Here is a 57,671-nt window from a genome sequence, read left to right as displayed (position 1 = left end):
TGAATGCAGCACCGCAACATGCGTTGACCGTGTACGGTGAACCGGCGAAGTATCCTGCCGGCTTTAGTCATTTTGCCTACACCAACCCGCAAGCCCCCAAGGGTGGCACGATGCGCCGCTCGGCTGTCGAAATCGGTCATTTCGATCATATGTTGCCCTACATCGATAAAGGCATTGGCGTCACACAGATCGACGGCCTGCTTTACTCGCCCCTCGCCCAGCGTTCACTGGACGAGCCTTACACCGTGTACGGCCTGGTGGCTTCGATGATGGAGCGCTCGGAAGACGGTTTGTTCCTGCGCTTTTACCTGAACCCCAAGGCCCGTTTCGCCGACGGCAAACCGATCACGGCCGAAGACGTGCGCTACACCTTCGACCTGTTGATGACCCAGGGCAGCCTGCGTTATCGCACCCAATTTGCCGACGTCAAAGGCGTCGAAGTGGAATCACCTTTGACGGTTCGGTTCGACTTGAAAAGTAATGAGAACCGTACCCTGCCCCTCGATATCGCGACCTTGCCGGTGTTTCCCGAGCATTGGTGGAAGACTCGCGACTTCGCCAATGGTGGCGGTTACGAGCCGCCGCTGGGCAGCGGCCCCTACAAGGTGAGCAAGGTTGACTCCGGTCGCAGCATCACCTTTGAGCGTAATGCCGATTGGTGGGGCAAGGATTTGCCGGTCAGCCGCGGCCTCTACAACTTCGATCGTTTCAGCATCGAGTACTTCGGCGATACCGACGTCGCCCGTCAGGTCCTGCGCGGCGGAGCCTACGACTACAACCGCGAATTCTCCGCCACCGCTTACTCCATCGGCTACGACAGCCCGGCCCTGAGCGACGGGCGCCTGCAAAAGGCGCATCTGGCAACCCAAGCCCCTCAACCGGCTCAGGGCTTTGTGTTCAATCTGCAAAACCCCCTGTTCCAGGACCGTCGAGTGCGTCAGGCGCTAGTCATGCTCTGGGATTTCGAGTGGAGCAACCGGCAGATGATGCGCGACATGTACATCCGCCAGCAGAGCTTCTTTTCCAACACCGACCTCGCCGCCCGACAACTGCCGGACGCCGGCGAACTGGCGATTCTCGAACCGTTGCGCGGGCAGATCCCCGACGAAGTTTTCACCCAGGTTTTCGAAGCACCGAAAACCGATGGCAGTGGCGTGATACGCGACAAACAGTTGCAGGCACTCGATTTGCTCGAACAGGCCGGCTGGAAACCCGATGGCGATCAACTGGTCAATGCCGAAGGCCAGTCGCTGAGTTTCACTTTCCTGGTCAGCCAGAACGGCATGGACCGATTGCTGCTGCCTTATAAGCGCACCCTGAAACAGATCGGCATCGACATGAACATCCGCCGCATCGACTCGTCCCAATACGTGAATCGCCTGATGAGCCGCGACTACGACATGATCGTCACCGGCTACCCGGTCACGACGTCGCCCGGGGGTGAATTGCTCAATTACTTCGGCTCGGTCTCGGCCAACGACCCTGGCGCCAATAACTACATGGTCCTGAAGAACCCGGCGATCGACACACTGGTCACCGGGCTGGTTCGCGCCACCACCCAACCCGAGATGCTGCGCTACGCCCACGCGCTGGACCGGGTGCTGCAATGGAACTACTACTGGATTCCCAACTATTACCCGCCAGGCACCTCCACCGTATGGTGGAATCGTTTCGGCAGGCCCAACGAGCAAGCGAGCAATGACGAAGCCATCGAGAGCTGGTGGGAAATAAGCACCACGCCATTGACCAACCATCAGATGACAGCTGAGCAAATCCGCCGTGGCAAACCCGGAGGGCCGCGCTGATGTGGGCTTATATACTGCGGCGTCTGCTGTTGATCATTCCGACGTTGGTGATCATTCTTCTGGTCAACTTCATCATCGTCCAGGCCGCACCGGGCGGCCCGGTGGAACAGGCCATCGCTCGGTTGCAAGGCATCGGCGGGGCGAGCGTCGGCGGCGGTTCCGGCGAAACCATGTCCGGCACCTCCCGATCCAGTCGCGGCCTCGACCCACAACTGATCAAGGACATCGAAAAGCAATACGGCTTCGATAAGCCGGCGCACGAACGCCTGTGGTTGATGCTCACCCGTTATGCGCGCCTGGACTTCGGCAAGAGCTTTTTCCGCGGCGCGACCGTCACCGACCTGATCCTGGAAAAAATGCCGGTGACCATTTCCCTGGGGCTCTGGGCGACGCTGATCACCTATCTGGTGTCGATTCCTTTGGGCATCCGCAAAGCCGTGCACCACGGCAGCCATTTCGATATCTGGAGCAGCACCGCGATCATCGTCGGCTATGCCATGCCGGCGTTTCTGTTCGCGATGTTCCTGATCGTGGTCTTCGCCGGTGGCACCTCGCTGAACTGGTTCCCGGTGCGCGGGCTGGTCTCGGACAACTTCGAGTCGCTGTCGACCGTGGGCAAAATCGCCGATTACTTCTGGCACCTGGTATTGCCAGTCACCTCGCTGGTGATCGGCGGGTTCGCCACGCTGACCATTCTGACCAAGAACTCCTTCCTCAATGAAATCACGCGCCAGTACGTGGTCACCGCTCGCGCCAAGGGCCTGAGCGAACGCCGAGTGCTTTACGGCCACGTGTTTCGCAACGCCATGCTGCTGGTGGTCTCGGGGATTCCCCAGGCGTTTATCAGCGTATTTTTTGCCGGCTCCTTGCTGATCGAAGTGATTTTCTCCCTCGACGGCTTAGGCCGCATGAGCTACGAAGCCGCGGTTTCCCGGGACTATCCGGTGGTATTCGGCTCGCTGTTCATCTTCACGCTGTTCGGCCTCTTGATAAAACTCGTCGGCGACCTCTGCTACACCCTCGTCGACCCGCGTATCGACTTCGCCTCGAGGAACGCCTGATGTTCAAGCTCTCGCCGTTAGGTCGTCGTCGTTTCGAGCGATTCAAGAAAAACCGTCGTGGCTGGTGGTCGCTGTGGTTGTTTGTCGGCCTGTTTCTGTTGACCCTCGGTGGCGAGCTGATCGCCAACGACAAGCCGCTGATCGTCAGCTATCAGGGCTCACTCTACTTCCCGGCCCTGAAGCGTCATACCGAGCAGGAGTTTGGCGGACAACTGCCATTCCAGGCGGACTACCGCAGCGACTATGTGCAGAATCTGATTCACAAGGACGGTGGCTGGATGCTGTTCCCGCCGATTCCCTTCAGCGACGACACGCCGAACTATGACCTCAATCAACCGACGCCCAGTCCTCCGACGAAGGTTAACTGGCTGGGCACCGACGACCAGGCGCGGGACGTGTTGGCCCGAGTGATTTTCGGTGCGCGGGTGTCGATCCTGTTTGCCTTGATGCTGACGTTTGTCAGCGCACTGATCGGCATCGCTGCCGGCGCCCTGCAAGGCTACTACGGCGGCTGGGTCGACCTGATCGGTCAACGGTTGCTGGAGGTTTGGTCGGGGTTGCCGGTGCTGTACCTGCTGATCATCCTGTCGGGGTTCGTCGAGCCGAATTTCTGGTGGCTGCTGGGGATCATGGCGCTGTTTTCCTGGCTGGCCCTGGTGGACGTGGTGCGCGCCGAGTTTCTGCGCGGACGCAACCTGGAATACGTCAAAGCCGCCCGGGCGCTGGGCCTGACCGACCGCAAAGTCATCGTCCGGCACATCCTGCCCAACGCAATGAACGCGACCCTGAGCTACCTGCCGTTCATTCTGACCGGGGCGATCTCGACCCTCACAGCCCTGGACTTCCTCGGTTTCGGCATGCCCGCCGGCAGTGCATCGCTGGGCGAGTTGATCGGCCAAGGCAAGCAGAACCTGCAAGCGCCGTGGCTGGGATTGACGGCGTTTTTCACCCTGGCGCTGATTCTTTCTTTATTGGTGTTTATCGGGGAGGCGTTACGTGATGCGTTTGATCCCCGATCTTGATCCACGATCTTGAAGCGGACGGCTGATATGAGTAACAACCTGATCGAAATCCGTGACCTCAGCGTGGCCTTCAGCGGCCAGACCGTGGTGCGCAACCTGTGCCTGGACATTCACCCCGGTGAATGCCTGGCGCTGGTGGGCGAGTCGGGCTGCGGCAAATCGGTGACCGCTCACTCGATCCTGCAACTGCTGCCCGAGACCGGCACCGAAACCACTGGCAGCATCCGCTATCGTGGCAAGGAGCTGGTCGGCGCTTCGGCCAAGGTGCTGCGTGAATTGCGCGGTGACCGCATCGCGATGATCTTCCAGGAGCCCATGACCTCGCTCAACCCGCTGCACAGCATCGAAAAGCAGATCGGCGAAACCCTGCTGTTGCACAAGGGCCTGGCCGGCAAAGCGGCGCAAGCGCGGATTCTCGAGTTGCTGCATCTGGTCGGCATTCAGAAGCCCAAAGAGCGGCTCAAGGCCTATCCCCATCAACTGTCCGGCGGCCAGCGGCAACGGGTGATGATCGCCATGGCCCTGGCCTGCGAACCGGAGTTGCTGATCGCCGACGAGCCGACCACAGCGCTGGACGTGACGGTGCAGCGCAAGATCCTGCTGCTGCTCAAATCCCTGCAACAGCGTCTCGGCATGTCGCTACTGCTGATCAGCCACGACCTCAATCTGGTGCGCAGCATTGCCCAGCGAGTCTGTGTGATGAAGGCCGGAGAAATCGTCGAGCAGGCACCTTGCGAAACGCTGTTTACCGAACCGAAACACCCTTACAGCTGCGTATTGCTGAACGCCGAACCGGAAGGTGAAGCCCTGCCCCGGGACGAGCGCGAGAACGTGCTGGAAGTGGACAATCTGCGGGTGCAGTTCGCCCTCGGTGGCGGGCTGTTTCAGCGCAAGACTTATCTAAAGGCCGTGGACGGTATCAGCCTGAATATTCAGCGCGGCAAGACGCTGGGTATTGTGGGCGAATCCGGATCCGGCAAGTCGACGCTGGGTCAGGCGATCCTGCGTTTGCTCGATTCCGAAGGCAGCATTCGCTTTCAGGGTGAGGCGCTGGACGGTCTGACGCAAAAACAGCTGCGACCGTGGCGCAAGAAGATGCAGGTGGTGTTCCAGGACCCCTTCGGCAGCCTCAGCCCGCGGATGTCCGTGGCGCAGATCATCAGTGAAGGCCTTGAGGTGCATAGCCAGTTAACCGCTGACGAATGCAAAGCCGAAGTGATTCGGGCGCTGGAAGAAGTCGGCCTCGACCCGCAAAGCCGCCATCGCTACCCGCACGAGTTCTCCGGCGGCCAACGCCAACGCATCGCCATCGCCCGGGCGCTGGTGCTGAAACCGGCGCTGATCCTGTTGGACGAACCGACTTCGGCGCTGGATCGCACGGTGCAAAAACAAGTGGTCGCCCTGCTCCGCCAGCTTCAGGAGAAACATGGCCTGACCTACCTGTTCATCAGCCACGACCTGGCGGTGGTGCGCGCACTGGCTCACGACATGATCGTGATCAAGGACGGTAAAGTGGTGGAAAGCGGTGCCAGCCACGACGTGTTCGATTCGCCGCAGCATCCGTACACCAAAGAGTTGTTGGCGGCGGCGCATGTTGGGGCCGTTCGATGAACCCCACCGAAAGCCTCAAGGACTACCAACGCGTTCGCCTGCTGGCGATCCGTTCGTTGTTCGAGATCATCGAGCAGTCGAGTGAAGGCACGGTGATTGTCGACCGCGATGCGAACATCGTCTGGATGAACGAGCGTTATGCCCGACGCTTCGGCCTGGAATCGGCGGAAGTGGCCATCGGCAAGGCCTGCGAAAGCGTGATCCCCGGCAGTCTGTTGCGCGAGGTGGTGCGCACGGGGCGGCCGATTTTGCTCGACATGCAAGACACCCCCAAAGAGCCACTGGTGGTGATGCGCCTGCCGATTCATGACGACGCCGGTGTGGTGATCGGCGCCATCGGGTTTGCGCTGTTCGACGAATTGCGCAGCCTCTCGCCGATGCTCAAACGCTACATGAGCATGCAGGAAGAACTGGCCTCCACCCGATCGTTGTTACGAGCTCGGCAGACCAAGTACAACTTCGCCCATTTTATCGGTACCAGCGCCGCCAGCCTGGAAGTCAAACGCCGCGCCCGACGCAGTGCCAGTGCTGATTCACCGGTGTTGCTGCTCGGTGAAACCGGCACTGGCAAAGAGCTGCTGGCCCAGGCAATCCACGGCGCTTCGCCGCGCGCGCACAAAGCCTTCGTCAGCATCAACAGCGCGGCGATTCCCGAATCGTTGCTGGAAGCGGAATTCTTCGGCACCGCGCCCGGCGCGTTTACCGGCGCCGATCGCAGGGGGCGCGCCGGCAAGTTGCAGATTGCCCAGGGCGGCACACTGTTCCTCGATGAAATCGGCGACATGCCGTTGCCACTGCAAAGCAAATTGCTGCGGGTACTGCAGGAAAAGGAATTCGAACCGGTCGGCTCCAACGAAGTGATCCAGAGCGATGTGCGGGTGATCGCCGCGACCTCCACGGATTTGCAAGCGGCGATCAAACGCGGCGAATTTCGCGCCGACCTGTATTACCGCTTAAACGTGCTGCCGATCCAGGTCCCGCCGCTGCGTGATCGACTCGATGACCTGCCGGCCCTCAGTGAAGCGATCCTTGAGGAACTGCGCAGTCAGCACGAATTGAACCGTGAAGCGCTGGAGCTGCTGGGCCAGCACGCCTGGCCGGGGAACATTCGCGAACTGCGCAACGTGCTGGAGCGGGCAGCATTGCTCAGTGATGACTTGATGCTGAATGCCACGGATATCCGCGCGGCGATTGGTACGTTCACACCGGTAGCGCGTGCGGCGCCTGTCACGATTGAGCCGGTTGCGCACGAGACTTTTGGTGAAGCTCGAGAGCGGTTTGATCGACAGTTGATTGAAAGCACCCTTGCGCAATGCGGGGGGAAAGTGATTGAAGCGGCGGTACGGTTAGGGCTGGGGCGGTCGACGTTGTACAAGAAAATGGTGGCTCTGGGGATTGCAGAGTCTCTATAAAGAGATATGCGTCTCCACATGTAGACAAAGCATCGTCGGAACGCCGCCCGGAGCAAGCTCGCTCCCACAGGTTGACCGCATTCTTCCGTGTAACTCGGTCAACCTGTGGGAGCGAGCTTGCTCGCGATGAGGTCGGCATTACCAATACAAGTCTCAAACTAGAGACAACCAACTGAAATTCAATTCAAAAAAACTATATATATCCTTATATTTCAATATCTTGCGCGTCTGGCACGAAACTCGCTATAGCCCTCTCCCACAAAAGATCCACCCTACAAAAATAACAATCCAGGAGACACACCATGAGTGTGATTATTGCCTTGGCAGCCCTCACGCTGCTAATGCTCGCGGCTTACCGTGGCTACAGCGTTATCCTTTTTGCCCCGATTGCCGCCCTCGGCGCCGTTCTGCTCACCGACCCTTCCGCCGTCGCCCCCGCCTTCACCGGGGTGTTCATGGAGAAAATGGTCGGCTTCATCAAACTGTATTTCCCGGTGTTCCTGCTCGGTGCAGTGTTCGGCAAGTTGATCGAGCTGTCGGGCTTCTCGCGCTCCATCGTCGCCGCGGCGATTCGCCTCCTCGGCACGAGTCAGGCGATGCTGGTGATCGTGCTGGTCTGCGCCTTGCTGACTTACGGCGGCGTGTCGCTGTTTGTGGTGGTGTTCGCGGTCTATCCGTTTGCTGCTGAAATGTTCCGCCAGAGTAATATTCCCAAGCGACTCATCCCGGCGACCATCGCCCTCGGCGCATTCTCGTTCACCATGGACGCCCTGCCCGGCACCCCGCAAATCCAGAACATCATCCCCAGCACCTTCTTCAACACCACCACCTGGGCCGCGCCTTGGCTGGGCTTGATCGGCGCGATCTTCGTGGTCTGCGCCGGCATGCTGTTTCTCCAGCGCCAGCGCAACAAGGCGCAGCACGCCGGTGAAGGGTATGGCACCGATCTGCGCAACGAACCGGAAACCGCTGCCGACATCAAACTGCCAAATCCGTGGATCGCTGTGTCGCCGCTGCTGGCCGTCGGCATCATGAATCTGCTGTTTACCCAGTGGATTCCGCAGTGGTACGGCAAGACCCACAGCCTGGCGCTGCCGGGCATGGCCGCGCCGGTGACCACCGAAATCGCCAAGCTCACTGCGATCTGGGCGGTTCAGGCGGCCTTGCTGGTGGGCATCATTATGGTGTTGGTGTTCGGCTTCCAGGCGATTCGCGGCAAGTTGGCCGAAGGCAGTCGAAGTGCGGTCAGTGGTTCGTTGCTGGCGGCGATGAACACCGCGTCGGAATACGGCTTTGGTGCGGTGATCGCCTCCTTGCCGGGCTTCCTGGTATTGGCCGACTGGCTCAAAAGCATTCCCAATCCGCTGGTCAACGAAGCGATTACCGTGACCCTGCTGGCCGGTATCACCGGTTCCGCGTCTGGCGGTATGAGCATTGCGCTGGCGGCCATGGCCAATGACTTCATCGCAGCGGCCCACGCCGCCGACATTCCGCTGGAAGTGCTGCACCGGGTGGCCGCGATGGCCAGTGGCGGCATGGACACCCTGCCGCACAACGGCGCGGTGATTACCTTGCTGGCGGTGACCGGCCTGACCCACCGCGAAGCCTACAAAGACATTTTCTGTATTACGCTGATCAAGACCCTGGCGGTTTTTGTGGTGATCGGTACTTTCTACGCCACTGGCATTGTGTGAGGTATTCATGACGACTCTTTCGGGCAAGACTGCACTGGTCACCGGTTCCACCAGCGGCATCGGCTTGGGCATTGCCCTCAGCCTGGCCAAGGCTGGCGCCAATCTGATCCTCAACGGTTTCGGTGATGCTTCCAAGGTGATTGCTGAAGTGGAGCAGTTCGGCGGCAAGGTCGGCCATCACCCGGCCGACGTCAGCAACCCCGAACAGATCGCCGATATGATCGCCTACGCAGAACGTGAGTTCGGCGGCGTGGACATCCTGGTCAACAATGCCGGCATCCAGCATGTGGCCTCGGTGGAGGATTTCCCGGTGGAGCGCTGGGATTCGATCATTGCGATCAACCTGTCGTCGGTCTTCCACAGCACCCGTTTGAGCCTGCCAGGCATGCGCGCCAAGGGCTGGGGACGGATCATCAACATCGCTTCGGTGCATGGCCAGGTCGGGTCGGTGGGCAAGGCGGCTTACGTGGCGGCCAAGCACGGGGTCATCGGTTTGACCAAAGTTGTGGGTCTGGAAACGGCCACCACCAACGTCACCTGCAACGCCATCTGCCCGGGTTGGGTGCTGACGCCGCTGGTGCAGAAGCAGATTGATGACCGCATCGCCAAAGGGGTCGACCCGCAGCAGGCGCAGCATGATTTGCTGGCCGAGAAGCAGCCGTCCCTGGCGTTCGTCACGCCGCCGCAACTGGGCGAGCTGGTGCTGTTTTTGTGCAGCGAAGCCGGTAGCCAGGTGCGTGGCGCGGCGTGGAATATTGATGGTGGGTGGCTGGCGCAGTAACCCACCAGTAACCCTGTGGCGAGGGGATTTATCCCCGTTGGGTGGCGAAGCCGCCCCAAACCCGGCACCTCAGGTACGACTGACATCCGAGAGCGCAGGATTTACGACTGCTTCGCAGCCGAACGGGGATAAATCCCCTCGCCACAAAAGCCAGTGTGCGTACACATAAGAAAGAAGAGGCAAACCATGTCCGACATCCTCTGGCAACCCAGCGCCAAGCGCATCGGCAAGACCCGCATGGAGGCCTTTCGGCGCTTCATCAATCAGCGGCACAACCTTCACGTCGACGACTACCCTGCCCTGCACCAATGGTCCATCGATCAGCGCGAAGCGTTCTGGCAGGCCATCGTCGATTTCTTCGACATCCGTTTCCATGATCAACCGGACGCTGTGCTGGTGGAAGGCCCACAAATGCCCAGCGCCCAATGGTTTCCCGGCGCCACCCTGAATTTCGCCGAGCACCTGCTGCGCCGTCGCGACGATGCCGTGGCAGTGGTGGCCATCGGTGAAAACGGCCAACGCGAACAGCTGACCTGGGCCGAACTGGCGGAGCATGTCGCCGGTTTTCAACATAGCTTGATCGCCGCTGGCGTCGTCGTTGGCGACCGAGTGGCCGCGTGCATGCCAAACACCTGGCAAACCCTGGTGGCCATGCTCGCCACCACCAGCCTGGGGGCGATCTGGTCCTGCTCTTCGCCGGACTTCGGCACTCAAGGGGTGATCGATCGCTTCGGCCAGATCGAACCGACCGTGCTGATCACCTGCGCCGGTTACCGCTATGCCGGCAAAGAGATCGAGCAGACCGCCAAGGTCAACGAGATCCTCGAACGTCTGCCGTCCTTGCAGCAACTGATCGTCGTGCCTTACGCCCGGCCACAGGCGCGCATCGAGGACTTCCACACCCAGGCCAACGTGACACTCTGGGATGATTTCTACGACGCTGGCGGCGAACCGGATTTTGTGCCCGTGCCGTTCGCGCATCCGCTGTATATCCTCTATTCCAGCGGCACCACGGGCGTGCCCAAATGCATCATTCACAGCACCGGCGGCGTGTTGCTGCAACACGTCAAGGAACATGGCCTGCATTGCGATCTCGGCCCCGGCGACCGTTTGTTCTACTACACCACGTGCGGCTGGATGATGTGGAACTGGCTGGTCTCGGCACTGGCCGTGGACAGCGCGGTGGTGCTGTATGACGGCTCGCCGTTTCATCCTGCCACCGAGCGCCTGATCGATCTGATCGACGACGAACGCATCAGCGTCTTCGGCACCAGCCCCAAGTACCTCGCGACCTTGGAAAGCAGCGGCATCAAACCTCGTGAAAGCCATGACCTGAGCAGCCTCAAAACCCTGCTCTGCACCGGTTCCGCGTTGTCGCCCCAGAGTTACGACTATGTCTACCGCGACCTCAAGACTGACCTGTGCCTGGCCTCGATGTCCGGCGGCACCGACATCGTTTCGTGTTTTGTGAACAGCAATCCGCTGCAACCGGTGCGCCGTGGCGAGATACAAGGCAAAAGCCTGGGCATGGCGGTGGAAGTCTGGAACGACGACGGCCAGCCTGTGATCGGCGAAAAAGGTGAGCTGGTGTGCACCCGGCACTTTCCGGCAATACCCATCGGATTCTGGAATGATCCTCAGCAGGAAAAGCTTCGTGCCTCGTATTTCAGTCAGTTCCCCGGTGTCTGGGCCCAAGGCGATTACGCTGAACAATTGCCCCATGGCGCGATGATGATCCACGGACGCTCCGACGCCGTACTCAACCCCGGCGGCGTGCGCATCGGCACGGCGGAAATCTACCGTCAGGTGGAGAAGGTCCCGCAGGTACTGGACAGCGTGGCCATCGGTCAGCAATGGCTGGATGACGTTCGGGTCGTGCTGTTCGTACGTTTGCGTGACGGTGTCGAACTCGACGAGGGGCTGGAACAGCAGATCCGCCAGGTCATCCGCGCCAACACCACACCACGGCATGTGCCGGCAAAGATTGTCGCGGTGACGGACATTCCACGGACGATCAGTGGCAAGGTTGTCGAGTTGGCGGTGAGGAATGTGGTGCACGGGCAGAAGGTGAAAAACACCGATGCGCTGGCCAATCCCGAGGCGCTTGAACAGTTCCGCAACCGACCGGAATTGCAAAGCTGAGCGAGCCTCAGTCCATCAACCCCCATTCACCCGGTGGTGCATGGGGGCCCGGTGATGCTTCGGCGTGCAGCTTCAACCGCAAGCGCAAATTGTTCACCGAATCCGCATGCTTGAGCGCTTCTTCCTCTTCAATCGCCCCCTCGATGACCAGCGCGTACAACGCACCGTCAAACGTCTGCATCCCCAGTTCCACAGACTTCTCCATGATCCCCTTCAGTTCTGAAAACTCATTGCGCCGGATCAGGTCGCCGATGGTCGGCGTCCCGAGCATCACTTCTACCGCCGCCCGCCGCTTGCCGTCGCGGGTGCTCACCAAGCGCTGGGAAACGAAGGCCTTCAGGTTGTTGCCCAAATCATTAAGCAGCTGTGGCCGGCGCTCTTCGGGGAAGAAGTTGATGATCCGGTCCAGCGCCTGATTGGCGTTGTGGGCATGCAGGGTGGAAATGACCAGATGGCCGGTATCGGCAAACGCCAGCGCGTGCTCCATCGTCTCGCGGTCACGGATTTCGCCGATCAGCACCACGTCCGGTGCCTGGCGCAGGGTATTTTTCAATGCAGCATGAAAACTGCGGGTATCGACGCCGACCTCGCGCTGGTTGATGATCGACTTTTTGTGCCGATGGATGTACTCGACCGGGTCTTCGATAGTGATGATGTGGCCACTGCTGTGGCGATTGCGATAGTCAATCAATGCCGCCAGCGAGGTGGATTTACCGGAGTCGGTGGCACCGACGAACAGCATCAGTCCTTGTTTGAGCATCACCGTCTCGAGCAGTACCGACGGCAGGTTGAGGTCTTCGAAACGCGGAATGTCGAGTTTGATGTGGCGCGCCACGATCGACACATCGTTGCGTTGTTTGAAGATATTGACCCGAAAGCGCCCGACACCTGGCAAAGAGATCGCCAGGTTCATCTCCAGCTCCCGATCAAACTCCAGACGCTGTTCGGCATCCATGATGGACGCGGCAATGGCCGCAATTTCTCCCGGTTTGAAGGGTCGATCGGCCAAGGGTTTAAGCACACCATCGAACCGTGCGCTGGGTGGCGCACCGGTGGACAGGTATAGATCGGAGCCATCCTGATTGGCCAGGAGCCTCAACAGCGAATCGATTTCCATGGCAAAAAGCACCCGCGAAGCATTCAATGAACAGAAATGACCCAAAATGGGTCATTCAGCGTCTACCGCCTTAGGATAGTTGACGCCGCCACACCGACTTAAGTGCAGGACATCTTGATGAGCGCACCACCGACCGGCAGCGATGCCCAGGCCCTGATTGCCCGACTGGACTGGAGACACAGCCCGCTGGGCGCAGCGAGTACCTGGCCGCAGAGCTTGAGAACCGCCGTGGACATCGTGATTCATTCGCCGATGCCCATGCTATTGCTGTGGGGCCCGCAGCTCACGCAGATCTACAACGACGGCTTTGCCCTGCTGGCCGGCAGCAAGCATCCACACGCCTTCGGACAGCCGACGCACCTGATCTGGCCAGAGTTAAAGGAATTTACCGACCCCATTTACAGCGCCGTCCTACAAGGACAGGTGCGGACCTACAGCGAACAGCGCTTCACCTTGCAGCGCGATGGCCATGATTCCGACTTCTGGCTGGACCTGACCTACAGCCCCATCCGTGATGAAAGCGCCCAGGTCGCCGGGATTCTGGTCACCGCCATCGAAACCAACGAACGCCGACGCATCGCCCTCGAACTCGAACAACGCTCGGCCGCCAGCCTCAAGGCCCAGCACGAAACCGAGGAACGTCTGCAACTGGCCCTCGCCGCCACCGACGCCGTCGGCACCTGGGACTGGGACATCGGCGAAGATCGCTTCATTGCCGACACCCACTTTGCCCAATTGCACGGCGTCGACCCGCTGCTCGCCAGCCAGTTGCCCATCAGCGCCTACCTCCAGGGGGTGCACCCGGAAGACCGCGCCATGCTCACCCGCAGCATCAAGCACTCCATCACCCACGGCACCGAGTACGCCGAGGAGTATCGCCTGCTGCAACCCGACGGTCAGCTGCGCTGGGTGTTTGCCCGGGGACGTTGCTACAAGGACCACCATGGCCGGCCGATTCGCTTCCTCGGCGCTGCCCTGGACCTGACTGAACGTAAACATACCGAGCAAGCCTTGCGGCAAAGTCAGACCGAGCTGCAACTGATCATCAACGCCATGCCGATCCTGATCAGCTACGTGGACAGCGAGGAACGCTTTCGCCTGAACAATGCGGCCTACCTCGATTGGTACGGGCTGACGCCTCAGGAGCTCTATGGCAGAACCATCCGTGAAGTACTGGGTGAAGAAGCTTATGCCTTGCGCGCCGAACACATCGCCCAGGCACTGTCCGGCAGGTCTTGTTGTTTCAGTATCAGCACCCCGCACCGTGACGGCAGCATCCGCCATGCCCTGATGAACTACTTGCCGCGCCACGGTGCGGATGGAGCGGTCAATGGTTTCTACATCTTTGTGATTGACGAAACCGAGCGCAAACAGACCGAAGAAGCCCTGCGCAATCTCAACGAAACCCTCGAAGAACGTGTCGTCGCCCGCACCCAACAATTGGCTGAAGCCAACCAGCGGCTGCAGAACGAGATGTTCGAACGCGAGCGCGCCGAAGAGGCGTTGCGGCATGCGCAGAAGATGGAAGCGCTCGGCCAGCTCACCGGCGGCATCGCCCATGACTTCAACAATATGCTCACCGGGATCATCGGCAGCCTCGATTTGATGCAGCGCTACATCGCCGATGGGCGCGTCGCCGAGGTTGGCCGTTTCACCGAGGCGGCAGTGTCCTCGGCCAACCGTGCCGCCGCCCTGACCCATCGCCTGCTGGCGTTTTCCCGGCGACAGTCACTGGATCGCAAGCCGCTCAACGCCAATGATCTGATCCATTCCCTGGAAGACCTGCTAAGCCGGACCAAGGGCGACCACATCGAGCTCCAACTGCAACTGGCCGATGACGTCTGGCCGGTCAGCACGGACGTCAGCCAGCTGGAAAACGCCCTGCTCAATCTGGTGATCAACGCCCGGGACGCCATGCCCGATGGCGGTGAATTGCGGATCGAAACGGCCAACGTTTACCTCGACAGCAGTGACATCAACACCCTGGAACCGGTCAAGGCCGGGGATTATCTGATGATCGCCGTCAGCGACAACGGTACCGGCATGACACCGTCGGTGCTGGCCAAGGCCTTCGACCCGTTCTTCACCACCAAACCCATTGGCCAGGGCACCGGCCTCGGGCTGTCGATGATCTATGGTTTTGCCCAGCAGTCGGGCGGGCATGTCAGCCTTTTCAGCTTGCCGGGCCAGGGCACTAGCGTGCGTCTGTACCTGCCGCGGCTACACGTTTGCGAGCCAGTAGATACCCTGATGCAGGTCACGAGTGAGGCGCCGGCCGCCATTGCCGGTGAAACCGTGGTGTTGGTGGAGGACGATCCGGCGGTGCGCATGCTGGTGCTCAACCTGCTCCACGAGCTGGGTTACCACGCCCATGAAGCCGAAGACGCGAAGACCGCCCTGCCTCTGTTGGAATCCGATCTGCGGGTCGATTTGCTGGTCACCGACGTCGGGCTGCCGGGAATGAACGGTCGACAATTGGCGGAAATCGCGCGCCAACACCGCCCCGACCTTAAAGTGCTGTTCATGACCGGTTACGCGGAAAAAGCCGCCGAGCGCCAGGGCTTCCTGGAGGAAGGCATGGACATGGTGGCCAAACCCTTTTCCATTGACCTGTTGGCCAACAAGATTCGCGCGATGATCGGTCAACCGGACTGAGTTAAGGCATAATCGCGCGCCCCCCGCTGGCACCAACATAGCCACCACCGTTGCAAGGTACCTGCCCCAATGAAAGCTCAAGCCCGCCATATTCTGGTGAAAACCTCGGAAGAAGCCGAACAGCTCAAACAACGCATCGCCAAGGGCGAAGCCTTCGATGTGCTGGCCAAAAAGTACTCCACCTGCCCGTCCGGCAAGCGCGGCGGCGACCTCGGTGAAGTACGGCCCGGGCAGATGGTCGGGGTCATCGATGCCGTGATCTTCAAAAAACCGCTGCGCGTGGTGCACGGGCCGATCAAGAGCAAGTTTGGTTATCACCTGGTGCAGGTGTTTTACCGGGATTGATGCATCGTATTTTCAGTTTCGGGGGATCAGTGCCCCAGGCACCTGAATCACCCGACTCGCCAATCGATGCCCCGCCTCAGCAGCCTCAACCGGACTGCCGCCCTTGAGTCGACTGGCCAAATACGCCGCACTGAATGAATCCCCCGCCGCCGTGGTGTCCACCACTCGCTCAACGACCTGAGCCGGCACCTCGAACGACTCCCCGTCACAGCGAATCAGACAGGCCTCGGCGCCACGCTTGAGCACCACTTCAGGCGTGCCAATCTGCTCGTAAGCGGCAAACACCGCCTCACAATCGGAAAAATGAAATAACGCCTGCTCGTCATCGACGGTCAGCAACGCCAGGTCGACATAGGGCAGAACGCTGCGATACGCCGTCCGAGCCTCTTCAACCGAGGCCCACAAACGTGGCCGGTAGTTGTTGTCGAACACGATCCGCGCATCCCTCTGCCGGGCTTCGATCAGGGTTTCCAGCAACTTCTCCCGCCCCTGCACACCGAGTACCGCCAGGGTGATGCCGCTGAAATACAGCACGTCGTAATCCGGCAGCGCGGCCAGGATCGGCGCGGCGGCTGGCGTGGTAAAGCAATCACGAACTGCCGCTTCATTGCGCCAATAGAGAAAACGCCGCTCGCCGCCAGCGTCAGTCTGGATGCAATACAAGCCGGGCAAGCGACCGGGCAAGCGCTGGACCCTGCCGAGCCCGATGTTTTCATCGGCCCAGCTCTGGCACATGGCATCGCTGAAACTGTCGTCGCCCAGGGCGGTGACGTAATCCACCGTGCCGCCCTCGCCCAATTCCCGAGACAGGTAGACCGCCGTGTTCAAGGTATCGCCACCGAAACTCTGTTGCAGGCTGCCGTCGGCGCGTTGCTGCAACTCGATCATGCACTCGCCGATCAGGGCGATGCGCGGGGTGTTGGGGCCGAGGGTGCTGATGGTGTTCATTGTGGGATCTCTGGTGTTTCGGTGTTGTCTGGGAGGCCGCCTTCGCGGGCAAGCCTCGCTCCTACAGGATTTATGTCAGGCGCGAAATCGGCGACAACCACTGCACTTGTAGGAGCGAGGCTTGCCCGCGAAGGCCGCGCCTCGGTCTGGAACCTTAAAAACAGGTTTCCATGGTTTCGATGACATTCAGTTGCTCATCCACCAGACACCCGGTACGCCACTTGTCGAACGTCAGGCACGGATGGGACGTGCCGAACGAAATGATGTCCCCCACCCGCAACTCAACCCCCGGCGCCACGGTCATGAACGCATGCTGGTCCATCACCGCCGTCACCTTGCAGGCGCTGACGTCATCACCCGTCGCCGGCACCACACCGGCCTTGTAGCGCAACAACGGCACCGGCAAACCAGCGTCGTACGCCACGTCGCGTTTACCCAACGCAATCACCGCAAACCCCGGCTCCGGCAACGACTGCACGTGAGCCCAGACTTCCAGCGCCGGGCGCAGGCCTTCGTGCAGATCACTGCGGCGGTCGAGCACGCAGCATTGCGCTTCTTTGTAGATGCCGTGATCGTGCGCCACATAGCTGCCGGGACGCAGCACACTGAGGAACCGCCCACCGGCGTTCTGCGCTTCAAATGATTCCGCGATCAAGTCGTACCAGGCCGAACCCGACGCAGTGATGATCGGCTTGGCAATGGCGAACGCCCCGCTGTCCTGCAACTGCACGGCCAGGCGCACCAAAGAATCAGCGAACGCACGGATGCCGCTCTCCGCGTGATCACCGTGAATCACCCCTTCGTATCCTTCGATCCCGGTCAGCGCCAAGGCTGGTTGCGCAGCGATGGCCTTGGCCAGCGCAACCACTTCCTCTTCCGTGCGGCAACCGCAACGACCACCGACCACGCCGTACTCGATCATCACGTTCAAGCGCACACCGCGGGAGGCGAAATACGCGCCGAGGTCAGTGACGTTGTCCGGGTGATCGACCATGCAATGGAAGTCGAAAGCCGGATCGGCCAGCAGATCGGCGATTAGCGCCATGTTCGGCGTACCGACCAATTGGTTAGCCATCAGCACCCGATGCACGCCATGGGCGTAAGCCGCGCGGGTTTGCGTGGCGCTGGCCAGGGTGATGCCCCAGGCACCGGCGTCCAGTTGGCGGCGAAACAGCGCCGGGGTCATGCTGGTTTTGCCGTGGGGGGCGAGTTCGGCACCGCTGTTGCTGACAAAGGTCTGCATCCAGCGAATGTTGTGTTCCAGTGCTTCGCGGTGCAGCACCAGCGCCGGTAGGCTGACGTCGCGCACCAGGTTGGCGCCAGTGTGGGCAAAGCCCTTTTCCACGGCGGCAGTATTTTTGGCAGAAGACATGGTCGAACTCCTCACATTCGCGGCCGCAGGCAGCCGCTGTTACTCGTTGATGCGACGGGCCAGGTTGTTGGCGCTGTCGATCAGCACCCGCCGATAGTCGTTGTAGTTGTTCTTGGCATCGGCCCGCGGGGCAACAATGCATAGGGTCGCAATGGCCACGCCGTTGGGGTCTTTGACCGGGGCGGCGAAGCAATGGGTAAACGTGTCGGCGACGCTATCGAAAGAGAAAAACCCATCAATACCGGCCTGGCGGATTTCCTGGAGAAACTGCGCAAGCGGCAGACGCTCGCCGTTGGGCAGGATGAAGTCGTCGTGTTCGATCAGGTCGACGATTTCCTGGTCGCTCAGGTGCGCCAGCAAGAGGCGCCCGGATGCGGTCCAGGGAATCGGTGCGTTCTCGCCGATGTCGGAGGAAATGCGGAAATGCCGCTCGCCCTCTTTCATCAGCGCGACGGTGTATTTACGTCCGTTGAGCAGGCACATCTGCGCGGTTTCGCGGGTCTGGCTGACGATCTCCTGCAAGGCATGATCGGCCTCGCGGGTCAGATCGAAATGGCGTAAATGCGCCTGACCGAGGAAGTACAGCTGACGGCCGAGGTAGACGTGACCGTCCTTGCCCACGGGCTCGAGAATGCGTCGTTCCAGCAGGGAGGCGACCAATTCGTAGACCGTGGATTTCGGGCTGCCGATGCCGCTGGCGATTTCGTTCGGGCGCAGGGGCTTGCCGACCTCCTTGAGGAAATCGAGGATATCGAACGCCCGGTCCAGACCGCGAGCCCGGCGCTTGATGGTGTCTTCGGTCATGTCAGTGGTTCCCATAAAAGTGCCGGGAGTTTACCTAGAGTGCGGCGGCGACTGTTAGGCCGCCATCGCGAGCAAGCTCGCTCCCACATTGGATCTTCAGCGTTCACACAATCCCTGTGGGAGCGAGCTTGCTCGCGATGAAGTCACCTCGGGTCAGACCTTTTTCTTGTACGCGACGCAGTCAATCTCGACCTTGCAATCGACCATCATGTTCGCCTGCACGCAGGCCCGCGCCGGCGCATGTTCGCTTTTGAAGTACTCGGAGAACACCTTGTTGAAACTCCAGAAATCCCGCGGGTCTTCCAGCCACACACCGGTGCGCACTACATCTTCGAGGCCATAACCAGCCTCTTCGAGAATCGCGATCAGGTTCTTCATGGTCTGGTGAGTCTGCTCGACGATGCCGCCCGCAATGATCTCGCCGTCCAGCGCCGGCACCTGGCCGGACACGTGCAGCCAGCCATCGGCTTCAACGGCGCGGGCGAAAGGACGGGGCTGGCCGCCACCGGCGGTGCTGCCGGTGCCGTAACGAGTAATGCTCATGAGGGTTTCTCCTGATTGAAAAATGATAGGTCAAAAGCGCGTGTTCTTGAGAAATTCAGCCAGACGTGGTGATTGCGGGCGTTCGAAGAGTTCCTTGGGCGGCCCCTGCTCTTCGATCCGCCCCTGATTCATGAAAACAATCTTGTCCGAGACCTCGAACGCAAAACGCATCTCGTGGGTGACCAGCAGCATGGTCATGCCATCCTCGGCCAGGCCTTTGATCACACTCAGCACTTCGCCGACCAGTTCCGGATCGAGGGCCGAGGTCACTTCGTCGAACAGCATCAGGCTCGGGTTCATCGCAATCGCCCGGGCAATCGCCACACGCTGTTGCTGACCGCCGGACAACTGGCCAGGGTAGTGGTCGCGCCGTTCCAGCAAGCCGACCCGTTCCAGCCATTTTTCCGCGAGGGCAACCGCTTCATCCTTGTGCAGCTTTTTGACCTTGAGCAGACCGAGGGTGACGTTCTGCAACGCCGTGAGGTGCGGAAACAGGTTGAACTGCTGGAACGCCATGCCGGTCATGGCCCGATGCCGGGCGATGACTTTTTCCGGGTGACGCACGCGCTTGCCGTTGACCTCGTCATAACCGATGGACTCGCCATCGAGCATGATCTGCCCGCCCTGGAACTCTTCGAGCATGTTCACGCAACGCAGCAGCGTGGTCTTGCCCGAGCCGCTGGAACCGATCAGCGTCACGACGTTGCCGCGCTGCATCGTCAGGTCAACGCCCTTGAGCACTTCGAGCGGCCCGTATTGCTTGTGCAGGCCGCGGATGTCCAGCAGCGCCTGATTCTGTATCGAAACTTGAGGTTGAGTCATGGCAAGGCCACCCGCTTTTCAATGTGCCGGCCGAGTAATTCGATGGCGTAGTTGATGACGAAAAACAGCAATCCGGCGAACAGGTAAAACTCGAGGGTCATGAAGGTCCGAGCGATGATCTGCTGGGTGCTGAGCAGCAACTCAGCCACACCAATCACCGACAACAGCGTCGAAGCCTTGACGATCTCGGTGGACGAGTTGACCCAGGTCGGCAAGATCTGCCGCAGCGCCTGAGGCAACAGCACGTAGCCGAGCGATTGATAAAACGTCAGGCCGATGGCCTTGCTCGCTTCCATCTGACCGCTGGGCAGCGCTTGCAACGCGCCGCGAACAATCTCGGCGACATGGGAGCCGCAAAACAGCGTCAGCCCCAACACGCCGGCCTCAAACGCACTGATCTGCCAGCCCAGCGCAGGCGCCATATAGAAGCAGGCGAGCACCAATACAAACACTGGCGTGCCGCGAATGATGTCGACGTAAAAACGAAACGGCGCGCGCATCCAGAACTTACCGTAGGTCAGCACCAGACCAGCGACGATGCCGACTATCGTGCCCAACAGAATGGCCAGGGCCGAGACCTGCACACTGGTCAGAAAGCCTTGCCACAGGACTTCCCGCGCCACCCATGACTCATGCAACCAACTAGGGGATTCGTACATGTGGTCTCCTATCGGCGAATCGCCAGACGCTGCTCGAGGTAACGCAGCATCATGGCAATGAGGTAACAGGCCGCCACATAGAGCGCGGTGGTCACCATCCAGGTTTCAATCACCCGGTAGCTCTCGACATTGATCTTGCGCGCGTAATAAGTCAGCTCCGGCACGGCAATCGCAGCCGCCAGCGAGGTGTCCTTGAACAGCGAAATGAAGTTATTCGACAAGGCCGGCAGCACATTACGCAGCATCACCGGTACGGTGACGTACGCCTTGACCTGCCACTCGCCCAGACCGATTGCCAACCCGGCTTCACGCTGCCCCTTGGGAATGCTCAACAACCCGCCGCGGAACACTTCGGTCAGATAGGCCCCGGCATACAGCGACAGCGTGATGATGAACGACGGGATCTTGTCCAGACGGATCCCCAGGCTCGGCAAGGCGAAGTAGATCAACAGAATCAACACCAGAATCGGCGTGTTACGGATGACCGTCACATACACCGACGCCAGCACTCGCAACGCGCGGTGCTTCGACAGCAAAGCAAACGCCATCAGCAGGCCGATCACGCAGCCGATGGCGATCGACACCAGCGCCAGTTCAAGGCCCAGACCGAGCCCCGCCAGCAAGGTGTCGAAATCGCGCCACACGGCAGCAAAGTTCAACTGATAGTTCATGGTCAGCAGTACCTTGAACGGGGCGATTTATGACCACCCCGCTCTCACGGGATCATTTGAATTCGACGGGGAAACCGATGGCCGGGGTTGGGAGATCGACACCGAACCACTGCTTGAACGACGCCGCATAGGTCGGGAACTCAACGCCGGTCATGGCTTCATGCAGGGAGGTATTGACGAAGTTCAGCCAGTCTTGATCGCCGCGTTTGACGGCGCACGCGTAGGTTTGCGGGCTCCAGGCGTAAGCCGGGCTGCGATAGCGACCCTGGTTTTGCACCATCAGGTATTTCACCGACGATTGATCGGTGGCAGCGGCATCGGCGCGGCCGGAGTTCACCGCCTGATACATCAGGTCCACGCTGTCGTATTGATCGACCTTGGCTTTAGGCAACGCCTGATGCACCAACTCTTCGGCGTACACGTTCTGCAGCACCGCCACGGTCACGCCGTCGCCAGCGGCTTTGAGGTCTTCGATTTCCTTGTACTTGCTGTTGGTCGGCAACAGCAGGCCGACACCTTCGCGGTAGTACGGCAGCGTGAACGCCACCTGCTGCGCACGGCTGGCGGTGACGGTAATGAACTGACAGCTCATGTCGACCTTGTCGGTCAGCAAGTTGGGAATCCGCGCATCGGACGACTGCACCACGAACTCGACCTTGCTCGGGTCGTTGAACAACCCTTTGGCCACCATCCGCGCGATATCGATATCGAAACCCTGCAACTTGCCGTCCGCACCCTGGAAGTGCCACGGCGCATTGGTACTGCCCGTGCCCACAATCAGTTTCCCGCGGGCCAGCACGCTATCGAGCTTGCTGTCCGCCGCCTGGGCCACGCCCATGGCAGCAGCCGAAGCCGCGAGAACAAAAACACACGCTTTAAACAAGGTAGGTCGGCGATGCATGGCAAGCACTCCAGGGTGATGTTTATTCCGCTATACCGGATATTGGTATGTAACAACGGAATAAACAGCAGAAAGTGTGCCACAGGTTGTGGGAGGGATGTTGGTGAGATTGAAAAGCAAGGTGAATCAATAAGATGCGTAAAGCACAGACAAACCTGTTACCCAACGCACAACGCGAGAACCGCTACCGTTGGCCTCAACGAACGGGTACTTGCACCACATTTGAAAGGTAGCGATTCAAAATGAAGCAGGGCGGTACCTGTAATTTCTGACAGTAGACCCGCCGCTCCCTCTCCTTTACCGTCAACCAACCCACGATGCGCGTGTGAAAAAGGAGATTTCAATGAGCTCGATGACCGCCCATTCAGCGCTGGCCCCGGTCTACCGCAAGGCCCTGAACACCTGGCGCCCGGTGATCTTGTACTTTGGCAATCAACACTGTTATGCCTGCGAAATGGCCGGACCGATTTTTCGCCAGATCGCCGAGCCGTATCGGCATCACGCGCAAATCTACATGCTGAACACCAGCGATTCCCCCCAGCATCCGGACGTTACCGGCACACCGACCGTGCTGTTTTACAAGAACGGGAAGTTGCTGAAAAAACTCAAGGGGATCGGCACTCAGCAAACCCTGGAAGAGGACTTCGCTCAGCACATCGGCAGGCTGAGGCCCAGACATGTGGCTCGCAAACCTCACCACGACTTGCCGTGGCTGCAGAAAACCTTCAGCACTTTATGCACCGCACCTCGGGCACGCGACCTGTTGAAAGCGCGTTTCAGGAGTGCTGTTTAAGTCGTCTGACAGATCGTTATCGCGAGCAAGCTCGCTCCCACAGTTGACCGAATTGTCCGAACAGACACGGCCTAATGTGGGAGCGAGCTTGCTCGCGATGAGGGCTGCAAGGTCTGCGAAAAATCACCCGTCGATTCGCGCCAGTAACACCCGCGTCACCCGCCGCTCCTCAACCGCCGCCACCGTGATCCGCCAGCCTTCCCACTCATGGCTGTCACCGATCATCGGCAGGCGATCCAGCAGGCTCACCACCAGCCCGGCCAGGGTCTGATAGTCGTCGGTGGGCTCTGCCGCAAACCCGGTCCGCTGCCGCACCCGCGCCAGGTTCAACGCGCCGCTGACCATGAACCCACCCTTATCCTCGACCACATCCGGGCCCTCGATTTCGCTGGCGTCTGGCAACTCGCCGGCGATCGATTCGAGAATGTCGGTCATGGTCAGCACACCGACGAAGTCACCGAACTCATTGACCACGAACGCAATGTGAGTCGAGGCTTGGCGCATCTGTTCCAGGGCATTGAGGATCGAGTAACTGTCCAGCAAGTTGATGGTCTTGCGCGCCAAATGCTCAAGACCAGGCTGGTTGCCGGCCAGGTATTCCTTGAGCAATTCCTTCTTGTGCACGAAGCCCAGCGGCTCATCCACCGCGCCATCGCGAATCAGCGGCAGGCGTGAATAGGACGAATTCATCAGGCGCGTGCGAATGACTTCGGCATCGTCGGACAGGTCGATGTGATCCACATCAGCGCGTACGGTCATCAAGGTGCGGATCGGTCGCTCGGCGAGTTGCAGAACACCACTGATCATCACTCGTTCGCGACGGTCGAACAGCTCTACGCTCGGCGCTTCGCCATTGTCCAGCATGTCGGCAATCTCCTCGCCAACCTCCTCCACCGCCAGCTTGCGGCCACCGAGCAAACGCATCACGGCGTGGGCCGTGCGCTCACGCATCGGTCGCAGGCCCTGCATCGATTTTTTACGGCGAGCCCGGGCAATCTGGTTGAAGATCTCGATCAGGATCGAGAAACCGATGGCCGCGTACAGGTATCCCTTCGGAATGTGGAACCCCAGGCCTTCAGCGGTCAGCGCGAAGCCGATCATCATCAGAAAGCCCAGACAGAGCATGATCACCGTTGGGTGTTCATTGACGAAACGGGTCAGCGGCTTGCTGGCGACGATCATCAGGCCGATGGAAATAATCACCGCGATCATCATCACCGCCAGTTCATCGACCATGCCCACAGCGGTAATCACCGCATCCAGGGAGAACACCGCATCGAGCACCACGATCTGCGCCACGATCGGCCAGAACATCGCATAAGCCGCATTAGACGCGCGCTGGCCGATATGGCCTTCGAGTCGCTCGTGCAATTCCATGGTGGCCTTGAACAACAAGAACACACCACCGAACAGCATGATCAAGTCGCGGCCGGAGAAGCTCTTGTCGAACACCTCGAACAACGGCTGAGTCAGGGTCACCAGCCACGAAATACTCGCCAGCAGGCCCAGGCGCATCAGCAACGCCAGGGACAAACCGATGAGCCGCGCACGGTCGCGTTGCTCGGGCGGCAACTTGTCGGCAAGGATTGCGATAAACACCAGGTTGTCGATGCCCAGCACCAACTCCAGCACGATCAACGTCAACAAGCCCAGCCATGCGGTGGGGTCAGCTATCCATTCCATAAAAACGTCTCGATCTCTTCAGTGAATTCAGAAAGCCAGGCACGGCAAGGCGCGGCGCAGAGGCCGTGGCGGTGAAATGACAAAGGGATTCGGAAGTCGGAAGACCGGATGCTTCGCGTGCATCAAGACCGCGTGGTAGCACGAGGAGAAAGGATAACCGGGAGGCTCCGAGAGGGTGTTCATGCAAGTCCTGAAAGGAAAAAGGCCTTGGAGCGTACAGGCGTAATCGACATTTCCTACAGTCGGAAATCATTACAAGATCTGTAATCAGCACTTTTTGACCCGCTCGATATACCGCTCCACCGCGGGTGACTTCTCGAATCGCCGATGGATCAACGACAACCAGGAGCTCGCCTCACACCCCTTGATCGGCCGGTACAAGACACCGGGCAGACTGACATGCCCGACCACCGATTCCGGCACGACCGCCACGCCCTGCCCCAACGACACCAGCGCTATGACCGCCACCAGCCCGCCCGGTTGCGCCCCCAGTTTCGGCGCAAATCCACCCTCGGCGGCGACTTGCAAAGTGCCGCTGATTTGCTCCGGCAGGATGAACGTCTCGTTCAGCAAATGTTCCGGGGCAATCTCTGGCAGACGGCACAGCCAGGACTCGGCAGGCACCGCCAGCACAAAACCTTCTGCATCCAGGCGAATGGCGTCCAGGCCGTCAGGCAGGGTCATGGGTGAGCGGACATAGCCAATATCGAAACGTCCCTCGACCACCATCACCGGCAATGACGCCATGGGACTTTCCCGTACGCTCAGGCTGACGTCAGGACAGTCGCGACTGAAGGATTGCACCTGTTTCTGCAGCAAGCCCGAATACACCGCCGAAGCCACGTAACCCAGTTCGATATGGCCAATATCCCCGCGCCCGGCACGCTGGGCGTTGTACTGAGCGTATTCGAATTGCCGCACCGTCGCCTCGGCCTCGATCACCAGCGCGGCGCCGGCCTCGGTCAGGCTGACTTCACGTGTTTGGCGCACGAACAATCGCGTGCCGAGTTCGTTCTCCATGTCCTGGATCTGTCGAGTCAAGGTCGGCGGTGCGATACCGAGTTGTTCGGCGGCGCGGGTGAAGTTGCCTTGCCGGGCAACGGCGAGGAAATAGCGAAAATGGCGAATATCCATCGGGGCGTTAGCTCAAAGGTAATGAAGTGACAAGGCGTACCTAACAAGGACAGTAGCAACCGGCGATAAGCTGCACTGACTTTTACAGTAGAGAAACGCTGCCATGCCCGTCAAACCCAAGGTGAGCCCGCGACTGACATTACTCACAGCCTCAGGCGTTTGCTCGCTGATCGTTCTCGACACCAACATTGTTGCCGTCACCCTACCCACGATCGCCCGGGACTTGGGGGCAAACTTTGCCGACATCGAATGGGTGGTCAGCGCTTACATGCTGGCCTTCGCCGCCCTTTTGTTGCCGGCCGGAAGCATCGCCGACCGCTTCGGCCGGCAGAAAACCCTGCTCTGCGGGTTGGCCATTTTCATCCTCGCGTCCATCGGTTGCGGTGCCGCGCCCAATGCGTTGTTCCTCGACATCGCCCGGGCGATCAAGGGAGTCGGCGCGGCCTTGTTGCTGACCTCGGCCCTCGCCTCCATCGGCCACACCTTTCATGATGAAGTGGAACGGGCCAAGGCCTGGGCGTTCTGGGGCGCGTGCATGGGGGTGGCGATGACCGCCGCGCCGACGGTCGGCGGGCTGATCACCGAATACATGGGCTGGCGCTGGATTTTCTACCTTAACCTGCCCGTCGGATTGTTCCTGATGGTGATGGTCTGGCGCGCCGTGCCAGAGTCCCGCGACACTCAGTCCGCACGCCTCGATCCCTGGGGCAGCCTGGCGTTCAGTGCGAGTTTGTTGTGCCTGATCTGGGGCCTGATCGAGGCGAACCGGATCGGCTGGAGCAATCCGCTGACCTACGCTCGGCTGATCGGTGGCGCCTTGTTGCTGGGGCTGTTCGTGGTGATTGAACGGCTGCAGCGGCGGCCGATGGTCGACCTGCAACTGTTCAAGCATCCGCGTTTCATCGGCGCGCTATTGGGCATGTTTGCCTACGCCGGCTGCGCCCAGGTGATGATGACCCTGCTGCCCTTCTACCTGCAAAATGGCTTGGGTTTCTCGGCCATCGCTTCAGGTCTGGGGATGTTGCCGTTTGCCCTGACCATGCTGATTTGCCCGCGCATCGGCATACGTCTGGCGAGTCGATTTGCCCCTGCCACATTAATGGCCGCCGGTTTGACCCTGGTCGGCAGCGGCAATCTGCTCAGTGCCTGGGCGGTCAGCAGCGGCGGTTACCTGCTCTTCGCCCTAGCGATTGCCGTGACCGGCGCCGGTGCCGGGCTGCTCAACGGCGATACGCAAAAGAACATCATGGCCTGCGTGCCACGGGAGCGCACTGGCATGGCCTCAGGCATGAGCACCACCATGCGCTTCAGCGCCATCGTGCTGGCCATTGGCGTGTTCGGCGCGTTGCTGTCCAGTCATACCGAACTGTTGTTGCGTACGAGCCTGACGGCACAGGGTGCGCAATGGCTCGGCCAAACCCAGGGCATCGCCTCGCGGGTGGTGGCCGGTGACATGACGGCGGCGATGAGCCTGCTGCCAGAAGCCGCTCGCCCGATAGTCGAACCGCTAGCTCGGCAAGCCTTCGTCGGTGGTTTCAGCCTGCTGCTTTGGGTGGCGGGTTTGCTGGCATTGTTGGGGGCGCTGGTGGTGGGCACGTTGATGCGCAATCCAATCCCCGCCCCCTCGACCGCAGCCATCGGCGCTAAGGCTTGAACGACGCCAATACTCGCTCGGCATTCGCTACGCAACCCATGCCCTCGGGTCGAGATTGAATGTTGTCGATCACCTCCAACAGCTGCGCCTTGCTCTGCGCCAGGTGCAGCTGCATCTCTTCAATCTGTTCGACTTTGCGCGTTAGACCCGCCAGCAATTCGTCTTGCTTGAACTCACCGGTCGCGCTGTCCGGCAACAACTGCTTCAACTCCTCCAGGCTGAACCCGGCCTGCTGAGCGCAAAGGATGATCTTCAGGGTTTGCAACGCTTGGTCGGGATAATGCCGGTAACCGTTGGCCCGGCGTTCCACCTGCCGAATCAAACCCTGAGCCTCGTAAAACCGGATGCGCGACGCGTTCAACCCGCTCAATTGCGCCAATTCACCAATTTTCATCTCAGCCTCATTTGCCTGCTTGACATTAAAGTTAACTTTAAGCTTAGCCTCTACTCATCACTGATGAGGAGTCAAGCATGTCGCCCTTTCAAGCGTTGAATTTGCCCAACGGCCAGACCATCGGCAACCGCATCGCCAAAGCCGCGATGGAAGAGAACCTCGCTGACAGCGGGCAGGCACCTGCAGAGGCTTTGTTCCGGCTGTATCAGGCGTGGGCCGAAGGCGAAACCGGATTGTTGCTGAGCGGCAACGTGATGATCGACCGCCGCGCCATGACCGGTCCCGGTGGTGTGGTGCTGGAAGATGAACGGCACCTTGAACGCTTTCGCCAATGGGCAACTATTGGCCGGGCCGGTGGCGCGCAGTTCTGGATGCAGCTCAATCATCCTGGCCGTCAGACCATGGCCAACCTCGGCCAGCAAGCGTTGGCACCTTCGGCGGTGGCGCTGGACCTGGGCGCGTTCTCGAAGATGTTTGCCGAACCCAAACCCATGAGCGAGCGCGACATCGAAGACGTCATTCAACGCTTTGCCACCAGCGCTGCCCTGGCGGAAAAGGCCGGCTTCACCGGAGTGCAGGTTCATGCCGCACACGGTTATCTGATCAGCCAGTTCCTCTCGCCCTTGACCAACCGCCGAACCGACCGCTGGGGCGGTTCTCTGGTAAATCGCGCGCGCTTGTTGTTGGCGGTGGTCAGCGCCGTGCGCAAGTCTGTGTCGCCGACATTTTGCGTGGCGGTGAAGCTCAACTCCGCAGACTTCCAGCGCGGCGGTTTCGACGCCGACGATGCCCGGCAAGTCATCGAGTGGCTCAACGATCAACCGATCGATCTGCTGGAACTCTCTGGTGGCAGCTACGAAGCCCCGGCCATGCAAGGCGAGGCCCGGGATGGTCGGACCCTGGCGCGTGAAGCGTACTTTCTGGAGATGGCCGGAGAATTGGCCAGTGTGGCGAACATGCCGGTGATGGTGACGGGCGGGATTCGACGTCTGGCGATCGTCGAACAGGTACTCGACAGCGGCATCGCCATGGCCGGAATCGGCACAGCACTCGCGATTGAACCTCAACTGGTCAAACGCTGGCGCGAAGGCCAGAACAGTCATCCGCAACTGCCGCCGATTCGCTGGAAACGCAAACCCCTGGCAGCACTGGCGAGCATGGCCGTCGTGAAGTTCCAGCTCAATCGCCTGAGCCGTGGGCGCAAGACCCGTCCCGAGGTTTCGGCGATATGGGCGTTGATTCTCGACCGCGTGCACATCGCCCGGCGTACTCGCCAGTACCGGCAGGCGATGAACAGGTCATAGCGCTTATCGCCCCGAGAAGCGCACTCTCGACAGCATCCGCATATCCCCCGCGCGATAGTAATCATCGGTCCAGCTGTCATCCGCCGCCAACGGCTTGACCTGTTTGAGCGCGAGTTTCTTGGCGAAATAGCGAAAGCGGTAATGCTCGTAGAACCGCAGCAGCTCCAGACCATAACGATCCGCCAGATCGGTATCACCGCGAATGATCAGGTAGTTCTCGTCATTGCCATTGCTGGCCGCGGCACTGAGGTTATGGCTGCCGCTGATGATCGTCGGTGCATCGCTGGTGAAGTCCGTCACGACGGCTTTGGTGTGCACCAGCAGGTTGCCCTTCTGGCCTTTCATGTTCTCTCGCAGCCACCCTTCCAGCCCGGTGTTGAGCAGCGCGGTGGCGGCGAATTCGGCGGTGCGGTCGGCGTGGAAACCGGTGATCCGGCTGACGGTGTTTTGCAGACCGTAACGCAAAATGTCGTCGTGGGGTTGGCCGAGCAAGGCGTTGAGGATGTCGTCGGGCAAGGCGAACGCGGTGACGAACAGCACATCCTTTTTCGCGGCGTTGATGATCTCGACAAACTCACCCAGATCCCCTTTGCCCGAGCGCGGTGAGAACCCGGCGAACATCGGTTGCAGCGGATCCATCGGGTTGTTTTGCGTGAGCCAGTTTCGGGTAGCGCCGACATCCGCCGGGTTAGCCCAGACCTGCTCGAAGGTGCGCAGATAGCTGGCGCTGACTCGCGTGTCGTCCAGCACATGCACCACGTTGGCCTGGCGGTAGACGCCGTTGGGCGTGAAATTGGTGCTGCCGCAAAGCACCGCTTCGGGCTGCCGCTGTCCCGCTGCGTCGAGCCGGCTCAGCAGCATGAATTTGTTGTGGAAGATGTTATGGGTGACTCGGCCGCGCTTGTTCTCTGCCGGGATGTTTTCCAGGCTGGCCTCGTTCATGGTGGTGTCCTCATCACCCCGCTGGGCGTGATACAGCACGCGAACGTTCACCCCACGTGCAAACGCTGCATTGACGGCATCGACGATGGCCTGCAATTCATACTCGTAGATGGCAATGTCCAGCGCCCACTGGCCATCTACCGCACGCTCGATAAAACCCAGCAGACGCCCGAGCAAACCGTTTTCCAGCCATTGCCGCGGGGCATCCGGCCAGGCTTCGATGGGCAGGTTCTTGTTGGCGGTGATCAACGCGTCGAGCTCGGGAAATTTACGCTGGAACGCTTGGCTGGCGGCGACCGCACGGTTGAAGATCACGCTTTGGTTATTCGGCAGTCCATTGTCGGAAGTGACTGTCACTTCCAGGTATTCACCCAGTTGCGGCGCATCAACGGTGCCGTAAGCCAGGTGGATTCGGTAATGGATCGTCATCCCCGGATTGACCGCGTAATCGGCCCAGCGAAATTTCTGCAACGGCGCGATATCGCTGGGGGTGGCGCGAAACTGGGGAAACGTATGCACCTTACCGGGGAAGGTCAGCTTGTTGAACAGGAACAGCCAGGGCTTGGGGCCTTGCTGTTTTTCGATGGCGAAACCCAAGAGGCCTTTGCGGCGGGGTTCGGCCAGGTCCATGGCCAACAGTACGCCATTGGTACCGGCGTAAGCCTTGACGCGGAAATCATCCTGATCGTTGGCGGCTAGAACGCGCATGACTCACTCCTGTGATTTTTTCGGCTCACTGCATATCATCGATATGTTGATATTCGGCCTGCAACTCGGCAGCCATCACCTTAGCCCGTCCAAGCCGAATCGGCCCGCGTTCGATGTCGATCAGCAGCCCAGGACAATCAAGCGCCGACAACCTTGACCAGTCCTTCAATCGGCCATCGGTGACCAACAACAATCGCTGCTGTTCCGCCGGAAAGCGTTTTTGCCGTGCTGTCAGCCATTGCCCCGCCTCTCCCAGCGCCGCCAGTAACGGTGTGCCACCGCCCGCCCCCAGGCCATCAAGCCAGTTGTGCAAACCGGCGGAAGCTTTCAACCCTTGCACTTGCCATTTCGGTAGATTGCCACTGGCCGTCAGCAACGCCAGGCGCGCACGCTGGCGATAGGCGTCGTCGAACAGCTGCGCCAGCAAGCCCTTGGCATCGCTCAACGCCTGATGGCGGCGGGTCGAGGCCGAGGCGTCGACGATCACCAGCCACAGCTCGTGGGGCGAACGGGTGCGCAAGTGAAACAAGACATCGTCGCGATGGCGCGGGCGGCCATTCAGCAATGTGCCGGGCCAATTGATCGAGCCGTTACGTGCCGCGTGACGTTTACCCTGCTTGCCATTGTCCAGCCGTCCGGCGCGGGGTCTGGCATTCGCCTCCGCGTCAGATCGAGGGCGAATGCCTAGGGCTTTTTTGGCCAGCTCGGCACTTCACGTCGCGCGCCGACCGGTAACGCCTGGGCGGGCATTTCCCCCCATTGGCCCTGGCCTTCGCTCGGGTTGGTATTTTGGGTCGAGGGCGGCTGACTGTGTTGCGGCGCGGGTGCCGACTGCTCGCGGCGGCGATGGCGCAAGGCAAATTCGGCGACGGCGTCGATATTTTCCTCGGAGATTGCGCTCGCCCCGCACCACGCTGCATGGGCACGCGCCGCGCGCAACCAGACCAGGTCGGCCCGCAAGCCATCGACTCCGGCGGCAAAGCAGCGCTCGGTAATCTGTGCCAGCGCATGATCGTCGAGAGGGACACTTGCCAGCGCGCTCCGCGCCCTCTGGCAACGTTCGCGCAGCGATTGCTGTTGGCTTTCCCATTCGGCGCAGAAGCTGTGGGGATCGCTGTCGAAATCCAGCCGTCGCCGGATGATCTGGCCGCGTTCGGTCGGTGCTGTGTGACCACTGAGGGCGACGTTCAGGCCAAAACGGTCGAGCAGTTGCGGACGCAGCTCACCCTCTTCCGGGTTCATGGTGCCGATCAGCACGAACTTCGCCGAATGCCGATGGGAAATGCCGTCGCGTTCGATCAGGTTGGTGCCGCTGGCGGCCACATCCAACAGCAGGTCCACCAGGTGATCGGGCAGCAGGTTGACTTCATCGACGTAGAGCACGCCGCCGTCGGCCTTGGCCAGTACTCCGGGGGAAAACTGTGCGCGACCCTCGCTCAGGGCGGCGTCGAGGTCGAGGGTGCCCACCAGCCGTTCTTCGGTGGCACCGAGCGGCAAGGTGACAAATTGGCCGCTGGCCAGCAAGTCCGCCAGACCTCGGGCCAGCGTTGACTTGGCCATGCCGCGGGGGCCTTCGATGAGAACGCCGCCGATTTTCGGGTCGATGGCGGTCAGGTAGAGGGCGAGTTTCAGATCGTCGGCGCCGACCACGGCGGAGAGGGGGAAATGGGGGGTGTCGGTCATGGTTTGTCTGGGTCCGTGGTCGTTGGTTTGGTGGTGGGGTGTCAGAGGGATCGCCCCTCACCCTAACCCTCTCCCCAAAGGGGCGAGGGGACTGATTGCGGTGACTATCAGAAATTCTGCGACCTGCGATTGCGAGTTGAACTCAGTTTCTGAAAACTACCGAGATCTGCTCCCTTTCCCCCTCTCCCCCGTGGGGAGAGGGTTGGGGTGAGGGGTGGATTTCAGGCTGTAAAAAAATACCGAAACAACCACTACCCCTCCTCCTCAATATCCAACAACAAATTCTCCAGCGCCTCCCGATACTCGCCCGGCTCCTTCCACATCCCCCGCTGCTGCGCCTCAAGCATCCGCTCGGTCATGTCACGCAACGCATGCGGATTATGCTCACGAACAAAATCCCGGGTCGCCGGGTCCAGCAAATACGCCTCCGCCAGCAACGCATACTGGTGATCGTCGATCAGTTGCGTGGTCGCGTCGAACGCAAAAACATTATCAACCGTCGCCGCCAGTTCAAACGCGCCTTTATAGCCGTGGCGCTTCACGCCGTCGATCCACTTCGGATTGGCTGCCCGTGAGCGAATCACCCGGTTCAGCTCTTCCTTCAACGTGCGGATCTTCGGCAGATCCGGCTGACTGTGATCGCCATGATAACTGGCCGCGGCTTCACCACTGAGGCTTTCCACCGCCGCGAGCATGCCGCCCTGGAACTGGTAATAGTCGTTGGAATCGAGCAAGTCGTGTTCACGGTTGTCCTGGTTTTGCAGCACGGCTTGCACTTGGCTCAGGCGCTGCGCGAACTGCTCTCGCGCCGCGGTACCTTCGTCAGAACCGCCGTAAGCGTAGCCGCCCCAGTTCAGATAAACCTCAGCCAGATCTTCGCGGCTTTGCCACAGACGACCCTCGATGGCGCCCTGCACGCCCGCGCCGTAAGCACCCGGTTTGGCGCCAAAGATGCGCCAACCGGCCTGACGCTTGGCTGCGTCTTCATCCAGCCCCGACTGCATCAACGCTTCGCGCTCGGCACGCACCTTGGCGGCCAAGGGGTTGAGGTCGTCCGGCTCGTCGAGGGCGGCGACCGCTTGCACGGCGGCATCGAACAGACGGATCAAGTTGGCAAAGGCATCGCGAAAGAATCCGGACACGCGCAAGGTCACGTCCACGCGCGGACGGTCCAGCAGGCTCAGCGGCAAAATTTCGAAGTCGTCGACCCGCTGACTGCCCGTCGCCCAGACTGGGCGCACGCCCATCAGCGCCATGGCCTGAGCGATGTCATCGCCGCCGGTGCGCATGGTCGCGGTGCCCCACACCGACAGGCCGAGTTGGCGCAGGTGATCGCCGTGGTCTTGCAGGTGTCGCTCAAGAATCAGGTTGGCCGACTGGAAACCGATGCGCCACGCGGTGGTGGTCGGCAGGTTACGCACGTCCACCGAGTAGAAGTTGCGCCCGGTCGGCAGCACGTCGAGTCGACCGCGACTCGGCGCACCACTGGGGCCGGCCGGCACGAAGCGGCCGCTGAGCGCGTCGAGCAGACCGCGCATTTCCGCCGGACCGCAGGCGTCCAGTCGTGGAGCGACTACTTCACGCAGGCTGTCGACGATGTCTTTCATCTCTGACCAGCCTGGCGCGTTCAGTTGCTCAATCTCAGTGTTCAGGGCTTGCTCAATCAGCTGTGTGGCGAACAGTTCCAGACGTTCGCGGGTATCACCTGCTGTGCGCCAGGCTTCATCGGTGAGGGTTTGCAGTTCAATCGGACGCGGCCCGGTCCAAGATTCGGCGAGCGCGCAATCCAGCGGATCGAAGCCCAGCGCGAACGCCTTGGCCAGCGCCCGCAGCAGACTTGATTGGGCGCCACGCCCATCGCCACGCGGAATACGCAGCAAGGCCAGCAAGGTGTCGATACGCAAACGCCCGGTCGGCGACTCGCCGAACACATGCAAACCATCGCGGATCTGCGACTCTTTCAAGTCGCACAAATACGTGTCCAGACGCGGCAACCAGATCGCCGCATCGGCATCACTGTCGAGCTTCTCGTCCAGTTGCAGTTCGCGGTCGATGTGCGTCTCGCGCACCAGTTGCAGGATGTCGCGCTGCAATTCCCGGGCACGGCGCGGATCGAGCAATTGCGCTTCGTAATACTCGTCGGCGAGTAATTCGAGGTTGCGCAACGGGCCGTAGGTTTCGGCACGTGTCAGCGGCGGCATCAGGTGATCGATGATCACTGCCTGGGTGCGGCGCTTGGCCTGGGCGCCCTCACCCGGGTCGTTGACGATGAACGGATAGATGTTCGGCAGCGGCCCGAGCAGCGCATCCGGCCAGCAATTCTCCGACAGCCCGACGCCCTTGCCCGGCAGCCATTCGAGGTTGCCGTGCTTGCCGACGTGGATCACGCCGTGGGCGCCGTAGGTGTTACGCAACCAGAAATAGAACGCCAGATAACCGTGAGGCGGCACCAGGTCCGGGTCGTGATACACCGCACTCGGGTCCACCTGATAACCCCGCGCCGGTTGAATGCCGACGAAGGTCAGGCCAAAACGTAGCCCTGCGATCATCATTCGCCCGCCACGGCACATCGGATCGCTTTGCGGCGTGCCCCAACGTTCCAGCACGGCTTGGCGATTGGACTCGGGCAAGGCGTTGAACATCAGGTTGTAGTCGTCCATCGCCAGGCTTTGCTGACATGGACGCTGGTCAAGGGTGTCGAGGTCGTTGCTGACACCACCGAGCAATTGCTGGATCAACGCGGTGCCAGTGTCCGGCAACTCCGCCGGTAGCGGATAACCTTCTTTATGCAGCGCACGCAGGATGTTCAGCGCGGCGGCGGGTGTGTCGAGGCCGACGCCGTTGCCAATACGCCCGTCGCGGGTCGGGTAGTTGGCGAGGATCAGGGCGATGCGTTTTTCAGCGTTGGGTACTCGCGTCAGATCAATCCAGCGCCGCGCCAGTTCGGCGACAAAATCCATGCGCTCCGGTTGTGGTCGATAGCAGACCACATCGGATTGACTGCGCTCGCTGCGCCAAGCCAGGTCCTTGAAGCTGATCGGTCGGCTGATGATTCGGCCATCCAGTTCCGGCAGCGCGATGTGCATCGCCAGATCACGCGGACCGAGGCCCTGTTCGCTGGCGCGCCAATCGGGTTCGTTGTCCTGGGCGCAGATCGCCTGGATCACCGGGATGTTGCGGCGAAACGGTCGCAGGTGCGGCGCTTCGGGGCTGGATTGCGCGAAACCGGTGGTATTGAGAATTACGCCGGCCTCGACTTCATCCAGCCAGTCCTCGACCACCGTCAGGCAGCCGGGCTCTTTCAAACTGGCCACGGCAATGGGCAACGGGTTCAACCCCGTCGCCTGCAAACGCTGACAGAAAACATCGATGAAACCGGTGTTCGCCGCTTGCAGATGCGAACGGTAAAACAGCACCGCCGCGACCGGTTGATCGGCCTGCCAATCGGCTTGCCAATCCTTCAGTTCAGCGGGGCTTTTGTGCGGGTGGTAGATCGCCGTGCGCGGCAGGGTTTGCGGCTCGGCCCAGGCGTAGTCGCGATCCAGCCAACGATTGGCGAGACAGCGGAAAAAATCCAGAGCATTGCTCATGCCGCCCTGACGCAGAAACTGCCAGAGTCGATCGCGGTCGCAGGCAGCCACCGTGCTCAGCTCGCTGAGTTCCGGGTCCGGGCGGTCATCGCCGGGCACCAGAATCAGTTGCACGCCGCGCTCCGACAGTTGCACCAGTTGCTCGACGCCGTAACGCCAATAGGCGATGCCACCGTGCAGCGAAATCAGTATCACCTTGGCATGGCGCAGCACTTCGTCGACATACAAGTCGACCGACGCGTGATTCTGCACCTGCATCGGGTTGGCCAGGCGCACGCTGGGGTAATCGTCGGGCAACTGCTGCGCCGCCTCGGCGAGCAGCGCGAGGCTTGAGTCGCCGCTGCACAGGATCACCAGCTCGGCGGGGGTTTGTCCAAGGTCGGCAATGTTGTCATCCGACACGAAACCGCCGGGCTGGGTCCTGAGCAGATGCATGGCTTAAACGCTGAGCGCAGCGCGCAATTGCGCTTCAAGCAGAGTGGCGTCCAGCTCCTGACCGATCAACACCAGACGCGTGGTGCGCGCTTCATCGGCGCCCCACTGACGGTCGAAGTGCTTGTCGAAACGTGTGCCCACGCCCTGAATCAGCAGGCGCATCGGTTTGTTCGGGATGGCGGCGAAACCTTTGACACGCAAGATGCCGTGTTGAACCACCAGTTGAGTCAGCGCGTCCAGCAGCAGGCTTTCGTCGGCTTGCGGCAGTTCGATGGAGATGGAGTCGAACGCATCGTGGTCGTGATCGTCTTCACCTTCATGGTGGTGATCATGATGGCTATGACGGCTGTCGATGTGTTCTTCAGAACCGGCGCCGAGGCCGATCAGCACGTCCAGTGGCAGACGACCACTGCTGGCCTCGATGACTTTCACGGCGGGCGGCAATTCTTCAGCGACTTCCAGGCGTACACGGGCCAGGTCTTCAGGGCTGATCAGGTCGGCCTTGTTGAGGATCACCAGGTCGGCGCTGGCCAGTTGGTCGGCGAACAGCTCGTGCAGTGGCGATTCGTGATCCAGGTTCGGGTCGAGTTTGCGCTGGGCATCGACCTGGTCCGGGAAAGCCGCGAAGGTGCCGGCGGCGACCGCTGGGCTGTCGACCACGGTGATGACCGCGTCAACGGTGCAGGCGCTGCGGATTTCCGGCCACTGGAAGGCTTGCACCAGCGGTTTTGGCAAGGCCAGGCCCGAGGTTTCGATAAGGATGTGGTCGAGGTCGCCGCGGCGGGCGACCAATTCGCGCATCACAGGGAAGAATTCTTCTTGAACGGTGCAGCACAGGCAGCCGTTGGCCAATTCATAAACGCGGCCGTTGGCTTCTTCTTCAGTGCAGCCGATGGAGCACTGCTTGAGGATTTCGCCGTCGATGCCCAGCTCGCCGAACTCGTTGACGATCACCGCAATACGACGGCCCTGAGCGTTGTCGAGCATGTGCCGCAGCAACGTGGTTTTGCCCGAGCCGAGGAAGCCGGTAACGATGGTGACGGGGAGTTTGGCCAGTGTTTTCATCGGATGCCCTTTGGCAAGGTGGCGGGCATATGGCACGACGACCGGCAACGCGGACGCGCGTGCCTGAAGAGTTCGCCACCGGATCACCCCGCCCGGTTGAAAGTGAGAATCTGTGTCGAGGCAGGTCTCCTGGCTGACGGCTTGCCAGTCGTTCGACTGACGTTGGCTGCGCCTTCCCGCGGGCCCGATAGACAGGGCTTGCAGTGGCGTGGCAGCCAAAAGAACCGTTCACAGTTGCGGGGGCAGCCGCGGCATCGACCGCGTTCCCTTCTTAGCTTCGGCAGACGCCGAAGAACCTCGAAAGCGCAAGGCTACGCATCGTGTGGGGGCGGGTCAATGTCTTGTGCCGACCTCCAGGGCGCCTTCGCGGGCAAGCCTCGCTCCTACAAGAGCGCCGCCGTCCTTGTAGGAGCGAGGCTTGCCCGCGAAGAAGTCACCTCGATCTCGAGTTGAGAACGCTTGCCAATTGACGCCCAACCCCCGCCCATGCTCTCCTACACGCCTTGTTACGGGTGCCCTTCACAGGGTGAAACGGGAAACCGGTGAATCATGTGCTTTACTCTAAAGTCATGTCAGTCCGGTGCTGCCCCCGCAACGGTAAGCGAGCGTAGCGTCAGATCCACTGTGCCAGCAGTTCGGCATGGGAAGGTGATGCTTGCAGGTCAAGGCGAAAGCCAGCGCCCCTCGTGAGCCCGGAGACCGGCCCGCAACACAAAGTGACCATTACGATCACTGAATAACAAACCCGCGGTGGGCGGGCGCTGTTTGAACCTCTGCGCGCCCGGCTCGCAGGGGTCTTCCATGCGCTCTATTCACCCGCTGACAGACCAGAGGGAAGCGCCATGTCGATCATCAGCAGTACCGGCAGCAACACCGATAAGAGCAGCGCCAGCACCACCACGACCCTGACTCAACGCCTGACCGCCGCTGTGTGTGCGTCGATCCTTGGTGCTAGCCTGGTGTATTTCGCCGGTTTCTCGCACATCGAAGCGGTGCACAATGCCGCGCACGATACCCGCCACAGCTCTGCATTCCCGTGCCATTGAGACCTGCTGACATGATCAAGCGTATTGCGCAAACCGCAGGGTTCACCGGGCTGCTGGCCGCCCTGTTGCTGACCCTGCTGCAAAGCTTCTGGGTGGCTCCGCTGATTCTGCAGGCCGAGACTTACGAAAAATCCGAGCCCGCCGCTGTTGCAGTTCACGAACACGCCGCGGGTGCTGTCGCCGCTCACACTCACGACGCCGAAGCCTGGGAACCGGAAGACGGCTGGCAGCGTGTGCTGTCCACCACGGGCGGCAACCTGGTGGTAGCGGTCGGTTTCGCCCTGATGCTTGCCGGTCTTTACACCTTGCGCGCACCGACTCGCACTTCCCAAGGCCTGCTCTGGGGCCTGGCCGGTTACGCGACGTTCGTGCTGGCACCGACCCTCGGTCTGCCGCCCGAGCTGCCGGGCACTGCCGCGGCTGATTTGGCGCAACGGCAGGTCTGGTGGATCGGCACGGCTGCCTCCACCGCGGTCGGCATCGCATTGATCGTGTTCAGCCGTCACTGGCTGATGAAAGTGCTCGGCGTGGCCATTCTGGCCGTTCCTCACGTGATCGGTGCACCACAACCGGAAGTCCATTCGATGCTGGCTCCAGAAACCCTGGAAGCTCAATTCAAAATCGCTTCGCAGCTGACCAACGTGGCATTCTGGCTGGCCCTGGGCCTGATCAGTGCCTGGTTGTTCCGCCGCAAAAGCGATGGTCAATACCACGCATGACTGAGATCAGCACAGCGCCGACTTTAGTGGTCGGCCTGGGCTGCCAGCGCGGCTGCCCTGTCAGCACGCTGCGGGCGCTGCTTGATCAGGCGTTACAGGCTCATAAAATCGAACTTCACCAGATCAAGGCCCTGGCCAGCATCGACCTGAAGCGCGAAGAACCTGGCTTGATCGAATTGGCCGAACAACTAGCACTCCCACTGATGTACTTCAGCAGCGAACAACTGGCCGGCTATCAACCGCAACTCAGCCACCGCTCGGACATCGCGTTCGAACGCACCGGCTGCTACGGCGTCGCGGAAAGTGCCGCCCTGGCCCTGGCCGAACACCTGACCCAGGCACCGGCAAAATTGCTGATTTCACGACAAAAATATGCCCAGGCCACCTTGGCATTGGCCGGCGCCGCCTAAAATCCTCGATAATCCCCGTCTTTGATCATGAGCAATCTTCATCTGAAGCCTTGCCCAGCCCCTTTTTCTCACAGGAACCGACGATGACCGTCTACTTCATTGGCGCAGGTCCCGGCGACCCGGAACTGATCACCGTCAAAGGCCAACGGCTGATTCGCAGCTGCCCGGTGATCATCTACGCCGGCTCCCTGGTGCCCGCCGCCGTGCTGGAAGGCCATCGCGCCGAACAGGTGGTCAACAGCGCCGAACTGCACCTGGAACAGATCATCGAGCTGATCAAATCTGCCCATGCCAAGGGCCAGGACGTGGCCCGGGTGCACTCTGGCGATCCAAGTCTTTATGGCGCCATTGGCGAGCAGATTCGCTACCTGCGCGAACTCGACATCCCTTTTGAAATTATTCCCGGTGTCACGGCCACGGCGGCCTGCGCGGCGCTTCTGGGCGCGGAACTGACGTTACCGGACGTGTCGCAAAGCGTGATCCTGACCCGCTACGCCGACAAGACCGCCATGCCCGCCGGCGAAGAACTGGGCAGCCTGGCACAGCATGGGGCGACCATGGCGATTCATCTGGGGGTCAATCATCTGGAGAAAATCCTGGTTGAATTGCTGCCGCACTACGGCGCGGACTGCCCGATCGCGGTGATTCACCGAGCGACCTGGCCGGATCAGGATTGGGTGGTGGGGACGCTTGAAGACATTGCCGCGAAAGTTGAAGCCAAGGGGTTTCGGCGCACGGCGTTGATTTTGGTGGGCCGAGTCTTGGGCAGTGTTCACTTCAGTGAGTCATCGCTGTACCGCGCTGGGCATGCGCATCTCTACAGACCCTAGGACCCATAAAAAAACGGCGCTCACGGGGCGCCGTTTTTTTATGTTTGCAGCGAACACCTTGCTTAGTAGTAGGCGTTTTCTTTCTGCGTGTGGTCGGTGACGTCACGAACACCCTTGAGCTCGGGAATGCGTTCGAGCAACGTGCGCTCGATGCCTTCGCGCAGGGTGACGTCTGCCTGGCCGCAGCCTTGGCAACCGCCGCCGAACTTCAGTACGGCGATGCCGTCTTCGACCACATCGATCAGGCTGACCTGACCGCCGTGGCTGGCCAGCCCCGGGTTGATCTCGGTTTGCAGGTAGTAGTTGATGCGCTCGTTGACCGGGCTGTCGGCGTTGACCATCGGGACTTTGGCGTTTGGCGCCTTGATGGTCAGCTGGCCGCCCATGCGGTCGGTGGCGTAGTCGACTACCGCGTCGTCCAGGAAAGCTTCGCTGAACGAGTCGATGTAAGCGGTGAAGCTTTTCAGCCCCAGCGCCGTGTCTTCAGGTTTTTCTTCGCCCGGCTTGCAGTAGGCAATACAGGTTTCGGCGTACTGAGTGCCAGGCTGGGTGATAAAAACGCGGATGCCGATGCCTGGGGTGTTCTGCTTGGAGAGCAGATCAGCCAGATAATCGTGGGCGGCGTCGGTAATGGTAATAGCGGTCATGGAAACTCCTCGCAGGCTTGGGCGCAGTTTACGCCAATCATCGCGCCGCACAAAGTCCTAGTATTTTTGTCGGGAAAGATGCGCCTGTCGATGAACATCTGATCACCGCAACCCCTGTAGGAGCGAAGCTTGCTCGCGAAAGCGGTCTGATAGTTGACATCTATGCTGAATGTCAGCCCCCTTTCGCGAGCAAGCTTCGCTCCTACAGGGGTTCGGCGGTGCGTGTTCAGGCTTTCAATCAAAGATTCTCGTACCGGTTCATGTCCAGCACGCCCTCTTCCACCGGATCGGTCTCGTGGACGTACTGGCTCAGGTCATGAAAGTAAAACCAGAACTGCGGATGGCTGCGGCGAATGCCCCAGCGCTCGACGATTTTTTCGAAGCGATGGGCGTCCTTGGCGTTTTCCATGGCATCCACGAATGCCGGCACTTGCTCGGCCGGGATGTTGAACATGAAGTTCGGATAGCTGCTGAGTACGCCCGGGTAAACAGTCACGGTGTCGAGCCCTGGCTGATACCGCAGCGATTCACCGAGCAGGAACGCCACGTTACTGTGCGCGCGGTTGCGCAGCAGGCTGTAAACCTCGCGTTTGCCGCTCTGGGTTTCAATGCGCAGCAGGGTCGCCTCCGGCAACTGATCAATGACCCTCAATCCGGCCGCCGGACGCGAAGTCAGTCGACTCAACGCCTGCTCGGCGCTCTGCAATGCCGGATCGATGTTCGGCCGCGAGCAATAAGCGCCGTCACACCGGTTGATCGGATCAGGCTTGGCGTTGAGGTCGCCGTAACGGGCCAGCATCTGCATGACGAAATCGCGTTTCGGGTCCTTTTCGTCCAGCACCAGCGCCGTCTCTTTGTCGTTATCGATGGACTCGTAGTCCATCCACATCTTGAATTTTCCGCCGCTCTGGTACCAATCGTCGAGGTAATCATCCCGCGAATCGGCGGGCATCAGACGCAAGAAGTTTTGCTCGGCGCCGTTGCGGATCAGGTCGAAGTACAGGCGCGTTTGCGCCTGATGGGAGACGTTGCCGAACACGTCGAAGTTAACCGCCAACTGGTAGTAAGTGCGCTCCAGCAGCGGGAAGTCGAACAGCCACATCGTTTGTGGCACGTCACCAATCAGGCCCTTGTTCACCGAGGCGCTGTCGAAATGCCGGAAAATGCTCAGCAGCGCGTTGTCGTTGCCGGCCCACAAGGTCGACCAGCTCGGGGCAGGCGTATCGGCGTAACTGTCACGGCGCAGCGCCTCGTACTCGTTACGCTTGTTGCGGTAGTCATGCCACAGGCTCAGGACACTGCCGACATCATCGTTCTGCCCCGGCATCGCCAGCAACGGCGTGGCCTGACCGCGATACTTCGGATCGATGATGTAGAGGTCGTGCTCTGGCGCCTGGAACAGTGCCCAGAAGTTATCGCGGATCACGTCGGTGGCGATCTGGCCGCGGCACACCGGGCCGCGAATGAAGGTACGCACGAAGTATTCGGCATTATCGAGCATGAACTGATAACGCGCCTGGGCCGGGATCGCCTCGAACGTGCTGAACGGATTGGCCCGACGCTCCGGCCCATAGCCTGGCAACGCGTCGACCTGCCAGTTGCCGTTGTAGAAGAGGCTTTTGATCCGCGCCATCTTCGCCGCGCTCAACGGGTAGGTGATGTGGGTCTTTTGCACAATCACGCCTTGCACCGGCCACAAGCGGTAATACACCTGAGTACCCGGATCGTCATTCGGGCGGCGTGTGTTGATCAGATCGATCGGCTGGCCGGTCGGCGTGCGTGAACGTACCCACTGAAAGAAATGCCCCGGCTCGCCGTCTTTGAAATAAAGATGAGCGAGAAACCAATGTTCGAACAACCAGCGCCCCACAAGGCTTTGCCGTGCGCCCGGTGCGTTGAGCAGGTTTTCCCACTGCACCACCTGCAACGCTTCTTTGGCGCTCGGCACAAGGCCTTGCTCGTCAATCGGCGCGCCGGACGCCAGCCAGCGTTGCAGCGTCTGGTATTGCTGGTCGGTCAGGCCGGTGACCGCCAACGGCATGCCCTCTTGGGGGTGTGAACGGGCGTAGCCGTCGAACTCGGCCGGCATGGCGCACCTGTTTTCCCGGCTCAGACCGAGGACGATGTCTTCCGGCAACCTGGCATTGGGTTGCAATGGGGTTTTGTGGCCCTGCTCCAGCATCCGCGCCATCAGCGATGCTTGGCTGCCTTGAGCATTGAGCACCGAATAGAAGTCCTTTTGCTGCCAGGCACGTTTGCCGAAAGCGTCATAAAACAGCCGGGTCGGCGCGGCAGCCTGGCGGCGTTCGCCGTCGTAGACCGGGGTCTTGGTCGCGCCCCGAGCAGCCCCTTCGCCACTGCCCAGATTGAGCTGACAGGCGGCGTCATAGCAGGCGTGGCAGGCCACACACTTTTCGGTGAAGATCGGTTGGATGTCGCGGCTGTAAGAAATCACAGAGGAAATCGCCGGACCTTGCGCGATGGCATCCCAGCTTAAAAGCAGCATAAACAGGCTGGTGATGACGCGATTCGACATGTCCCAGGTCCCAATCATGAAAAGCGCCGCGATTCTACCGGTCTGTCCCCCACACCATCATGAGCGATATTCATGAAAAACCGGGACATGCTCTAAAACCACGCAGGTTTGCTATTATCCCGCCCCTTCGTCATGGTCTTTCCGAGTAGTCCAAATGTCCGATCGCAGTGTTCGCCTTCAAGCTCTCAAGCACGCCCTCAAAGAGCGCATCCTGATTCTCGATGGCGGCATGGGCACGATGATCCAGAGCTACAAGCTCGAGGAGCAGGATTACCGGGGCAAACGCTTCGCCGACTGGCCAAGTGACGTCAAGGGCAACAACGACCTGTTGATCCTGACGCGCCCGGACGTGATTGGCGCCATCGAGAAAGCCTACCTGGATGCCGGCGCCGACATTCTGGAAACCAACACTTTCAACGCCACTCAGGTTTCCCTGGCCGACTACGGCATGCAGGGCCTGGCGTACGAGTTAAACGTAGAAGGCGCTCGGCTGGCGCGCAAGGTGGCCGATGCCAAGACCCTGGAAACCCCGGACAAGCCGCGTTTCGTCGCCGGCGTGATCGGGCCGACCAGCCGCACCTGCTCGCTGTCGCCGGACGTGAATAACCCCGGCTACCGCAACGTGACCTTCGATGAACTGGTGGAAAACTACACCGAGGCCACCAAAGGCCTGATCGAAGGCGGCGCCGACCTGATCCTGATCGAAACCATTTTCGACACCCTGAACGCCAAAGCCGCGATCTTCGCCGTGCAAGGGGTGTTCGAAGAGTTGGGCATCGAACTGCCGATCATGATTTCCGGCACCATCACCGACGCCTCCGGCCGTACACTTTCCGGCCAGACCACCGAAGCGTTCTGGAACTCCGTAGCCCACGCCAAGCCGATTTCGGTCGGTCTGAACTGCGCCCTCGGCGCCAGCGAATTGCGCCCGTACCTGGAAGAGCTGTCGAACAAGGCCAGCACCCACGTGTCGGCGCATCCGAACGCCGGCCTGCCGAACGAATTCGGCGAGTACGACGAGCTGCCATCAGAAACCGCCAAAGTCATCGAAGAGTTCGCCCAAAGCGGCTTCCTCAACATCGTTGGCGGCTGCTGCGGCACCACGCCGGGCCACATCGAAGCCATCGCCAAAGCGGTGGCCGGTTACGCACCGCGCGAGATTCCGGAGATTCCCAAGGCCTGCCGCCTCTCGGGTCTGGAGCCGTTCACCATCGATCGCAACTCGTTGTTCATCAACGTCGGCGAGCGCACTAACATCACCGGTTCGGCCAAGTTTGCGCGGCTGATCCGTGAAGACAACTACACCGAAGCCCTGGAAGTCGCCCTGCAGCAGGTCGAAGCCGGTGCCCAGGTGATCGACATCAACATGGACGAAGGGATGCTCGATTCGAAGAAGGCCATGGTGACCTTCCTCAATCTGATTGCCGGTGAGCCGGACATCTCCCGCGTGCCGATCATGATCGATTCCTCCAAATGGGAAGTGATCGAAGCCGGCCTCAAATGCATTCAGGGCAAGGGCATCGTCAACTCGATCAGCATGAAGGAAGGCGTCGAGCAGTTCATTCACCACGCCAAACTGTGCAAGCGCTATGGCGCCGCCGTGGTGGTGATGGCCTTCGACGAAGCCGGACAGGCCGACACCGAAGCGCGCAAAAAAGAGATCTGCAAGCGCTCCTACGACATTCTGGTCAACGAAGTTGGCTTCCCGCCGGAAGACATCATCTTCGACCCGAACATCTTCGCCATCGCCACCGGCATCGAAGAACACAACAATTACGCTGTGGACTTCATCAACGCCTGTGCCTACATCCGCGACGAGCTGCCGTATGCGCTGACCTCCGGCGGCGTGTCCAACGTATCGTTCTCGTTCCGTGGCAACAACCCGGTGCGCGAGGCGATTCACTCGGTGTTCCTGCTGTACGCGATCCGCAACGGCCTGACCATGGGTATCGTCAACGCCGGCCAACTTGAGATCTACGACCAGATCCCGGCCGAACTGCGTGACGCCGTGGAAGACGTGGTGCTCAACCGCACCCCGGAAGGCACCGACGCCCTGCTCGCCATCGCCGACAAGTACAAGGGCGACGGCAGCGTCAAGGAAGCCGAGACCGAAGAGTGGCGCGGCTGGCCCGTCAACAAACGTCTGGAGCATGCACTGGTCAAGGGCATCACCACGCACATCGTTGAAGACACTGAAGAATCCCGCCAGTCGTTCACCCGGCCGATCGAAGTCATCGAAGGCCCGCTGATGTCCGGCATGAACATCGTCGGCGACCTGTTCGGCGCCGGCAAAATGTTCCTGCCGCAGGTGGTGAAATCCGCCCGCGTGATGAAGCAGGCTGTGGCCCACTTGATCCCGTTCATCGAACTGGAAAAAGGCGACAAGCCGGAAGCCAAGGGCAAGATCCTCATGGCCACGGTCAAGGGTGACGTGCACGACATCGGCAAGAACATCGTCGGCGTGGTGCTGGGCTGTAACGGCTACGACATCGTCGACCTCGGCGTGATGGTGCCAGCAGAGAAGATTCTGCAAGTGGCCAAGGAGCAGAAGTGCGACATCATCGGCCTGTCCGGCCTGATCACGCCTTCGCTGGACGAAATGGTCCACGTGGCCCGTGAGATGCAGCGTCAGGACTTCCATCTGCCGCTGATGATCGGTGGCGCGACCACCTCCAAGGCGCACACCGCGGTGAAGATCGAGCCCAAGTACAGCAACGACGCGGTGATCTACGTCACCGACGCCTCTCGCGCCGTGGGCGTGGCGACACAGTTGCTGTCCAAGGAATTGAAGCCGGCCTTCATCGAGAAGACCCGCCTGGAATACATCGAAGTCCGCGAGCGCACCGCCAACCGCAGCGCCCGCACCGAACGCCTGAGCTATCCGGCGTCCATCGCCAAGAAACCGCAGTTCGACTGGAGCACGTATGAGCCGGTCAAACCGACGTTCACCGGTGCCAAGGTGCTGGAGAACATCGACCTGAAGGTCTTGGCCGAATACATCGACTGGACGCCGTTCTTTATCTCCTGGGACCTGGCCGGCAAATTCCCGCGCATCCTCACGGATGAAGTGGTCGGTGAAGCCGCCACGGCGTTGTACGCCGACGCCCAGGAAATGCTTGCCAAACTGATCGACGAGAAACTCATCAGCGCCCGCGCGGTGTTCGGCTTCTGGCCGGCCAACCAGGTGCGCGAAGATGACATTGAAGTCTATGGCGATGACGGCAAGCCGATTGCCAAGCTGCATCACCTGCGCCAGCAGATCATCAAGACCGACGGCAAGCCGAACTTCTCCCTGGCGGACTTCGTGGCACCGAAGGACAGCGAACTCACCGACTACGTGGGTGGTTTCATCACCACCGCCGGGATCGGCGCCGAGGAAGTGGCCAAGGCCTATCAAGATGCTGGCGACGACTACAACTCGATCATGGTCAAGGCACTGGCCGACCGCTTGGCCGAGGCTTGCGCCGAGTGGCTGCACCAACAGGTCCGTAAAGACTACTGGGGTTACGCCAAGGACGAGACGCTCGACAACGAGGCGCTGATCAAAGAACAGTACACCGGCATCCGCCCTGCCCCAGGCTACCCGGCCTGCCCGGATCACACCGAGAAATCCACGCTGTTCAAGTTGCTGGACCCTGAGGCCTCGGAAATGAAAGCCGGCCGCAGCGGCGTGTTCCTTACCGAGCACTACGCCATGTTCCCGGCGGCAGCGGTCAGCGGTTGGTACTTCGCTCACCCGCAGGCGCAATACTTTGCCGTGGGCAAGATCGACAAGGATCAGGTGCAGAGCTACACCTCGCGCAAGGGTCAGGAATTGAGCGTGACCGAGCGGTGGTTGGCGCCGAACCTGGGTTACGACAACTGATCCCCCTCCTCCGATCGCTCCCACGCTGCGTGGGAACGATCTATACGACATTGTCTATGCTTACGGCTCACACATACGTGACGAGGGGTTTATGGACGATCCAGTCGACAACAAACCGCCGACGTTCTGGCAGATGCTGCACAGCGTCATGGCGGCGGCGTTCGGCGTGCAGAGCGGGAAAAACCGTGCTCGGGACTTCACGCACGGCAAGCCGAGTCATTTCGTGATTCTGGGGATTCTGTTCACCGCGGTGTTCGCCCTGACCCTGTTCGGCATCGTGCAACTGGTAGTGCACCTGGCCGGGGTTTAGCGCATCAAGGTTTGCAGGCTGAACGGATAGCGATACGACGTCGGCCGGCCCTTGGCTGAAAGACGACGGAAGTTCACACCGTAATCCGGTGATGCACCCTTGGCCAGCAATCGCTTGGCCTGTGCCTTGTCGATCAGTTGCAACAACGGGATCTGCCGGTCACGGCCGCCGTACTGGCGCAGATCCACGCCCTGCTCAAGATCATGCAACTCCACCAGTGCCCAGCCGCCCAACGTGAAGTGCCCGCCCAACAACACGCTTATGCGTCCGTCGACCGTCGCCTGCAACGCTGCTGGCGAGGTGTTGACCGCACTGAACAACGCATCCTTGCCGGGTACCCCGCCCGCCTCCGAATACGCCTGCATGGCGCCAAACGCCATTTCGTCATTGGCTGACCACACCAGCGAGACCTTCGGGTACCGCCGAAACAGCAGCGTCGCCTGTTCATACGCCCGATCCCGGGTCCAGCCGCTATAAACCAGTTGGCGCAAGCGCACTTCAGGGTGCTCGGCCAAGGCCCGCATCATGCCTTGCTCGCGCAGTTGCGCCGACGGTGTGATCTTCAGGCCGGAAAACGCCAGCAACTCGATGACCTGACCGGGTGCCGCGGGCGGATGCTGGCGAATCAGTTCCTTGAGCATCAGGTAGCCGCCCTCTTCATCGTTGGGCACCAGGCTGCCCAACTGATCAGAGCGATCCCCCAGCAGACTCAGCTGATTGGCCGTCAGCGCAGCGTTGACCATGAACAGCTTTACCCCGCTGCCCTCGGCCAGACGCAGGATTTGCGGTGCAACGTACTGTTCGTTGACGAAAACCAGATAGTCCGGACGATTGTCACCCTGCAGCGCCAGGCGGGCTTGCGCCAGCGTGAGCTCAGGCATGCGCCGGGAATAGAGAATTCGCAGATCTATGCCCAGGTCCGTGGCTGCCGCCTGCATGAATTGCGAATAGCTGACCCAGAACGCTTCGTCAGTCTTCCCGGGATTCAGAAACAGCACCGATTCCGCGCGCGCACCGGGTCCGTAAACCGCGCCGCACATCAGCAGGAATGAGTAGAAAAACTTCAACATTGATCGTCCGGGCCCCTCGGCAATTCGCCGGGCAGTATAGCCAGCGAAGTCCCGTAAAACGGCGTTTATTCGGGGTATTGTCCGACAATCGTCGGAATCGGGCCCGGACGGGGTCGGTTATTGATGGCTGACCCAGAATACCGCTGTGCCCACGAACAGAATGATCAGGAACAGAATGGCCCAAGCATCGACTGTGCTATCAGGTTTTGACGTTTTGGTAGGGTTGCTCATTGCATCGCCTCTTGTCGGTTTTATCGGTGATTGCATAAAGACTCGAGCACAGTTAAGACGATGATTGCCCGCACCACAAATGTGGGTTTTACATCAACGAGTCTCATTAGTCGTTTTGGTTCTTTACATATACTCAAACATCACTTTTGCGCATAACTGCAAACTGGTATCTTGCCCCGGCTCCGTTGGGAGTGCGCGGCCGTGCGCGCAGAATTGCCGAGGCAGCATCGGAGACTTCCAAGCGAAAAACGCAACGGGATCCGACCGGCCCAAGCCTGAGAACAGGACTTATATGTACGTATACGACGAGTACGATCAGCGGATCATCGAGGACCGCGTCAAGCAGTTCCGTGATCAGACCCGACGCTATCTGGCAGGCGAGCTGAGCGAAGAAGAATTCCGCCCCCTGCGCCTGCAAAATGGCCTTTATATCCAACGCTTCGCGCCGATGTTGCGGGTGGCGGTGCCTTACGGCCAACTGACTTCGCGCCAGACGCGAATGATGGCCAAGATTGCCCGTGACTATGACAAAGGCTATGCCCACATCAGCACCCGGCAGAACGTACAGTTCAACTGGCCGGCGCTGGAAGACATCCCGGACATCCTTGCCGAACTGGCTACCGTGCAGATGCACGCGATCCAGACCAGCGGCAACTGCTTGCGCAACGTCACCACCGACCAGTTCGCCGGTGTCGCTGCCGACGAGTTGATCGATCCGCGCCCATGGTGCGAGATCGTCCGCCAGTGGACCACGTTCCACCCTGAATTCGCTTACTTGCCGCGCAAGTTCAAGATCGCCATTAACGGTTCGACGTCCGACCGTGCGGCCATCGAAGTCCATGACATCGGCCTTGAGCCGGTGCACAACGCTGCGGGCGAGCTAGGCTTCCGTGTGCTGGTGGGTGGCGGTCTCGGCCGTACTCCGGTGGTGGGCGCATTCATCAATGAATTCCTGCCGTGGAAAGACCTGTTGAGCTACCTCGACGCCATCCTGCGGGTCTACAACCGCTACGGCCGTCGTGACAACAAGTACAAGGCGCGGATCAAGATTCTGGTCAAGGCCCTGACACCTGAAGTCTTCGCGCAAAAAGTCGACGCGGAAATGGAACACCTTCGCGGTGGCCAGACCACGCTGACCGAAGCCGAAGTGCAGCGTGTGGCCAAACACTTCGTTGACCCGGACTATAAGGCTCTGGACAACCAGAGCGCTGAACTGGCCGAACTCGACAAGCAGCACCCGGGCTTCGCGCGCTGGCGCACCCGCAATACCCTGGCCCACAAGAAGCCAGGTTATGTGGCCGTGACCCTGTCCCTGAAGCCAACCGGTGTTGCACCGGGCGACATCACCGACAAGCAGCTCGATGCCGTTGCCGACCTGGCCGATCGTTACAGCTTCGGTCAGCTGCGCACCTCTCACGAGCAGAACATCATTCTGGCCGACGTTGAACAGAGTCAGTTGTTCGCGATGTGGGGCGAGTTGCGTGAGCAAGGTTTCGCCACGCCGAACATCGGCTTGCTGACCGATATCATCTGCTGCCCGGGCGGCGACTTCTGCTCCCTGGCCAACGCCAAGTCGATCCCGATTGCCGAATCGATCCAGCGTCGCTTCGAAGACCTGGATTACCTGTTCGATATCGGCGAACTGGACCTGAACATCTCCGGCTGCATGAACGCCTGTGGTCACCACCACGTCGGCCACATCGGCATCCTCGGGGTGGACAAGAAAGGTGAAGAGTTCTACCAGGTTTCCCTCGGTGGCAGCGCAAGTCGCGACGCCAGCCTGGGTAAAATTCTCGGTCCGTCCTTCGCCCAGGACGTCATGCCTGATGTGATCGAAAAGCTGATCGACGTGTACATCGAACAACGTACCGAAGACGAGCGTTTCATCGACACTTATCAGCGTATTGGCATTGACCTCTTCAAGGAGCGCGTCTATGCAGCGAATCATTAAGAACAACGAGGTCGTCGACGAAACCTGGCACTTGCTGCCCAAGGACTTCAACATCGACGAGATCAGCAACTGCGACGACCTGATCGTCCCGCTGCAGCTGTGGCGCGAACACAGCCGTATGCTCAAGGCCCGCGACGGCGGTTTGGGTGTGTGGCTGGACGCTGACGAAGAAGCTGAAGAAATCGGTGAAGACGTAGCAGACTTCAAGGTGATCGCCTTGAATTTCCCTGCCTTCACCGACGGCCGAAACTATTCCAACGCCCGTTTGCTGCGCGACCGTTACGGTTTCAAAGGCGAACTGCGGGCGATTGGCGATGTGCTGCGCGACCAGCTGTTCTACCTGCGTCGCTGCGGTTTCGATGCGTTTGCGATTCGCGCCGATAAAGACCCGTACGAAGCCCTTGAAAGTCTCAAGGACTTCTCGGTGACCTATCAGGCCGCCACCGACGAACCGCTGCCGCTGTTCCGTCGCCGTTGATCGTGATGCCTTGAACCTCCATCCGGAAGTTCAAGGCGTTCTCCCCTCCTGTCAAGGCACTGGATGCTCCCCTAGCGGAGTTGGCCGTCCCATGGCCACCCAGTTGCTGTAAAGGCGCGCCCGATCTTCCAGAATGTTGAACAACCTGAACGGATTCTCCGCGTCGGCCAGCGTCGTTTCGACACATTGACGCAGCCAGCCCCACAATTCCTCTGAAGCATCCACCTCACGCAGCAGTCGCCATACCCGAGCTTGCAGCAACCAGTAACCAACGCGGAAATCCGCCGTCAGGCTCAATCCGTCCATGACCCGCAGAAACACACCACCCGAGGGTTTTGCCGCCAACCGCTGCCAGATCTCCTGTCGGGTTGTGCGCAATAGCTCATCGCCGTCCTCCAGCCACGGTGTCGCGCTGCCATAATCAACGCCCGGCTCGCCCAACCAGAGATTGATGCCGGTGCGCTCCCGATGTTCTACCAGTCGTATCAGCGTCTCCTCATCCGTGAGCGGGTTGCCCCACAGCCGTACCCGATCCTTGGCGACAGCCTGATTCAGTATCGCGTCGGGAATCCGAGTGATCCGGTTGTCGCGCAGGTCCAGCGAGGTCAAATACGGGTCATTGGCAACGCCGACCGGGCACCGGGTAATTCCCGTGTTTCTCAGGTTCAGAGCGCGCAATTCGTTCAAGCCCAGCACCACAGGCGGGACGGTCAACGAATTATCACTCAGGTCCAGCGTTTGCAATTTGAGCAGGTCGCACAAGTGCCCGGCGGTTTCCTCTTTGAACGCTAGAAACGTGGCGTTGAGATTCAGTGTTTCGAGCCGGTTCATTCGCCGAATCGTCGAGGGCAGCTCACCCTCCAGCACGCCAGCGGCGTTGAGGCGGCGCAGGTCGACATTTTTCAGATTCAGGGACTGCAGGTTCGGGAAACTTTCCAGGAACGCATTCAGGCTCTCGCGCTCGATCAGGTGCAATCCGTGCATCGACAGTTCGATGACTTCGTCGAAACGAACGTTCATCGCCGGCAAACGGTGATAATCCTCAAAGTCCAGATCGAGTTTGTAACCGGCACCCCCCTCGCCAGAAAGGACGCGATCGGTGTCAGCCGAACGCTTTTGCCAGATGGCGATCAATTCGTCGGCCAGTTCGTTGCGGGTTTGGCGTTCGTAGTCGATCACGTGCTGCAACATTTCAACATTGTGCGCCGCCACCTGTTGAGCGTTCATGCCTGCCGCATCTTCATCGCCCAGGGCGACGAATTCCACATCCATATCATCGACATCCAGCAACGACTGATCGACCCAGTAACGCAGATCGATGCGCAATTGCTGCAACTGTAAATTCAGACTGTCCAGAAGCGCTTGAGCCCCGACGCCCGCCGTTCGAAGCAGTTCATCGGCTTGGGCGTTGGTGAAATCCGGATAAAGATCCTTGACCTGCAACCGCATCATTTCATGGGTCAGCGCCGCAGCTTGCGGGGTGTGCGGAAACCCGCCGCCGCGCAATCCCTGGGATTCGAAAGGCAATCCGCTATCCATCCGCTCCAACCCAAGCATCAGCTCGGAACGCGTGATTGCCCGCTCACCGAGTCGAAGCCGTAACTCGTAAGCCTGATCCTGCGAGCGCAAGGACAGCGCCTCGCGCTCCTCGGCAGACAACGCACCGAGTAGCGCGCAAAACAAATCCGACTTTGCGGTGGCGGTATCCGCCGCTGCAGAACTTCGATAGCGGTTACCGGTCTTGATCAACCGACGGCAGTCCGGCGAATCGAGCGGGCCGCAGCGATCCAGTACGCGGCCACTGATCGAACCCTCAAGCACTTCGATTCGCAAGCGCCTGGGCCAACCGGGTAAGCGCACAAGTGAATGCAGGGCCAGGATGTCGGATTCGGGGTGATCGATCGAGTGCAAGTAAAGACTCTCATAGGCGCGATTAAGCCTTACGTGGCCTTGATACTGTCGGGCCTTGCCGTCCAGGCGCTTGAACACCTGAAGCGCCTCGACAGCATCGACCGGCCGGACGATTTCGACGCCCGAGCGGTCCAGGATCTGCTCCACGACGGCTTTCGGCAAACCGGGATACTCCCGTTGAAACAACCGAACCCATTCGTGCTCCGACTGCTGGAGTGCCTGATAACGCGTATTGAACAATTGCGCTCGCGCTGCCGGGTCGGCAATCGTTTCAAGCGCCTGATCGAGCTTGAATCGGCTGACGGTGTCGACCAGCAGCGGAGTCGGCGCACGCCCGACCTGCATCAGGCGCAACATGTCGTCGTCGACGGTACTGATTCTGGCGATTTGGCCCAGCACCTCATCGCTGAACGAAGCAAACGGGGCGCACACACCACGAATCAGCTCCAACCGTGTCAGCACCGACGTTGGCGCTTGCCCGGGTGTGAGGAGAGACGTCGCGTCGGGCAGACGCTCGCTGCTCGGTTCGCTGACGGGCTCCGAGGACTCGTGGAGTGTTTCAGCCACTCTGCCCGCGCTTGCGCCTTCGCCCTTGAGAGCCGCGACAGCCCCGGCCAACGGTAGCGCATTGAGCAAGCCGAACACGGTGCGCGTCACGCCTTCGGAACGTTTTTCGGCGGTTTGGCCGTTGACTGCCTGATTGATGCCATAGCCGGCATCGATGAGCCCGGCCAGCGCCAACAACCCTTCGCCACCGGGAACAAACAGTGCCAACGGACCAAACTGGTTGATCCACCGCACCAGCGGTTCGACTACCGCACTCAGATTGTCTCGATTGACCTGAGCATCGTCACGGATGGATTTGACGCTGGCCATGGCCGCCCGCTTCATGGTCAACACCAGTTGCGCAAACGGATCGACTGCAGCGGACGCACGCTCAAAGTCGATGTAATCCTGCGGTTCCCAATAGCCGTCATCGTTAAAGAAACCGGCGTTAATTGTCAGCCTGTGCTTCCTCGGGTAGATCGCCATCCCCTCCAATGCCGTCAAGACACCCGCATGAAAGGTGCCATCCTCACGGTCCTCCTCGGCAAAGTGCGCGGCCAAGGCTCGTTTTGTGTCACCCCCCTTTGCTTGCGCCACGACCCATTCGCGCAAGTGGTGGACGTCGACAAACTCATGCAACGGCGAGGAGTTCGCCGGGATGTACAGCAAAACCCTGGTGCCGGCGCGGTGGCGAAAACACCAGATATCGGTCGAGGTGTAGCGATAGATCGTCAGGCAACTGGCCTCGACTTGCGCACTGACGCGGGTCGGGGTTTGCAGATCGGAGGTGCTCAACGCGCTCCAGGTTTGATCCGCCGGTAATCCGCCTGCCTGCATCGCCAGCGCCAGGCCTTCCTGGCTCAGACTGCCTTCCTGAAATTGCAGGCAGGCACCCATGACAAAAGCTGCCTTGACCGAGGTTCTCAGCGCGTACGGTTCGGCCCGCACGATCCGCTCATCAGCGGGCCAGGCATGATCGAGATAAGCCTGATAGCGAGTCTGTAAATCCAGTTCCCATACCCATTTCTTGAAGTCGGCGGGTCGAAGGGCAATTTGCGTACTCGGCCCGTAAACCTGTGGCACGGTTTGCCGATAGATGCCTTCATAGGTGTAGTGGTTGCCTGAGCCCTGTTCGGCGAATTCATCGACATTCTCCACGATACGCACCGAGGGACCGTCATCGGGCGGCGTGTACAGGCCGAATGCGGTTTCGCCGAAACGCCCGTCGCCGACGGTTTGATAGTTGTATAGCAGCACCTGTAACAATGTCTGCGAGTTCGCCGTTTGGCCTTGCTGGATGCCGTTCTGTTGCGGATACCCCCGGTAGTTATAATCCAGCGTCACTAACAGGGCTGCGTGCGGGTTGAGATCCTGGCCCCATTTTTCCTTGATCAACTGGACGCCAAATTGCTCGGGAGATTGCGGCAGCGCTGTGTTCACTGCCGACTTCAGTTCTTCACGCATCGGCAGGACAGGCGAACTCGGTGCAGTAACGTTGTCACGCAAGTGGTCATTCATATGCATTCCATTGCAAACATAAGTAACAGCACCATAAGCCACTATTTTTGAATCGACAGCAGGAAGGATCGTCAGCGCACTTAGGAGAATTCGCTGATGGTTGAGGGCAGTGGGTAATTCGAAGATGACAGGCAAAAAGAAACCGCGGTGGACGCCACGGTTTCATTTGTTAACGGATGCCTGCAGTGAAGCTTTACCAGAAGCGTTGTTGGGTCAACCGGCTCCACCAGCTCAGCAACACACGGTCCACCGAACCACTGGCCGCCATGCCGATGCGCTCCTGCAGGCTTTTTCGCTCGGCGTAATGCAGGTGATAAAGCTCGGATTTTTTCGCCCGTTCGGCGAGGTACTCATCGCTGGTCTTGAGCTCGTCCACCAATTGCTTGTCCAACGCCGCGACACCGAGCCAGATTTCACCGGTGGCCACTTCGTCGATGGCCAGTTGCGGGCGATAGCGGGAAACGAAGTTCTTGAACAACTGGTGAGTGATGTCCAGGTCTTCCTGGAACTTCTCGCGGCCCTTCTCGGTGTTTTCGCCAAACACCGTCAGGGTGCGTTTGTATTCGCCGGCGGTCAGCACTTCGAAGTCGATGTCGTGCTTTTTCAGCAGGCGGTTGACGTTAGGCAACTGCGCCACGACGCCGATCGAGCCGAGAATTGCGAACGGCGCACTGATGATCTTCTCGCCGATGCACGCCATCATGTAGCCGCCGCTGGCCGCGACCTTGTCGATGCACACGGTCAACGGCACGCCGGCATCACGGATGCGCGCCAGTTGCGAGGAGGCCAAGCCGTAGCTGTGAACCATGCCGCCGCCGCTTTCCAGACGCAGCACAACTTCATCCTTGGGTGTGGCGAGGGTCAGCAGCGCGGTGATTTCATGGCGCAGGCTTTCAGTGGCCGACGCCCTGATGTCGCCGTCGAAATCCAGCACGAACACCCGAGGTTTGGTTTCAGTTTTTTTCTTTTGCTTTTTCTCGGATTTAGCCTCGACCTTGCGCAGCGCCTTGAGTTGGTCCTTGTCGAGCAAGGTTTGCTCCAGGCGTTCGCGCAGCTCTTTGTAGAAATCATTGAGTTTGCTGACTTGCAACTGGCCGACCGACTTGCGCCGACCTTTGCTGCGCAACGCCGCGAAACTGGCCAGGACCACCAAAATGGCGATCACCAGTGTCACGGTCTTAGCCAGAAAAACTGCGTACTCGGCAAAAAACTCCACAGGGACTCCTTTAATACGATGCGCTGCAAAAACGCGCGCGGGATTACCTCCAGCATACCCATGCACCGGCTCGGCGGCCAGCCGTGAAACCTCTGGCAACAGGCCTGTAACGGGCATTTCAAACAAGCGTATGTTTTTTCATTGACAGCTCACCGTCATCCTCATAACCTCGCCGAACCTTCAACGTACCGGGATGACGCGGACGTGGGCAGTATCTATTTGATTCGACATGGCCAGGCCTCCTTTGGTGCAGACGACTATGACGTCCTGTCGCCGACCGGTGTTCGCCAGGCAGAAGTCCTCGGCCAGCACCTCGCTGAGCTGGGTATCAGCTTCGATCGCTGCCTTTCGGGCGACCTGCGCCGCCAGCAGCACACGGCCAACAGTGCACTGGAACAGTTCGCTGCCGCAGGCCTGCCGGTTCCAGCCCTGGAAATCGATTCCGCTTTCAATGAGTTCGACGCCGACGCGGTGATCCGCGCACTGCTGCCGGCCATGTTACCGGACGAACCCGAAGCGCTGCACATCCTGCGCAATGCCGCGCAAAACCGCGGTGAGTTCCAGCGCATCTTCGCTCTGATCATCGAGCGCTGGCTCGCCGGCACTTATGACACACCGGGCCTGGAAAGCTGGCTGA

At 60.3% G+C, this 57,671-nt stretch carries 44 protein-coding genes and 2 riboswitches (2 of these 46 cut by a window edge); of the genes, 22 read left to right on the top strand and 22 right to left on the bottom strand.

Features of this window, described 5'->3' with window-relative positions:
* The 8 genes from ACYZT7_RS13870 to ACYZT7_RS13835 all read left to right on the top strand — a co-directional run.
* Positions 1-1,805, top strand: the 3' portion of a protein-coding gene (locus ACYZT7_RS13870) for an extracellular solute-binding protein (protein ID WP_462041452.1). It extends 64 nt beyond the left edge of the window; the window shows 1,805 of its 1,869 coding nt (coding positions 65-1,869); its start codon lies off the left edge, out of view; the stop codon is at positions 1,803-1,805.
* Positions 1,805-2,866: a microcin C ABC transporter permease YejB gene (locus tag ACYZT7_RS13865; RefSeq protein ID WP_462041451.1), complete on the top strand. Its 1,062-nt coding sequence runs from the start codon at positions 1,805-1,807 to the stop codon at positions 2,864-2,866. The genes ACYZT7_RS13870 and ACYZT7_RS13865 overlap by 1 nt, the downstream gene beginning before the upstream one ends.
* Positions 2,866-3,888, top strand: coding sequence for an ABC transporter permease (locus ACYZT7_RS13860; protein WP_449643577.1), 1,023 nt, complete (start codon positions 2,866-2,868; stop codon positions 3,886-3,888). Before ACYZT7_RS13865 ends, ACYZT7_RS13860 begins: the two co-directional genes overlap by 1 nt.
* A 27-nt stretch (positions 3,889-3,915) precedes the next feature.
* On the top strand, positions 3,916-5,499 hold the full coding sequence (locus tag ACYZT7_RS13855) for an ABC transporter ATP-binding protein (RefSeq protein WP_462041450.1): 1,584 nt from the start codon (positions 3,916-3,918) through the stop codon (positions 5,497-5,499).
* Positions 5,496-6,911, top strand: a complete 1,416-nt coding sequence (locus ACYZT7_RS13850; protein WP_462041449.1) for a sigma-54 interaction domain-containing protein — start codon at positions 5,496-5,498, stop codon at positions 6,909-6,911. The genes ACYZT7_RS13855 and ACYZT7_RS13850 overlap by 4 nt, the downstream gene beginning before the upstream one ends.
* A gap of 302 nt (positions 6,912-7,213) precedes the next feature.
* Positions 7,214-8,605 (top strand): GntP family permease, encoded by a 1,392-nt coding sequence (locus tag ACYZT7_RS13845; RefSeq protein ID WP_462041448.1) that lies wholly within the window; start codon positions 7,214-7,216, stop codon positions 8,603-8,605.
* A 7-nt stretch (positions 8,606-8,612) separates the two neighbouring features.
* Positions 8,613-9,386 carry a 3-hydroxybutyrate dehydrogenase gene (gene hbdH / locus ACYZT7_RS13840; protein ID WP_462041447.1) on the top strand — a complete coding sequence of 258 codons (774 nt, stop codon included), beginning with the start codon at positions 8,613-8,615 and terminating at the stop codon, positions 9,384-9,386.
* A 186-nt stretch (positions 9,387-9,572) separates the two neighbouring features.
* A complete protein-coding gene (locus tag ACYZT7_RS13835; RefSeq protein WP_462041446.1) occupies positions 9,573-11,528 on the top strand; it encodes an acetoacetate--CoA ligase in 1,956 nt (651 codons plus the stop codon).
* A 7-nt stretch (positions 11,529-11,535) separates the two neighbouring features.
* Here ACYZT7_RS13835 and ACYZT7_RS13830 read toward each other — a convergent pair whose 3' ends face one another.
* Positions 11,536-12,645, bottom strand: a complete 1,110-nt coding sequence (locus ACYZT7_RS13830) for a PilT/PilU family type 4a pilus ATPase (protein WP_462041445.1) — start codon at positions 12,643-12,645, stop codon at positions 11,536-11,538.
* A gap of 117 nt (positions 12,646-12,762) precedes the next feature.
* Here ACYZT7_RS13830 and ACYZT7_RS13825 point away from each other — a divergent pair, with 117 nt between their 5' ends.
* Both ACYZT7_RS13825 and ACYZT7_RS13820 read left to right on the top strand, forming a co-directional pair.
* Positions 12,763-15,300, top strand: a complete 2,538-nt coding sequence (locus tag ACYZT7_RS13825; protein WP_462041444.1) for a hybrid sensor histidine kinase/response regulator — start codon at positions 12,763-12,765, stop codon at positions 15,298-15,300.
* Positions 15,301-15,369: 69 nt separating this feature from the next.
* Complete coding sequence (locus ACYZT7_RS13820) at positions 15,370-15,645, top strand: peptidylprolyl isomerase (RefSeq protein WP_007898282.1); 276 nt, start codon at positions 15,370-15,372, stop codon at positions 15,643-15,645.
* A 12-nt stretch (positions 15,646-15,657) separates the two neighbouring features.
* Here ACYZT7_RS13820 and ACYZT7_RS13815 read toward each other — a convergent pair whose 3' ends face one another.
* The 8 genes from ACYZT7_RS13815 to ACYZT7_RS13780 form a co-directional block, all read right to left on the bottom strand.
* A complete protein-coding gene (locus ACYZT7_RS13815; protein ID WP_462041443.1) occupies positions 15,658-16,593 on the bottom strand; it encodes a sugar kinase in 936 nt (311 codons plus the stop codon).
* Positions 16,594-16,747: 154 nt separating this feature from the next.
* Positions 16,748-17,965: an amino acid deaminase gene (locus ACYZT7_RS13810; RefSeq protein ID WP_462041442.1), complete on the bottom strand. Its 1,218-nt coding sequence runs from the start codon at positions 17,963-17,965 to the stop codon at positions 16,748-16,750.
* 39 nt (positions 17,966-18,004) lie between these two features.
* Positions 18,005-18,769: an IclR family transcriptional regulator gene (locus ACYZT7_RS13805; protein WP_462041441.1), complete on the bottom strand. Its 765-nt coding sequence runs from the start codon at positions 18,767-18,769 to the stop codon at positions 18,005-18,007.
* Between the two features lie 153 nt (positions 18,770-18,922).
* Complete coding sequence (locus tag ACYZT7_RS13800) at positions 18,923-19,312, bottom strand: RidA family protein (RefSeq protein WP_462041440.1); 390 nt, start codon at positions 19,310-19,312, stop codon at positions 18,923-18,925.
* 30 nt (positions 19,313-19,342) lie between these two features.
* A complete protein-coding gene (locus ACYZT7_RS13795) occupies positions 19,343-20,134 on the bottom strand; it encodes an amino acid ABC transporter ATP-binding protein (protein ID WP_462041439.1) in 792 nt (263 codons plus the stop codon).
* Complete coding sequence (locus ACYZT7_RS13790) at positions 20,131-20,793, bottom strand: amino acid ABC transporter permease (protein ID WP_462041438.1); 663 nt, start codon at positions 20,791-20,793, stop codon at positions 20,131-20,133. Before ACYZT7_RS13790 ends, ACYZT7_RS13795 begins: the two co-directional genes overlap by 4 nt.
* A gap of 8 nt (positions 20,794-20,801) precedes the next feature.
* On the bottom strand, positions 20,802-21,464 hold the full coding sequence (locus ACYZT7_RS13785; RefSeq protein WP_017339153.1) for an amino acid ABC transporter permease: 663 nt from the start codon (positions 21,462-21,464) through the stop codon (positions 20,802-20,804).
* 52 nt (positions 21,465-21,516) lie between these two features.
* Positions 21,517-22,365, bottom strand: a complete 849-nt coding sequence (locus tag ACYZT7_RS13780; protein WP_462041437.1) for a transporter substrate-binding domain-containing protein — start codon at positions 22,363-22,365, stop codon at positions 21,517-21,519.
* Positions 22,366-22,708: 343 nt separating this feature from the next.
* Between ACYZT7_RS13780 and ACYZT7_RS13775 the strand changes: the two genes are divergently transcribed.
* A complete protein-coding gene (locus ACYZT7_RS13775; RefSeq protein ID WP_462041436.1) occupies positions 22,709-23,158 on the top strand; it encodes a thioredoxin family protein in 450 nt (149 codons plus the stop codon).
* A gap of 123 nt (positions 23,159-23,281) precedes the next feature.
* On the opposite strand, the gene ACYZT7_RS13770 is transcribed toward ACYZT7_RS13775, so the two are convergent.
* Positions 23,282-24,841 (bottom strand): TerC family protein, encoded by a 1,560-nt coding sequence (locus ACYZT7_RS13770; RefSeq protein WP_462041435.1) that lies wholly within the window; start codon positions 24,839-24,841, stop codon positions 23,282-23,284.
* Positions 24,842-25,108: 267 nt separating this feature from the next.
* Positions 25,109-25,975 carry a LysR family transcriptional regulator gene (locus ACYZT7_RS13765; RefSeq protein ID WP_462041434.1) on the bottom strand — a complete coding sequence of 289 codons (867 nt, stop codon included), beginning with the start codon at positions 25,973-25,975 and terminating at the stop codon, positions 25,109-25,111.
* A gap of 103 nt (positions 25,976-26,078) precedes the next feature.
* On the opposite strand from ACYZT7_RS13765, the gene ACYZT7_RS13760 reads away from it, so the two are divergent.
* Positions 26,079-27,629, top strand: coding sequence for an MFS transporter (locus ACYZT7_RS13760; protein WP_462041433.1), 1,551 nt, complete (start codon positions 26,079-26,081; stop codon positions 27,627-27,629).
* Here ACYZT7_RS13760 and ACYZT7_RS13755 read toward each other — a convergent pair.
* The gene (locus ACYZT7_RS13755) at positions 27,619-28,023 is read right to left on the bottom strand and encodes a MerR family transcriptional regulator (RefSeq protein ID WP_462041432.1); all 405 of its coding nucleotides are present in this window, start codon (positions 28,021-28,023) and stop codon (positions 27,619-27,621) included. The two genes, ACYZT7_RS13760 and ACYZT7_RS13755, sit on opposite strands and share 11 nt — an antisense overlap.
* 77 nt (positions 28,024-28,100) lie before the next feature.
* Here ACYZT7_RS13755 and ACYZT7_RS13750 point away from each other — a divergent pair, with 77 nt between their 5' ends.
* Positions 28,101-29,327: an NADH:flavin oxidoreductase/NADH oxidase family protein gene (locus tag ACYZT7_RS13750; RefSeq protein WP_462041431.1), complete on the top strand. Its 1,227-nt coding sequence runs from the start codon at positions 28,101-28,103 to the stop codon at positions 29,325-29,327.
* Between the two features lie 3 nt (positions 29,328-29,330).
* Here the strand turns inward: ACYZT7_RS13750 and ACYZT7_RS13745 are convergent, their stop codons facing one another.
* From ACYZT7_RS13745 to cobW, 5 genes are all read right to left on the bottom strand, one after another.
* Complete coding sequence (locus ACYZT7_RS13745) at positions 29,331-30,977, bottom strand: phospholipase D-like domain-containing protein (RefSeq protein WP_462041430.1); 1,647 nt, start codon at positions 30,975-30,977, stop codon at positions 29,331-29,333.
* Between the two features lie 25 nt (positions 30,978-31,002).
* On the bottom strand, positions 31,003-31,608 hold the full coding sequence (locus tag ACYZT7_RS13740; protein WP_462041789.1) for a vWA domain-containing protein: 606 nt from the start codon (positions 31,606-31,608) through the stop codon (positions 31,003-31,005).
* Positions 31,609-31,661: 53 nt separating this feature from the next.
* Positions 31,662-32,660: an ATP-binding protein gene (locus tag ACYZT7_RS13735; protein ID WP_462041429.1), complete on the bottom strand. Its 999-nt coding sequence runs from the start codon at positions 32,658-32,660 to the stop codon at positions 31,662-31,664.
* Between the two features lie 251 nt (positions 32,661-32,911).
* Positions 32,912-36,685, bottom strand: coding sequence for a cobaltochelatase subunit CobN (cobN, locus tag ACYZT7_RS13730; protein ID WP_462041428.1), 3,774 nt, complete (start codon positions 36,683-36,685; stop codon positions 32,912-32,914).
* Between the two features lie 3 nt (positions 36,686-36,688).
* Entirely contained in the window at positions 36,689-37,750 is a 1,062-nt protein-coding gene (gene cobW, locus ACYZT7_RS13725; protein ID WP_149630175.1) for a cobalamin biosynthesis protein CobW, read from the bottom strand.
* A gap of 102 nt (positions 37,751-37,852) precedes the next feature.
* Positions 37,853-38,065: riboswitch (cobalamin riboswitch) on the bottom strand.
* 178 nt (positions 38,066-38,243) lie between these two features.
* Positions 38,244-38,472: riboswitch (cobalamin riboswitch) on the top strand.
* Between the two features lie 120 nt (positions 38,473-38,592).
* Between cobW and ACYZT7_RS13720 the strand changes: the two genes are divergently transcribed.
* The 4 genes from ACYZT7_RS13720 (at position 38,593) to cobM (ending at position 40,755) form a co-directional block, all read left to right on the top strand.
* Complete coding sequence (locus tag ACYZT7_RS13720; RefSeq protein WP_462041427.1) at positions 38,593-38,796, top strand: CbtB domain-containing protein; 204 nt, start codon at positions 38,593-38,595, stop codon at positions 38,794-38,796.
* A gap of 11 nt (positions 38,797-38,807) precedes the next feature.
* Complete coding sequence (locus ACYZT7_RS13715) at positions 38,808-39,515, top strand: CbtA family protein (RefSeq protein ID WP_462041426.1); 708 nt, start codon at positions 38,808-38,810, stop codon at positions 39,513-39,515.
* Complete coding sequence (locus ACYZT7_RS13710; RefSeq protein WP_462041425.1) at positions 39,512-39,925, top strand: cobalamin biosynthesis protein; 414 nt, start codon at positions 39,512-39,514, stop codon at positions 39,923-39,925. The genes ACYZT7_RS13715 and ACYZT7_RS13710 overlap by 4 nt, the downstream gene beginning before the upstream one ends.
* A gap of 83 nt (positions 39,926-40,008) precedes the next feature.
* Positions 40,009-40,755 (top strand): precorrin-4 C(11)-methyltransferase, encoded by a 747-nt coding sequence (gene cobM, locus ACYZT7_RS13705; protein ID WP_462041424.1) that lies wholly within the window; start codon positions 40,009-40,011, stop codon positions 40,753-40,755.
* A 62-nt stretch (positions 40,756-40,817) separates the two neighbouring features.
* On the opposite strand, the gene nfuA is transcribed toward cobM, so the two are convergent.
* On the bottom strand, positions 40,818-41,402 hold the full coding sequence (gene nfuA / locus ACYZT7_RS13700; RefSeq protein WP_007898222.1) for a Fe-S biogenesis protein NfuA: 585 nt from the start codon (positions 41,400-41,402) through the stop codon (positions 40,818-40,820).
* Positions 41,403-41,640: 238 nt separating this feature from the next.
* Positions 41,641-43,938, bottom strand: a complete 2,298-nt coding sequence (locus ACYZT7_RS13695; protein ID WP_462041423.1) for a fatty acid cis/trans isomerase — start codon at positions 43,936-43,938, stop codon at positions 41,641-41,643.
* A gap of 154 nt (positions 43,939-44,092) precedes the next feature.
* Here ACYZT7_RS13695 and metH point away from each other — a divergent pair, with 154 nt between their 5' ends.
* The gene (metH, locus tag ACYZT7_RS13690; RefSeq protein WP_462041422.1) at positions 44,093-47,803 is read left to right on the top strand and encodes a methionine synthase; all 3,711 of its coding nucleotides are present in this window, start codon (positions 44,093-44,095) and stop codon (positions 47,801-47,803) included.
* A gap of 91 nt (positions 47,804-47,894) precedes the next feature.
* Positions 47,895-48,113, top strand: coding sequence for a DUF2970 domain-containing protein (locus ACYZT7_RS13685; RefSeq protein ID WP_438659021.1), 219 nt, complete (start codon positions 47,895-47,897; stop codon positions 48,111-48,113).
* Here the strand turns inward: ACYZT7_RS13685 and ACYZT7_RS13680 are convergent.
* Positions 48,110-49,183, bottom strand: a complete 1,074-nt coding sequence (locus ACYZT7_RS13680; protein WP_462041421.1) for an ABC transporter substrate-binding protein — start codon at positions 49,181-49,183, stop codon at positions 48,110-48,112. The two genes, ACYZT7_RS13685 and ACYZT7_RS13680, sit on opposite strands and share 4 nt — an antisense overlap.
* 523 nt (positions 49,184-49,706) lie before the next feature.
* Between ACYZT7_RS13680 and ACYZT7_RS13675 the strand changes: the two genes are divergently transcribed.
* Together ACYZT7_RS13675 and ACYZT7_RS13670 are read left to right on the top strand one after the other, a co-directional pair.
* Complete coding sequence (locus ACYZT7_RS13675; protein ID WP_462041420.1) at positions 49,707-51,365, top strand: nitrite/sulfite reductase; 1,659 nt, start codon at positions 49,707-49,709, stop codon at positions 51,363-51,365.
* Complete coding sequence (locus ACYZT7_RS13670) at positions 51,349-51,843, top strand: DUF934 domain-containing protein (protein ID WP_462041419.1); 495 nt, start codon at positions 51,349-51,351, stop codon at positions 51,841-51,843. Before ACYZT7_RS13675 ends, ACYZT7_RS13670 begins: the two co-directional genes overlap by 17 nt.
* A gap of 51 nt (positions 51,844-51,894) precedes the next feature.
* Here ACYZT7_RS13670 and ACYZT7_RS13665 read toward each other — a convergent pair whose 3' ends face one another.
* Both ACYZT7_RS13665 and sohB read right to left on the bottom strand, forming a co-directional pair.
* Entirely contained in the window at positions 51,895-55,818 is a 3,924-nt protein-coding gene (locus ACYZT7_RS13665; protein ID WP_462041418.1) for a dermonecrotic toxin domain-containing protein, read from the bottom strand.
* Between the two features lie 193 nt (positions 55,819-56,011).
* Positions 56,012-57,034: a protease SohB gene (sohB, locus tag ACYZT7_RS13660; RefSeq protein ID WP_462041417.1), complete on the bottom strand. Its 1,023-nt coding sequence runs from the start codon at positions 57,032-57,034 to the stop codon at positions 56,012-56,014.
* Between the two features lie 204 nt (positions 57,035-57,238).
* On the opposite strand from sohB, the gene ACYZT7_RS13655 reads away from it, so the two are divergent.
* A protein-coding gene (locus ACYZT7_RS13655; protein WP_461964498.1) for a histidine phosphatase family protein crosses the window boundary here: on the top strand, positions 57,239-57,671 show its 5' portion. Its footprint extends 278 nt past the window's final position; 433 of the gene's 711 nt are visible here — the first part of the coding sequence; it begins with the start codon at positions 57,239-57,241; its stop codon lies beyond the right edge, outside the window.

This window comes from Pseudomonas sp. RT4P38, from assembly GCF_054897765.1.
Note: the sequence above shows the minus strand (reverse complement) of the source record. Positions and strands in the feature narration are given on the sequence as shown.

What these genes read in the sequence shown, in the direction of transcription:
- ACYZT7_RS13810 (WP_462041442.1), bottom strand. Translation starts at nt 17,965, where the DNA reads ATGTCTTCTGCCAAAAATACTGCCGCCGTGGAAAAGGGCTTTGCCCAC.
- ACYZT7_RS13735 (WP_462041429.1), bottom strand. Translation starts at nt 32,660, where the DNA reads ATGACCGACACCCCCCATTTCCCCCTCTCCGCCGTGGTCGGCGCCGAC.
- ACYZT7_RS13680 (WP_462041421.1), bottom strand. Translation starts at nt 49,183, where the DNA reads ATGTTGAAGTTTTTCTACTCATTCCTGCTGATGTGCGGCGCGGTTTAC.
- ACYZT7_RS13860 (WP_449643577.1), top strand. Translation starts at nt 2,866, where the DNA reads ATGTTCAAGCTCTCGCCGTTAGGTCGTCGTCGTTTCGAGCGATTCAAG.
- ACYZT7_RS13760 (WP_462041433.1), top strand. Translation starts at nt 26,079, where the DNA reads ATGCCCGTCAAACCCAAGGTGAGCCCGCGACTGACATTACTCACAGCC.
- ACYZT7_RS13675 (WP_462041420.1), top strand. Translation starts at nt 49,707, where the DNA reads ATGTACGTATACGACGAGTACGATCAGCGGATCATCGAGGACCGCGTC.
- ACYZT7_RS13835 (WP_462041446.1), top strand. Translation starts at nt 9,573, where the DNA reads ATGTCCGACATCCTCTGGCAACCCAGCGCCAAGCGCATCGGCAAGACC.
- ACYZT7_RS13710 (WP_462041425.1), top strand. Translation starts at nt 39,512, where the DNA reads ATGACTGAGATCAGCACAGCGCCGACTTTAGTGGTCGGCCTGGGCTGC.
- ACYZT7_RS13820 (WP_007898282.1), top strand. Translation starts at nt 15,370, where the DNA reads ATGAAAGCTCAAGCCCGCCATATTCTGGTGAAAACCTCGGAAGAAGCC.
- ACYZT7_RS13745 (WP_462041430.1), bottom strand. Translation starts at nt 30,977, where the DNA reads ATGCGCGTTCTAGCCGCCAACGATCAGGATGATTTCCGCGTCAAGGCT.
- ACYZT7_RS13695 (WP_462041423.1), bottom strand. Translation starts at nt 43,938, where the DNA reads ATGTCGAATCGCGTCATCACCAGCCTGTTTATGCTGCTTTTAAGCTGG.
- cobN (WP_462041428.1), bottom strand. Translation starts at nt 36,685, where the DNA reads ATGCATCTGCTCAGGACCCAGCCCGGCGGTTTCGTGTCGGATGACAAC.
- ACYZT7_RS13770 (WP_462041435.1), bottom strand. Translation starts at nt 24,841, where the DNA reads ATGGAATGGATAGCTGACCCCACCGCATGGCTGGGCTTGTTGACGTTG.
- ACYZT7_RS13785 (WP_017339153.1), bottom strand. Translation starts at nt 21,464, where the DNA reads ATGAACTATCAGTTGAACTTTGCTGCCGTGTGGCGCGATTTCGACACC.
- ACYZT7_RS13850 (WP_462041449.1), top strand. Translation starts at nt 5,496, where the DNA reads ATGAACCCCACCGAAAGCCTCAAGGACTACCAACGCGTTCGCCTGCTG.
- ACYZT7_RS13845 (WP_462041448.1), top strand. Translation starts at nt 7,214, where the DNA reads ATGAGTGTGATTATTGCCTTGGCAGCCCTCACGCTGCTAATGCTCGCG.
- cobW (WP_149630175.1), bottom strand. Translation starts at nt 37,750, where the DNA reads ATGAAAACACTGGCCAAACTCCCCGTCACCATCGTTACCGGCTTCCTC.
- ACYZT7_RS13715 (WP_462041426.1), top strand. Translation starts at nt 38,808, where the DNA reads ATGATCAAGCGTATTGCGCAAACCGCAGGGTTCACCGGGCTGCTGGCC.
- ACYZT7_RS13765 (WP_462041434.1), bottom strand. Translation starts at nt 25,975, where the DNA reads ATGGATATTCGCCATTTTCGCTATTTCCTCGCCGTTGCCCGGCAAGGC.
- ACYZT7_RS13830 (WP_462041445.1), bottom strand. Translation starts at nt 12,645, where the DNA reads ATGGAAATCGATTCGCTGTTGAGGCTCCTGGCCAATCAGGATGGCTCC.
- nfuA (WP_007898222.1), bottom strand. Translation starts at nt 41,402, where the DNA reads ATGACCGCTATTACCATTACCGACGCCGCCCACGATTATCTGGCTGAT.
- ACYZT7_RS13780 (WP_462041437.1), bottom strand. Translation starts at nt 22,365, where the DNA reads ATGCATCGCCGACCTACCTTGTTTAAAGCGTGTGTTTTTGTTCTCGCG.
- cobM (WP_462041424.1), top strand. Translation starts at nt 40,009, where the DNA reads ATGACCGTCTACTTCATTGGCGCAGGTCCCGGCGACCCGGAACTGATC.
- ACYZT7_RS13790 (WP_462041438.1), bottom strand. Translation starts at nt 20,793, where the DNA reads ATGTACGAATCCCCTAGTTGGTTGCATGAGTCATGGGTGGCGCGGGAA.
- ACYZT7_RS13755 (WP_462041432.1), bottom strand. Translation starts at nt 28,023, where the DNA reads ATGAAAATTGGTGAATTGGCGCAATTGAGCGGGTTGAACGCGTCGCGC.
- ACYZT7_RS13825 (WP_462041444.1), top strand. Translation starts at nt 12,763, where the DNA reads ATGAGCGCACCACCGACCGGCAGCGATGCCCAGGCCCTGATTGCCCGA.
- ACYZT7_RS13815 (WP_462041443.1), bottom strand. Translation starts at nt 16,593, where the DNA reads ATGAACACCATCAGCACCCTCGGCCCCAACACCCCGCGCATCGCCCTG.
- ACYZT7_RS13685 (WP_438659021.1), top strand. Translation starts at nt 47,895, where the DNA reads ATGGACGATCCAGTCGACAACAAACCGCCGACGTTCTGGCAGATGCTG.
- ACYZT7_RS13855 (WP_462041450.1), top strand. Translation starts at nt 3,916, where the DNA reads ATGAGTAACAACCTGATCGAAATCCGTGACCTCAGCGTGGCCTTCAGC.
- ACYZT7_RS13665 (WP_462041418.1), bottom strand. Translation starts at nt 55,818, where the DNA reads ATGAATGACCACTTGCGTGACAACGTTACTGCACCGAGTTCGCCTGTC.
- ACYZT7_RS13670 (WP_462041419.1), top strand. Translation starts at nt 51,349, where the DNA reads ATGCAGCGAATCATTAAGAACAACGAGGTCGTCGACGAAACCTGGCAC.
- ACYZT7_RS13805 (WP_462041441.1), bottom strand. Translation starts at nt 18,769, where the DNA reads ATGACCGAAGACACCATCAAGCGCCGGGCTCGCGGTCTGGACCGGGCG.
- ACYZT7_RS13865 (WP_462041451.1), top strand. Translation starts at nt 1,805, where the DNA reads ATGTGGGCTTATATACTGCGGCGTCTGCTGTTGATCATTCCGACGTTG.
- ACYZT7_RS13795 (WP_462041439.1), bottom strand. Translation starts at nt 20,134, where the DNA reads ATGACTCAACCTCAAGTTTCGATACAGAATCAGGCGCTGCTGGACATC.
- metH (WP_462041422.1), top strand. Translation starts at nt 44,093, where the DNA reads ATGTCCGATCGCAGTGTTCGCCTTCAAGCTCTCAAGCACGCCCTCAAA.
- ACYZT7_RS13720 (WP_462041427.1), top strand. Translation starts at nt 38,593, where the DNA reads ATGTCGATCATCAGCAGTACCGGCAGCAACACCGATAAGAGCAGCGCC.
- ACYZT7_RS13800 (WP_462041440.1), bottom strand. Translation starts at nt 19,312, where the DNA reads ATGAGCATTACTCGTTACGGCACCGGCAGCACCGCCGGTGGCGGCCAG.
- ACYZT7_RS13750 (WP_462041431.1), top strand. Translation starts at nt 28,101, where the DNA reads ATGTCGCCCTTTCAAGCGTTGAATTTGCCCAACGGCCAGACCATCGGC.
- ACYZT7_RS13775 (WP_462041436.1), top strand. Translation starts at nt 22,709, where the DNA reads ATGAGCTCGATGACCGCCCATTCAGCGCTGGCCCCGGTCTACCGCAAG.
- hbdH (WP_462041447.1), top strand. Translation starts at nt 8,613, where the DNA reads ATGACGACTCTTTCGGGCAAGACTGCACTGGTCACCGGTTCCACCAGC.